This window comes from Agromyces zhanjiangensis (assembly GCF_040496055.1).
In the GTDB taxonomy this organism is placed as follows: Bacteria; Actinomycetota; Actinomycetes; order Actinomycetales; family Microbacteriaceae; genus Agromyces; species Agromyces zhanjiangensis.
The window spans coordinates 504,798-560,298 of the sequence record NZ_JBEPKB010000003.1 but is presented as its reverse complement, the minus strand read 5'-3'; the positions used below and the strand labels follow the sequence as shown (position 1 = coordinate 560,298).

The window sequence follows — 55,501 nt, the reverse complement described above, 5'->3', positions numbered from 1 at the left end:
TGAGACGGCACCGGGCCGCGCCGGGCGGCAGCGCGGCGTCAACGACCGGATGCCGGCCCGTCGGGTGCATCCGTGCCGTCGGGCCCCGTGCCGTCGGGACCCTCGGTGACGGGGAGCTCGGCCGCGCCGTCGCCGGCCTCCGCGCCGCGCGGGGTGCGGCGGACGAACAGGAACGCGACCGCGGCGGCGACGACCACCGCGAGCACGCCGGCGCCGATCCAGACCAGGTCCTGCGCGGCGCCGCCCGACGCGGCCGCGCCGTCGCCCGCGTTCTCGTCGTCGGCATCGGCGTCGGCGGTCGTGCCGGCGGCGTCGGCGCACGGCGACTCGCCTGCCCCCTCGGCCAGGGACTCACCGTCGGCGGGCTCCCAGTCGAACTCGAAGTCGCCTGAGATCGGGTGCCCGTCCGCCGAGACGACGCGCCACACGACCGTGTACTCGCCCGGCTCGCCGAGTTCGGCCGCGACGCTCGCGACCGGACCGTCGACCGAGGCGCACGCCGTGGCGTAGTGACGACCGTCGGGGCCGACCACGTCCATCGCCGCGGCGCCCTCGGCGTCGAGCAGCGCGTCGTTCGTCTCGAGCCAGACGATGCCCGGCTGCTCCGTGACCGCCTCCTCGCCGTCGGGTGAGATCGCGACCACCGTGTTGTGGGCGAACGCGGGGAGGGCGGGGCCGGCGGCCGCGGCCAGGGCGGCGAGCGCCACCCCGGCCGCCGCGATCCGGACGCTCCGGTGCGACATGATCCTCAGGCCTTCTTCCCGCGACGGGCGAGGATCGCGACCGTCAGGCCGGCGGCGCCGACCGCGAGACCCGTGATGCCGAGCACCCGGCCGACGACGTCGACCGAGCCCTGCGTCGCGGCGGTCGCCTCGGCCTCGTGCTCCTCGCCGTGCTCCTCCGACGCCTCCTCGGTGTCGCCGTGGCCGTGCGCGTCGCCGGTCGCCTCGGTGACCTCGATCGCCGGAGCCGGTCGCTCCGGCTCCTCGCCGTCGGCGGCGGCCGACTCGCTCCAGTCGTTCTCGCCCTCGACGCAGGCCTGCAGCACCGGGAACTCGAGGCGCTCACCCGCGGCATCCTCGGGCAGGAGGACCTGGACCTGGAACGTCTCGCGGTAGCCGTCGGGCTGCGGCGTCTCGGCCGTGTAGACGACCTGGCCGACGCGCTCGGCGACGACGTCGCCGTGCGCGCCCTCGACCGGTTCGTCGAGCTCGACCATGACCTTCTCGACGTCCCAGCCGGCCTTGATGGTCGGCGTCACGGACAGGATCGACTCGGGGATCTCCACGGTGTACGACGTCGTCGGCGAGCCGTCGCAGCCGTGACCGGACGAGAATTCGAGCACGGCGTACGAGCCGGCCGCGGTCGAACTCGGGGTCACGGAGACGTGGGCCTGCGCCGCGACGGGTGCGGCGAGGGCGAGCAGGGTGCCGGCGCCGAGGGCGGTCGCGGCGGCGGCGGTGGTGCGGGTGATGGATCGCATCGGTGTTCTTCTTCTCCTACGGGGTGCGCGGACGCGCTGCCGGTTCGTCGGCAGTGGTTCGGCGCGTCGGCGCGAACGGATTCGGGATCGTGACCGCTCAGGCGGCCGCGATCACCGTCGGCGGTCCGCGGTGCCGCAGGGAGGAGAGGTGGAGGGTCCCGAGACGGGGCGGGCCGTCGCGGCGCGAGACGGGCGGCCGGGCGTCGCCTCGACGGGGCGCCGGTGCGCCCGCGAGGGCGGCGACGAGCAGGCGGATGCCGCGCGCGAGCGTGCCGCCGACCGCGGCGACGGCCGCGGCGGAGCGGCCGAGCACGACGAGGAATGCGACCGTCAGGGCTGCGGCGACCACGTGCGCCACCGGCATGGCGACGTGGCCGTGGTCGACGGCGAGGAAGGCGTCGAGCGGGATCGTGCCGCCGGCGTGCAGCGCGTGCGCATCGACGGATGCCGCGGTGCCGGCGGGTCCGGCGGCACCGACCGAGTACAGCAGGTGCAGGGCGGCCTGGGCGACGACGGCCGCGACCGAGGCCCGCAGGAGCGGCATGCGCCCGGCGACGACGAGCATCGCGACCGGCACGGAGAACGCGAACGCCAGGGCGAGCGCGACCGGGCCGGGCGGCGTTCCGCCGCCCGCGGTGTGCGCGAGGGATGCCGCCAGCACCGCGAACGCGGCGATCGCCGCGCCGCGCGCCGCGCGTGCACCCCGGGTCATCACCTCACCAGCGTAGCCGCCCGCAGACGCGGGAACGGCCCCGGGCCGGAGCCCGGGGCCGCTCTCGTCGATGCGACTCAGCCCACGTTCAACGTGAACGAGCTGGTGGTGCCGGTGGAGGGCACCGTCACGACGAACGTCGTGGGGCCGCTCGCGCCGGCCGGGACCGTGAAGGTCACGCTCGCCTGGCCGATCTCGTCGACGTTCGGCGTGTACGCCGTGTCGATCGGCGCGCTGCCGAGGTCGACCCCGCCGGACGAGACGATCGCCGTGTCGGCGTCGGTCTCGTCGCGCGAGAAGTCGAGCGACGACAGGTTCACGGTCACCGACGCCCCGGCCGCGACCGACGTGCCGCCGGGCAGGTGCACGCCCACCGCTCGCTGCATCAGGTCGGGCGTGGCCGTGCCGAAGGCGTCGAACCAGTCGACCATCGACTCGAGGTCGATCTTGCCGCTGTCGGACTTGTTCGCGCCGTCGTCGAGGGTGAAGAAGTTGTCACCACCCGAGGCGAGGAACGAGTTCACGCCCACCGAGTACGTCGCGGCCGGGTCGATCGCGACGCCGTCGAGCCACATCTCGGTGATGTGCGAGCCCGGCGCAGCGGTCGGGTCGTACGTGTAGGTGAACGCCTCGTTGACGCCGAGCTTGAGGAACGGACGCGACGCGCCGCTGGGCTGCCACTGCTCCTCGAGCACCTGCTTGATCTGCGCACCGGTGAGGTCCATCGAGACCAGCGTGTTGGCGAACGGCTGGACCGCCGCAGCCTCGGCGTAGGTCACCTCGCCCGAAGCCAGGTCGGCGCGCAGGCCGCCCGGGTTCATGAAGGTGATGTCGACGCTGCGGGTGCCGTCGACGTTGAGGGCCCAGAGCTGCACGTCGGCGACGAAGTTGCCGAGCGTGGACTCGCCGCCGCGGTTCTCGGGGAAGGACGGTGCGCCGACCGGGTTCGCGCGCACGGCGCGGCCGAAGTTCGCCGTCGCGTCGCCGAGCACGACGCTGCCGAGCTCCTTGGCGATCGCGACCGCCTCGGTGACGATGGGCACGACGTCGGGGTCGGGCTCGGCGATGTAGCCGGTGATGCTCCCCGATTCGTCGCGAACGGCCATCGTGTAGATGGTGTTCTGCATCCGCGCGATCTTGCCGCTCTTCTTGTTGAACGTGATCTCCATGTTGGAGAAGCGCTCGCCGTACTGGCCGCTCGAGATCACGGGTCGGCCGTCGATCACGTGGTTGTACGCGAGGTGCGTGTGGCCCGAGACGATCGCGTCGACGTTGTCGTTCGCGTTCAGCACGATGTCGCCGAACCGCGAGTTCGGGTCGGTCGCCGACTCGACGGTCGTGTCGGCCGCTCCCTCATGGACGAGCAGGACGACGATGTCGGCCTCGCCGTTCGCCTCGTTCCCGTCGCTCAGCTGGTCGGCCACGCGGTTGGCGGCCTCGACGGGCGGGCCGACCTCGATGTCGGCGATGCCGGCGGGGCTCACCAGCGACGGCAGTTCGTCGGTCACGGCGCCGACGAATCCGAGGCGCACGCCCTCGAACTCGGCGACCCAGTACTCGGGCAGCGCGGGCTCGCCGGTCGCCTTGTCGTAGACGTTCGCGCCGAGGTACTCCCACAGCGCGAGCGGCATGACGCGGTCGGTCAGGTCGTCGAAGCCCGCGTCGAACTCGTGGTTGCCGACGGAGCTCACGTCGAGCCCGGCTTCGTTGAACGCCTCGATGGTGGGCACGTCCTGCTGGATGAACGACGTGAACGTCGAGGCGCCGATCAGGTCGCCGGCCGCGGCGAAGACGGTGTTGGGGTTGTCGTCGCGGATCTCCTGCACGGCGGTCGAGAGCCGGGCGATGCCCGCGGCGCTGCCGTTCTCCTCGATGCGCCCGTGGAAGTCGTTCACGGTCACGAGGTTCAGGTTGACGAACGCCTTCGACTTCGCGAGCGCCTGGGGCGGCAGCCCGCCGTCGGGGATGGCCTGCGCGGACAGCGCACCGCCGAGGGCGAGCGCGAGGGCGGTGGCTCCGGCGAGCGCCCCGGCCACGGCGCGACCTCGGGTGCGCGTGGTGGGCGTGGCACGGCGGGCCGCACCGGGGGAACGTTGCTGCATTGCGTGATCTCCTCTGCAAGGACGGATGCGGGAGACCGGCCTACGCGCTCCCCCGGCGTCGCACATGCCCACCCCGGGTACGGGCGGACATGTTCGGCAGCCTATGGCGGGGCCTGCGCCGAGGGAAGGGACTTGACCCACTCGTCATGCGGCGTTCAACGAATCGGCCGATTTTGCTCAGATGAGCAGCGTGCGCTGCTCAGATGAGCACGATCAGCGGTCGCGCCTAGGCTGAACGACGATGCTCACCGCGGTCCTCTCGCTCTCCGGCGCGATCGTCTACGGCGCCGCGGACTTCCTCGGCGGCCTCGCTGCGCGTCGCCTCGGGGCGCTGCTCGCCACGGCCGTCGCGTCGGTCGCGGGCCTCGTGGCGATGCTGGCCGCGCTGCCCGTGCTCGGCGGCGACTGGAACGCCGCCGACCTCGGTTGGGGCGCGCTGTCGGGCGTGATCGGCGCGGTGGCGATCGCGCTGCTCTACGCGTGCCTCGCGATCGGCCCGATGAGCATCCTCTCCCCCCTCACCGCGCTCATGTCGGCGATCACGCCCATGCTCTGGGGCACCCTCGTCGGCGCCGAGCGCTTCGGGCCGCTCGGCGTCTGGGGCATCGGCGTCGCCCTCGTCGCGGTCGTCCTCGTCGGGTTCGTCCCCGAGCGCGGCGCGGTCCGCCCGAGCGCGCGCGGCCTGCTGCTCGCGATCGGGTCCGGCCTCGCGATCGGCGGGTACTACATCGCGATCTCCCACACGACGGATGCCTCCGGCGTCGTGCCGCTCGTCGCGAACCGCGTGGTCTCGGCGACGGTGCTGTTCGCGGCGTTCGGTGCCGTGACGGTGTTCGCCGCATCGCGTGCTCGCTCGGGCGCCGTCGCGATCGTCCGCGTCCGACCGGCGGACCCCGACGGGGCGGCACCCGTCGATCGGACGGCGATGACGGATGTCCCGCGGGCGACGGGCGACGCCGGGGTGCGCGGCGGCGCGCTGCGGACCGCGCTCGCGTTGGCACTCGCCTGCGGCGTCGTCGACGCCTCGGCGAACGTGCTCCTGCTCCTCGGCATCCGCGCGGGCGACCTCGCCGTGGCGGCGGTGCTCGGCGCGATGTACCCGGCCGGCACGATCCTCCTCGCGGCGATCGTGCTGCGCGAGCGCATCGCCCCGGTCCAGTGGGCCGGGCTCGCGCTCGCGCTGGTCGCCGCGGGGATGCTCGCACTGGCGTGACGTCTCGAGCGGCCCGCGAGCGGGCGGCCGACCGCAGCGCACCAGGCTGACGCGCCCGGTCGTCAGAGCCGGACGACCTCCGCGATCCGCACCACGGCCGCGCCCTCCTCCGCCGACGCCTCGAGGTCGACCTCGCCGCGGATCCGCCAGTCGTGGTGGCCCGCGGGGTCGTCGATCACCTGCTCGACGCGCCAGGTGCCGGACGCGGCATCCGTCTCGTCGATCGTCACCAGCCGCGGCGAGCGCGCCGGGCCGCCGGCGAGGAGGTCGTCGTGCTCGGCGTAGTAGCGGTCGAGCACGTCGGGCCAGCCGACGTCGGGGTCGAGCTCGGCGAGCTCCTCGTCGCGTTCGAGCGCCGCGAGCTGCACGCGCCGGAACAGCTCGTTGCGCACGAGCACCGTGAACGCGCGACGGTTGGTGACGACCGACGGTGGGGCCGGCGGCACGACCGGGGCCTCGTCCTCGGGCAGGTGCGCGGTCGGGTCGACGAGCTCGGCCCACTCATCGACGAGGCTCGAGTCGACCTGGCGCACGAGCTCGCCGAGCCACTCGATGAGGTCGAGCAGCTCCTCGTCCTTGTGCTCGTCGGGCACCGTCTGCCGGATCGCGCGGAACGCGTCGGAGAGGTAGCGCAGCACGAGGCCCTCGCTGCGTTGCAGCTGGTAGTACGACACGTACTCGCCGAACGACATCGAGCGTTCGAACATGTCGCGCACGACGGCCTTCGGGCTGAGCTCGAAGTCGCGCACCCAGGGCTGGCTCGACGCGAACGTCTCGAAGGCGTGCGCGAGCAGCTCGTCGAGCGGCTTGGGCCAGGTGACCTCCTCGAGCAGCGCCATCCGCTCGTCGTACTCGATGCCGTCGGCCTTCATGGCCGCGACCGCCTCGCCGCGCGCCCTGTACTGCTGCTGCGACAGGATCGGGCGCGGGTCGTCGAGCGTGGACTCGATGATCGAGACGACGTCGAGCGAGTAGTGGCCAGTGCCCTGCTCGCTGGTCTTCGGGTCGAGCAGTTCGATCGCGGCGAGCGCGAACGGCGACAGCGGCTGGTTCAGCGCGAAGTTCGGCTGCAGGTCGACCATGAGCTGCAGCTCCACGCCGAGCGCGGTGCCCGGGGCCTCGAGGATCTCGACGACGTCGGCGTCGCGCAGCGTGCGGAGGATGCCGAGCGCGCGCCGAGCCAGCTCGTAGCGGCGGGCGCGCGGCTCGTGGTTGTCGAAGACGAGCGAGCGGATGCCGCCGACGGCGTCGCCGCCGCGACCGATCACGTTGATGAGCATCGCCGCCGAGAGCGTCAGCTGCGGCACGAGCGGCTCGGGCTCCGCGTCGACGAGTCGCTCGAACGACCCCTCGCCCCACGTGACGAACCCGGCCTGCGGCTTCTTGCGGACGATCTTCTTCAGCTTCTTCGGGTCGTCGCCGGCCTTGCGGATCGCGGTCTCGTTCTCGATCTCGTGGTCGGGGGCGAGCACGACGACGGTGCCGGCGGTGTCGTAGCCGGCACGGCCCGCCCGCCCCGCGATCTGGTGGAACTCGCGCGCGGAGAGCTGCCGCATCCGCTGCCCGTCGTACTTCGACAGCGCGGTGATGAGCACCGACCGGATGGGCACGTTGATGCCGACGCCGAGCGTGTCGGTGCCGCAGATGACGCGCAGCAGGCCCCGCTGCGCGAGCGTCTCGACGAGGCGGCGGTAGCGCGGCAGCATGCCCGCGTGGTGCACGCCGATGCCGGCCCGCACGAGCCGCGAGAGGATCTTGCCGAACCCGGTGGTGAAGCGGAACCCGCCGATCGCCTCGGCGATCTCGTCGCGCTGCTCGCGCGTGACCACCCGGATCGACGAGAGCGCCTGGGCGCGCTCCATCGCGGCGGCTTGCGAGAAGTGCACGATGTAGACGGGCGCCTGCTTCGTCTCGAGGAGTTCCTCGACGGTCTCCTGCACTGGTGTCTTCGCGTACGAGAAGTGCAGCGGCACGGGGCGCTCGACGCCGGTCACGCGCGCGGTCTCGCGGCCGGTGCGGCGCGCCAGGTCGTCGGCGATCGACGTGACGTCGCCCAGCGTGGCCGACATGAGCACGAACTGCGCGTGCGGCAGCGTGATGAGCGGCACCTGCCACGCCCACCCGCGGTCGGGGTCGCCGTAGTAGTGGAACTCGTCCATGACGACCTGGTCGACTGCGGCATCCGCGCCCTGGCGGAGCGCCAGGTTCGCGAGGATCTCGGCCGTGCAGCAGATGATGGGCGCCTCGGCGTTGACCGAGCTGTCGCCCGTGACCATGCCGACGTTCGCGGCGCCGAAGATATCGACCAGCTGGAAGAACTTCTCGCTCACGAGCGCCTTGATCGGCGCCGTGTAGTAGGTGCGGCCCCAGGGCCGGCCCGCGTCGCGGTCGGCGGCGGTGCGGGCGACGGATGCCGCGTGCGCGGCGACCGCGACGAGCGACTTGCCCGTGCCCGTGGGCGTCGAGAGGATCACGTTCGCGCCGGACACGAGCTCGATGACCGCCTCGTCCTGTGCCGGGTAGAGCGAGAATCCTCGACCCTCGGCCCAGTCGACGAACGCGTCGTACATCGCGTCGGGGTCGTACGGGCGCGGGGCGGCCTCGAGCAGGGTGGGGGTCATCCGTTCGAGTCTGCCGCATGGCCGACCGGTGCGCTCGCGCCCGGCTCGACGGCGCCCGTGCCCGCGTCGGCGGCGGCGTCGGCCAGCGCCGCCTCGGCGAGCGCGACCGCGGTGCGCTCGAGCACCGCGCGGCGGGCGGCGACCCGCGCCCCGCGGTCCACGGCCGGGTCGGCGGTCGTGCGCCCCGCCCCCGTCACGAACTGCCGGTCGAGCTGGGCGAGCACGGGCCAGGCGTTCACGAGGCTGACGATCGAGAGCAGGAGCTCCCCTGCGGCGTCGCGGTCGATTCCGGGCAGCATCGCCTGGAAGGCGGCGATCTTCGACTCGTGGTATTCCTTGCGCGCGTCGGCGACGGCATCGCCGCCGAGCTCGAGGCCCTCCCAGAAGATGAGCCGGGGAATGGTCTCGTCGGCGAGGTGGTGGGCGAACAGCCGGCCGGCGTAGTCGCCGACCGCGTCGGGCCCCGTCCCGGTCATCGGCACCTCGTCGATGAGGTCGCGCAGGCGCGTGGCGAGCACCGTCGCGAACAGGTCGTCCTTCTTGCCGAAGTACTGGTAGATGCGCTCCTTGTTCACCCCGGCGGATGCCGCGATGCGGTCGACGCGCGCGCCGGCCAGGCCGTGCCGGCTGAACTCCTCCGTCGCCGCATCGAGCAGGAGTCGCTTGGTGCGCTCGGTGTCCCAGGCCATGCGGACATCCTACGGATTCCAACTGAGTGGTTGTGGAATATCGATCGACGTGGTGAAGTTACAACCAACCAGTTGGTTTTTACTTGGAGGGCGTCGCATGAGCACGAACACCACCACCACCGCGTCCGACCCCACTCCGGTGGCCGCACCCGCGGACCAGGGCGCGCCCGTCTCGCCGGCCGCCCCGCCATCGGTGCACGTGCGGGCGGTCATCACCTGGCTCGCGATCTTCCCGCTCGTCTCGATCGGCATGCTGCTGCTCGGCCCGCTCTTCGAGCCGTGGCACCCCGTGCTGCGGGCGCTCGTGCTCACGCTGCTCGTCGTGCCGCTCGCGGTGTACCTCGTGGTGCCCCAGCTGCTGCGCGTGCACGGACGGCTGCGGGCGGGCCGGCGCTGACCGCTCGGCCGGATGGCTCCCGCAGTCCCCGGCGCGGAGAACGGGGGGAGCCGGCCTGCGCACCCCGTTCGGGTCGGGTTCCAGCGCGGCCGGCTCTCCGGTCGGCACCGCGGTGACAGTTCCCCCTGCGTGTCCGCGGTGCGCGACCGGGATCAACGGTACGGAGGACGCAACGGGCGGGCATCAGGGGTAGCCCTGAACCTGGGCCGCAGCCGGGTTCAGGCGCGCGGGCGTGCGTCCCGGCCGGCCACGCCGTCGACCTTGGGCGCCGCCGCGAGCCACGCCGCGGCGACATCGACGATCTCGTCGATCGGGGCGCCCGCGTCGAGGGTGAGCGCCGGTTCGTCGTCCGCGGGCGGTTCGAGCGTCGCGAGCTGCGACGCGAGGAGCGTCGCGGGCATGAAGTGGCCGGGCCGCGCGCCCGCGCGCTCGGCGAGCTCCGCCTCGGAGAGGTGGAGGTGCACGAACCGCGCGGCGGGTGCGGCCCGTCGGATGCGATCGCGGTAGGCGCGGCGAAGGGACGAGCAGGCGACCACGATCCCGCTCGCGCTCCCGGCACAGTCCGCCAGCGTGGCGCCGACCCGGTCGAGCCATGGCTCGCGGTCCGCGTCGTCGAGTGGGATCCCCGACCGCATCTTGTCGATGTTCGCCGGCGGGTGGAGCTCGTCCGCGTCGGCGAACGGCACACCGAGCCGATCGGCGAGCCTCGCGCCGACCGTCGACTTCCCCGAGGCGGATACGCCCATGACGACGACGGGTCCCGGCACGCCGGTCATCGCGGATCCCCGCCGGCGGGCACGTCCGGCGGACGCACGGTCGGCCGGACGACCGACCGCACGTCGCCGCCCGCGACGAGCTCGACGATCGCTTCGACGGCGCGGAACACGCCGACGGCGAGCAGTTGCACGAGCAGCACCGGCCCGAGCAGGGCGAGCGGGTAGGTCAGGGCGACCGCGAGCCGGGCGAGCCCGCCCCACGCGAGCGCGGCGAGCGCGGGCACGACCGCGAGGAGCAGCCAGGCCGGATGCGCGACGACCGCGAGCACGAGCGCGGCCACGACGGCCACGACGCCGAGGGCGACCTGGCCGAGCAGGAGCCATCCGCGCCACCCGGCGTACGTGCGCTCGCGGTCGGCCGACACCCACGCCCACATGAGACGGGCGCGGAGGACCGGGACGCCCTGCTCACGGAGCGCGCGGTGGAACACGTCGTCGTCCTCACGACGCTGCGCGAGCGCGGCCCCGCGGTCGTCGAGCGCCGCGGCCGCGATCGACTGCGCATCGTGCAGCACCGCCGGCGCCGACTGGCGACCGTAGCTCGCGATGAGGCCCCACAACGGCGTCGGCACCGATGCCAGGTCGGTGATGCCGACGGGCGGCGGCGCCTCCCCTGCCGCCGGCGCCCGGTAGCGGCGCCCGGTCGGCTCGTCGACGTAGACGATCGGGGCGCGCAGCGCGAACCGGTAGCCGTCGACCGGGCGTTGGGCGAGCGGCAGTTCGTCGAGCGGTGCGCCGTCCGTGCGCAGGAAGGGCATTCGGGTCTCCTCGCCTCGGTGCGTTGCACCATCCTGCCGCCTCCGACCGTCACGACGGAACCGCCCGGCCGCCGCGCGTCTCGCCCGGCGCCCATCTCGGGGTGCGGCGCGCAGCGGCGCCCCTACCCGAGCAGCACCGAGACCAGGAGCAGGACCGGGACGGACCCGACCGTCGTCACGAACACCGTGTCGCGCGCGACGACCTCCGCCGTCTCGTACCGCTGCGCGAAGTTGAACACGTTCTGCGCGGTGGGCAGCGCCGCGAGGACCGTGACCGCGTAGAGGTCGCGCCCCTCCAGCCCGAACGCGAAGGCGCCGAGCGCCCACGCGATCGCGGGCATCACGGCGAGCTTCAACGTCGCCGCGACCACGACGTCGCGCAGCCCCGTCCCCGGCTCGAGCAGGCGCGTGCCGTGCAGCGACAGCCCGTACGCGATGAGCATGAGCGGCACGGCCGCCTGCCCGATGAGGTGGATCGGGTCCTGCACGATCGGCGGCAGCTCGATGCCCGACACCGAGACGAGCACGCCGAGGAGCGAGCCGATGATGATCGGGTTCGTGAACGTGGAGCGCAGGATGCCGCCGATCGACGTCCGACCCTGGACCGTCGCGCCGAGCACCGCGAGCGCGATCGGCGCGAACAGCAGCAGCTGCAGCAGCACGATGGGCGCCGAGTAGGCCGCGTTGCCGAGCAGGTACAGCGCGATCGGGATGCCGATGTTGTTGCCGTTGACGTACCCGCTCGCGAGCGCGCCGATCGTGGTCCTGGCGACGCCCCGTCGCAGCAGGAGCAGGGAGACCACCGCGAACACGAGCATCACCGAGACCGCGGCCAGTGCCGAGACCGGCAGCAGCGCCGAGAACAGCGCGCCCACGTCGGCCGTCGACAGCACCGAGAAGAGCAGGAACGGCGAGAGCACGCTGAAGTTGAGGCGCGCGAGCACCGGGCGGGCATTCGGGCCGAGCACGCCCGTGCGCCCGGCGATCCAGCCGACGACCACGGCGAGCGCGATGACGGCGAACCCGGTCAGGATGTCGATCACGCCTCACCGACCTCGGGCGGGGTGGGGGAACCCGAGGGGAACGACGTCGATCCGTCCCGGGGGCTCCGCCCGATCACCAGCGGTGGTGCACCGAGGCGCGGATGTCGCGGTCGTACAGGTCGCGCACGGCCGCGTCGAACGACGCCGGCAGCTCGAGCGTTCCCGCCGCCGCGTTCGCCCTGGCCTGCTCGGGGTTGCGCGCGCCGGGGATCACCGTCGAGACGCCCTCCTGCCGCGCGACCCACGCGAGCGCGACCTGCGCAGGCGTGGCCTCCGGGGCCGCCGCGCGGGCGAGCACCGAGAACTCGGTGGCCGCCCCCACGCCGGTCGCGTAGTCGACGCCCGAGAACGTCTCGCCGACGTCGAACGACTCGCCGTGGCGGTTGTACGAGCGGTGGTCGTTCGCCGCGAACTCGGTCTCGAGCGTGTACCGACCGGAGAGCAGCCCGCTCGCGAGCGGCACCCGCGCGATGATGCCCACGCCGTACTGCATCGCGACGGGCAGCACCTCCTCGACCGGCTTCAGTCGGAAGGCGTTGAGGATGATCTGCACGGTCGCCACGTTGGGCCGCGCGATCGCGGCGAGCGCCTCGTCGACCTTCTCGACGCTGACGCCGTACGCGGCGATCGCGCCCTCGGCGACGAGGGTGTCGAGCGCGTCGTAGACGGCGTCGTCGGAGTAGACGGAGGTCGGCGGGCAGTGCAGCTGGACGAGGTCCAGCGTCTCGACGCCGAGGTTGCGGCGGGACCGGTCCGTCCAGGCGCGGAAGTTGTCGAGGACGTAGTTGCCGTGCTCCTGCGGCATCCGTCGCCCCATCTTCGTCGCGACGGTCACGCCGGAGCCGGGGTTCGCCGCGAGCCAGCGGCCGATGAGCGTCTCGGAGCGGCCGTCGCCGTAGACGTCGGCGGTGTCGAACACGGTGACGCCGGCCTCGTGCGAGGCGTCGAGCACCGCGAGCGCGTCGGCCTCGTCGACCTCGCCCCAGTCGGCCCCGAGCTGCCAGGTGCCGAGTCCGATGACCGAGACGGTGCGGCCGGTGCGGCCGAGGGTTCGGGTCTGCATGCGTGCTCCTCCTCGACGGATGTCCCCGACCGAGCCTAGCCGCGGGGCGTATCGTGGCGGGCATGGACGGGACGCCGACGACCCAGCCCGACGACCGAGCCGGCCGGCGACGGCCCCGGATCCCGAAGACGAGCATCGAACGGTGGGTGTTCTGGCCCGCGGCGGCCGTCGTGCTCCTGTTCAGCGGGTTCGCACTGCTCGCACCGCGCCTCGCCGAGGCGTTCTTCGGGGCCGTCCAGTCGTCGATCGTCAACGCGTTCAACTGGTACTACGTGCTCATCGCCGCGTTCTTCGTCGCGTTCAGCCTCTTCGTCGGGTTCAGTCGCTACGGCGACATCCGCCTCGGCGAGGACGACGACAAGCCCGAGTTCTCGCTCGGCGCGTGGTTCTCGCTCCTGTTCGCGGCCGGCATGGGGATCGGGCTCGTGTTCTACGGGGCGAGCGAGCCGCTCAGCCACTTCGTCGCGCCGCGGCCCGGCGTCTCGGGCACTCCGGAGCAGCTCGCGTCATCGGCCCTCAGCCAGACCTACCTGCACTGGGGCATCCACGCCTGGTCGATCTACGTCGTCGTCGGACTCGGGCTCGCGTACGCCATCCACCGGCGCAAGCGCCCGATCTCGATCCGCTGGACGCTCGAGCCGCTGCTCGGCAAGCGCGTGCGCGGCGCCTGGGGCAACGTCATCGACGTCGTGGCCCTCGCGGGCACGCTGTTCGGCGTGGCCACCTCGCTCGGCCTCGGCGTGCTGCAGATCAGCGCCGGGCTCGACGCCGCCGGCATCGCCGAGCCCACCGAGACCACCCAGGTCGTCATCATCATGGTGATCACCGTGTTCGTGCTCGCCTCCGTGCTCTCGGGCGTGACGCGCGGCATGAAATGGCTCTCCTCCACGAACCTCGTGCTCGCCGGCATCCTCGTGCTCTACCTCCTCGTGTTCGGGCAGACGGAGTTCCTGCTGCGCGAGTTCGTGCAGTCGATCGGCACCTACATCCAGAACTTCATCGGCCTCTCGTTCAACGTGAGCGCGTTCCAGGGCGCCGCCGGCGAGGCGTGGCAGGCGTCGTGGACCTCGTTCTACTGGGGCTGGTGGATCTCGTGGGCGCCCTTCGTGGGCATCTTCATCGCGCGCATCTCGCGCGGCCGGACGGTTCGCGAGTTCGTCGCGGGCGTGATCATCGTGCCGACCCTCATCGGCATCCTCTGGTTCAGCGTGCTCGGCGGCTCGGCGCTCTACCTCGAGCTCACCGAGCCGGGCAGCCTCGTCGGCGCCGACGGCGAGGTCGACATCGAGGGCACGCTGTTCGCGCTGCTCGACTACTTCCCGGGCTCGACGGTGCTCACCTTCGGGGTCATCCTGCTCATCACGATCTTCTTCGTGACCTCCTCCGACTCCGGCGCGCTCGTCATGGGCATGATCGCGACCGGCGGCCAGATCAACCCGCGCAAGTGGGTGCGCACGTTCTTCACGCTGATCACCGCCCTGCTGTCGATCTCGCTGCTGCTCGCCGGCGGGCTCCGCGCACTGCAGACGGCGGCGATCATCATCGCCCTGCCGTTCAGCGTGGTGATGCTCATGATCTGCTGGTCGACGATCATCGCGTTCAGTCGCGAGCGCCGGGCGTACCAGCTCGCGCGACGGGCGCAGTTCGTCGACCAGATCGGCGAGTACTACGGGCTCGAGGTCGAGGCGCCGCTCGAGGCGGGAGCGATCGGCCGGGGCCCGAGGTGGATGCGGCAGCTCCAGCGGCGGTTCGGCCTGAGGCCGGACCAGCCGACGGCGCCGATCCAGAAGGTGCCGGGCGCCGAACCGCCGCTGCGCCCCGTGCTCACGCACATCGACGGCGAGCTCGTGCCGCGGCATCCGTCGCAACGGGCCATGGACACGCTCAACGCGGAGTCGACCGGCGTGCCGACCGAGGACGTCGACGGCATCGTCGACCACGACCCGCGAGCGCGAGGCGACGTCGCCGAGGTCCCCGACCGGACCGTCGACGACGACGGCCGCGACCCCCTGCACTGATCGGAACCGACCGAGCCGAGGAGGCGACGTGAGCACGGCCGAGATCTACATCCAGGCGTTCATCGCGATCCTCATGATCGTGAACCCGATCGACCCCGTGAAGATCGTCATCTTCAACGACGTGGTGGCCCGTCAGGGGCTCGCGAGGCGCGCCGCCGCCTTCCGCGTTGCGGTGGTCGTGTTCGGCATCCTCGGGGTGAGCGCGCTCGTCGGCCGCGAGCTGCTGCAGCTCATCGGGATCGACCTCGGCGCGTTCGGCGTCGTCGGCGGCCTCATCGTCGCGGCGATGGGCGTCGAGATGCTCTACGGCGGAGCGCCGAGCCGGGCGCAGGGCGGGAAGGACGTCGGGAAGCGGCCCGCCGACGAGAACGGGCTCGTGCTGCCGCTCGCGACCCCCCTGATGGCCGGCCCCGGCGGCATCACGACCGTCATCGCGGTGTCGACGTTCCAGGACGACCTGACGAGCCTGCTCGCCGCGGTCGTGAGCGTGGCCGTCGTGAGCCTGCTCGTCTTCGTCGGCTTCGCCTTCCTCGCAAGCGCGTTCGCGCGCCTCAGCGCCTCGGCGGCGGCCATGCTGACCCGCTTCGGCGGCCTGCTGCTCGCGACGATCGGCGTGCAGCTGGCGCTCAGCGGCCTGCGGTCCTTCTACGGGTTCTGACGCGGGCGGCCTGCCCGGTGCGGACCTCGCTCGTCGGCGCGGCGCCGCTCAGGCGATCGGCACCGCCGGCCCGCTCACGACGATGCCGCCGACCGACGGGATGTCGACGACGAGTTCGCTCGGGCGCCCGACGTGGCGGCCCTGCGAGATCACGACGCGGGCCGGTGCCACGACGGCGCCGAGCTCGCGCAGGTACCCGCCGACCGCCGCCGCGGCGGCCCCCGTGGCCGGGTCCTCGACGATCGAGCCGACCGGGAAGATGTTGCGGGCCTCGAAGCGGAGGCCCCCGTCGGCCGCATCCGCCAGGCGGTGCAGCACGGTGATCGTCGCGGGCCAGCCGTGCTCGTCCATGAGCGCGCGGGCGCGAGACGGGTCGAACGCGAACGCGTCGAACGCCGCGGCATCCGCGATCGCCAGGACGGGGTGGCGGTTGCCCGCGAACGCGATCCGCGGCGGGTGGCGCTCGTCGAGCGCGTCGGCCTCGAGCCCGACGAGCTCGAGCAGCTCGGCGAGGACCTCGGTCGGCATCGGCTCGACCCGGGGCTCGACGCTCGTGAACGACGCCACGATGCGGCCGTCGACCTCGGCGGTCTGCATGGCGACTTCGCCGACCGGGGTCGCGAACCGGATGCGGCCCGGCCCCTCGCGCTCGGCGAGGGCGACGGCCGTCGCGACGGTCGCGTGCCCGCAGAAGGGCACCTCGGCGACCGGCGAGAAGTAGCGGATGCCGCGGACCCCGCCGTCGCCGCTGGTCACGAACGCCGTCTCGGCGTAGCCGACCTCGCCCGCGACGGCGAGCATCGCGGCGTCGTCGAGGCCGGCGGCGTCGAGCACGATCCCGGCGGGGTTGCCCCCGTCGGGATCGGTCGTGAAGGCGGCGTAGCGGAGGACATCGGGTGCGGTCATGCCTCCATGCTCGCCCGCCGGCCCCGGTTCGTCGCGGTCCGATTCCCGACCGGTGGCCTGCACGCGGGGCGGTCGGCTCAGGTCGGGGCGTCGGCGCCGAAGCGGCCGCGCGCGTCGACCGGGATGAGCGGCCGCTCGCCGCGCGCCCGGATCTGCTGCACGGCCCAGGTGTTGCCGTCGGGGTCGGCGAACCCGAAGAACGTGCCGCCGTCGCGCGGGTCGATGACCTGCACCGGGCCCGCGTCGACGCCGCGGGCGACGAGCTCGGCGCGCGCCGCCTCGGCGTCGGCGACGACGAGCTGCACGCCCTTCAGCGAGCCTGGCGGCATCTCGTTCTGCGCCGGCAGCGTGCCGATCACGATCGAGCAGCCGGATCCGGTCGGCGTCAGCTGCGCGAACCGGTGCTCGCCCGCGTGCGTGTCGTGGTCGAGCGCGAAGCCGACCCGGTCGCGGTAGAACCCGATCGCGCGATCGATGTCGGCGACGGGGACCACGACGACCTCGAGCGTCCAGTCCATGGTGTCGTTCCTCTCGCTGGTGCGAACGTCGACGGATGCCCCGGCTCAGCCGGCCAGCAGCGCGTCGAGCCGCTCGTAGCCCTCGATCACGCCCTTGGCCATGCCGTGCTCGACCATGGCGTCGCGCGCCTCGAGGCTCGGGTAGACGGCGTGGCCGCGCAGCCGCGTGCGGCCGTCGCCCAGGTCCTCGAAGCTCATCGACTCGATGCTCACGATGTCGGGCGCGCCCTCGAACTCGAAGGTCTGCACGGCGAGCTCGTTCTCGCGGATCGAGTGGAACGTGCCGTTGAAGGCCCAGCGGCCGCCGTCGGGGTCGACGTGCACGTAGCGGTAGCCGCCCTGCGGCCGGAAGTCCCAGCGCTCGATCTGCATGTCGTACCCGTTCGGGCCGAGCCACTGCGTGACCTTCTCGGGGTCGCGGTGGGCGTCGAAGACGGCCGCGACGGGCGCGTCGAAGACGCGCTCGATGTCGACGTAGGGCAGCCCCTCGGGGGCCTCGATGGTGACCGGGTTGGTGGTCTCGGTGGTCATGGTGTCAGTCCTGTCCGGCGGATGCCGCGGCGTCGCCGCCGTCGGCGGAGGCGAGCAGCGCGTCGAGTCGACGGAAGCGCTGCTCGTGGATGAGGCGGTAGCGGTCGATCCACTCGGTGAGCGTCTCGAGCGCGGCCGCGTCGAGGTGCACGGGGCGACGCTGCGCGTCGCGGCTCCGGGTGACGAGCCCTGCGGACTCGAGGACCTGGATGTGCTTCGACACCGCCTGGGTGGTGATGTCGAACGGTTCGGCGAGTTCGGTCACGGTCGCCGACCCACGGCTGAGCCGGGCGACGATGCTGCGGCGCACCGGGTCGGCCAGCGCCATGAAGGCGCGGTCGAGCCGATCGTCGGCGGCTGCGGCATCCATTATTCAACCAATCGCTTGATCAACTATATGGTTGTTAACGTACGCGCGTCGCCCGCGCTCGTCAAGGGCTCTCACGGATGTCGCCCGCCGGGTGCATGATCGGCCTGCGGGACGGCACCGGCCCGCCCACGACGCAAGGAGACGCCATGTCCGTCACGCTCAACCCGTACCTCAGCTTCCGCGACCAGGCGCGCGAGGCGATGGAGTTCTACCAGTCGGTGCTGGGCGGCGAACTCACGCTCAGCACGTTCGCCGACTTCGGCCAGGGCGACGAGGAGGCGGAGGCCGACAAGATCATGCACGGACAGCTCACGTCCGGGCACCTGACGCTCATGGGCGCCGACACCCCGAACGAGATGCCCTACGAGGCGGGCACCAACTTCGCGGTGTCGCTCAGCGGCGGCCCGGAGGACGAGGCGACGTTGCGCGGCTACTGGGACGGGCTCGCCGAGGGCGGCGACGTCGTCCTGCCGCTCGAACCCTCGCCCTGGGGCGACGCGTTCGGCATGCTCAACGACCGGTTCGGCGTGCAGTGGATGGTGAACATCGGCCAGGCCACGCCGACCGAGGACTGATCGGCCGCGGCCGACGGGACGCACGGCCGACGGGACGCATGCCCGACGGGACGCATGCCCGACGGGACGCACGCCCGCGGAGACGACGGACGCCGGGCCGGAGCCGACTCCGACCCGGCGTCCGGGAAGTGCGGGCGGCATCGCCCGCGCGCGATCAGATCGCGCGGATGTTCTCGGCCTGGAGGCCCTTCTGGCCCTGGACCACCTCGAACTCGACGTTCTGGCCCTCCTCGAGCGAGCGGTAGCCGCTGCCCGTGATGGCGCTGAAGTGCGCGAAGACGTCGGGGCTCCCGTCGGAGGGAGCGATGAAGCCGAAGCCCTTTTCGGCGTTGAACCACTTGACGGTTCCGGTTGCCATGCTGCTGTGTCCTTCGTTCGATCGGGCCGAACGGTTCGGCCCGTCACGTTCGGCCGCCAGGCCGTCCGCAGGCCCGGCGGCGGATGCCGACGGGCGGTGGTCCGAGGGGCCGGCCGTGCGTCGCACGCGCTGCCCTCGGTCTCGGGTCATGCCTGCGGAACGTGCCGCCTCCGGGCAATCCATCGTGATACGGGCGGGCGCCCGCGTAATTGGAGGAACTTCGAGCGTAGCCCATTCCCCCGCGACTGCACAGGAGACCGGAGTCCCGGCGTCATGCGCGGATGGGGACCGGTCCCCGTCGGGTCGGCCGAGCACCGCCGCTAGAGTGACCGGGTGCCGACCCCCGCGCCCGAGCCCGCAGCATCCCCCGCCACCCCCGCGCTGTGGCGACTCGCGCTCGTCGGCGTGGTCGGCGGCCTGCTCTCGGGGCTCTTCGGCGTGGGCGGCGGCATCGTCATGGTCCCCCTCCTGATCCTGCTCGCGGGCATGGACCAGCGGCGGGCCTCGGCGACCTCGCTCGCCGCGATCGTCCCGACCGCGCTCGCGGGGTCGATCGCGTACCTCGCCAACGGACAGGTCGACCTCGTCGCTGCGGCGCTGGTCGCGCTCGGGGGCATCGTCGGCGGCTGGATCGGGGCGGCGCTGCTCGCGAGGCTCCCGCTCGAGTGGCTGCGCTGGCTGTTCATCGCGATGCTCGTCGTCGTGGCCGTCCGGCTCGCGTTCGGAACGCCCGACCGCGCGGCCGACCCCGTGCCCCTCGAGCCCGGCCCCGCACTCGGGCTCGTCGCGCTCGGCCTCGTCGTCGGCATCGCCTCCGGCCTGTTCGGCGTCGGCGGCGGACTCATCATGGTGCCCGCGTTCATCACCGTCTTCGGCCTCGGCGACCTGATCGCGCGCGGGACCTCGCTCGTCGCGATGATCCCGACCGCAGTGAGCGGGTCGGTCAAGAACGTCCGCGGGGGGCTCGTCGACCTGCGCATCGCGCTCATCGTCGGCGTCGCGGCGACGCTCGCGGCCCTGCCCGGGGTCGCGCTCGCCTTCCTCATCCCGCCGGCCGTCGGCGGATGGCTCTTCGCCGCGCTGCTCCTGGCGGCCGCCGCCCAGCTCTCCGTGCGCGCGATCCGCGCCCGCCGCCGCGGGACGCCGTGACCGCCTCGGCGCCCGCCCCGGCGGGGTGGCGACCGGACCCGTCGGAACCGCGGTCGCTGAGGTACTGGGACGGGGCCGGTTGGACCCCGCACACCGCGACCGCCGAGGTCGCCACGACCCGGGACGAGGTCGCGGCGGAGACGACCGCCCATCTCACCGCCGTGCTCCCCGAGTCCGTCGCCGAGCACACCACCCTCCCGCTGGCGCCGGGCGCCACTCGCACCCGGGCGACGGTCGCGACGCGCCGGCTCGCACTCGCGGGCACCCTCACGGCCGGGGTCTCGCTCGCGGTGGCGTGCGCCGCGCTGGGCCTGGCGCTCGCCGGCTGAGCGGCCCGTGTCGGATGATCGACGCATGAGCGACGCATCCGTCCCTCGACTCGACGCCGATCCGCGGCATCCGTCGCTGGCCTTCCGACGCGCCGATGTCGGCGACCACACCCGCGTCGTCGCCGCCATCGGCCCGTGGTGGGAGCGACCGGGCGCCGACCGGCTCGCCCTGCTGCTGCCTCGCCTGTTCTTCCAGCACTTCGCCGACACGTCGACGGTCGTCGACGACGAGCGCGGCGAGCTGGCCGGCTTCCTCATCGGGTTCCGATCGCAGTCGCAGCCGGAGGTGGCGTACATCCACTTCGTCGGCGTGCGCCCCGACCAGCGCCGGACCGGACTCGCGCGCACCCTCTACGAGCGGTTCTTCGAGGCGATGCGGGCGAGCGGATGCCGCCGCGTCGACGCGATCACCGGACCGCCGAACCTGCGTTCGCAGGACTTCCATCGCGCGATGGGCTTCGAGCTCACGGGCGACACGATCATCGAGGGCGTTCCCGCGTGGCGCGACTACGACGGGCCGGGCGAGCATCGCGTGGGGTTCACGCGCCGGCTGTGACCGGCGCTCACGCCCGCGCCTCGCCCTCCAGGTAGCGTCGCTCGGTCGCGTTGAGGGCGGTCCGCGCCGCGACGGCGAACTCCTCGCGCGCCTCGTCGGGCCGCCCGGCGAGCGCGAGCAGGTGCCCGCGGACGGCGTGGACCCGGAAGTGCCCCGCGAGCGCCGGCTCGAGGGCGATGGACTCGAGGTCGACGAGCGCGCGGTCGGGACCGTGCACCATCGCCACGGCCACGACCCGGCCGAGCTCGACCATCGGCCCCGGCCCGACCACGCGCAGCAGGTCGTAGAGCCCGAGGACCTCCCGCCAGTCCGTCCGATCCGTCGAGGGCGCCTCGGCGTGCACGGCCGCGATCGCGGCCTGGAGCTGGAAGGGGCCCGGCTCGCCCGCGACGAGCGCGTGCTCGACGAGCGCGACGCCCTCGTCGACGAGGTCGCGGCGCCAGAGGGAGCGATCCTGTTCGTCCAGCGGGACCAGCTCGGGAAGCCCGCCGACGGCCGGCGCCCGCAGCCGCGCGGGCCGGCGCGCCTCGGTGAGCAGCATCAGCGCGAGGAGCCCATCGGTCTCGGCCGACCATGGCGCTCCGGGCGGCGTCGCATCGCGCAGCATCCGCGTCAGCCGGATCGCCTCGGCGGAGAGGTCGGCGCGGGCGAGCACCTCGCCCGAACTCGCGGTGTGCCCCTCGGTGAACATCAGGTGGAGCACCTGTCGGACGGCGGCCGCACGCTCGGGCAGCTCTGTCGCGTCGGGCAGCCTGAACCGTGCGCCCGCGGCGCGGATCCGCTGCTTCGCCCGGGAGATGCGCTGGGCGACCGTCGCTTCGGGCACCAGCAGTCCTCGGGCGATCTCGGCCGTGGTCAGCCCGCCCACCGCGCGGAGCGTCAGGGCGAGCTGCGAGGGCCGCGACAGCGACGGATGGCAGCAGAGCACGAACAGGGCGAGCGAGTCGTCGCGCGCCGGCGCCGTGGACCCGCCGCCCGCATCGCCCCGCTCCAGGGCCGCATCGCGCTCCTCGCGGGCGCGGCGCGCGATCTCGCCCCGCACGGCGTCGACATGCCGCCGCTGGGCGACGGCGACGAGCCAGGCCCGCGGATGCTCCGGCACCCCGCGGCTCGGCCACTGCCCCGCCGCCGCGATGAGCGCCTCCTGGAGCGCGTCCTCGCTCTCGTCGAAGTCGCCGATCCGTCGGACGAGCACCGCGAGCGCCGAGGGAGCCGCCGCGCGCAGCACCGACTCGATGCCGCCCGCGGGCTCCCCCGACGCGTCGTCGCTCACGCCACCGAGACGTCGGGCTCGGCGTCCTCGGCGAGGATGGGATGCACGTGCACCCCGCCCCACGCGGCCTCGGGGAGCTTCGCGGCGACCTCGACCGCGCGCTCGTACGACTCGACGTCGACGAGGTAGTAGCCCGACAGGAACTCCTTCGTCTCGGCGAGGGGCGCATCGGTGGCCACCCCGTCGGTCGAATGCACGGCCCGAGCGGTCTCGCGACCGGCGAGCTGCTCCGCGTCGACGAGTTCGCCCGACGACCGCAGCTCCTGCACGAGGTCGACGTAGACCGCCATCGCCTCGGCCTGCTGCTCGGGCGTGAACGCATTCCACGCGGCACCCCACTGCGGGTTGGACTGGATGAGGATGAGGTACTTCACGGTTCGCTCCTTGCCTGGTGTGCGGGGCGACGATCGCTCCCCTCAGTATGTCGAGGCCGACCTCGCGTCTTCGACAGGTCTCCGGGAATCCGACCGGTCGATCCGGCGTCGATGGACTAGCAGAGGCTTCCGCCCCTGACAAGGGCTGTGATCGATCGGCGCACGGCACGTAGCGTGGCCGTCGACGTCGCACCCGAACGCGACGCACGATCGGAAGGGGGCCCCGAATGGGTGAGTCCGACAAGATCGGCAACAAGGCCGAGGAGCTCAAGGGCAAGGCCAAGGAGGCCACCGGCAAGGCGACCGACGACGAGCGCCTCGAAGCCGAGGGTCGCCGGGACCAGGCCGCGGCCAACCTCAAGCAGGCCGGCGAGAACGTGAAGGACGCCTTCCGCTCGTAACGGCCATGAACTGATGGGGCGCGCATCGCGGGGGTGCGCGTCCCATCATCATGTCCGGGCGCGGACGACCGCGCCCGGATCCACCGGGGACTCGCCTCCGTTTCGATTCCGCCATGAGCGATATCGGCCGCACGACGGATGTCGGCGGCATCCGCTTGGATGCAGACTTGACGATGCGCCTCGGGTCGAGGCCCCGGCGCCGGCGACGCGGCATCCCGTGTTCGCACACCCCGTTTGCACTCGCGGAGAATCATGCTCGGACGACTCCTCATCCGCTACCTGAAGCCCTACCGGTGGCTCATCGCCGGCGTGCTCCTGTTCCAGTTCATGTCGGTGCTCGCGACGCTCTACCTGCCGAGCCTCAACGCCGACATCATCGACGAGGGCGTCTCGAAGGGCGACACCGCGTACATCTGGTCGACCGGCACGTTCATGCTCGCGATCTCGCTCGGGCAGATCGTCGCCGCCATCATCGCCACCTACTTCGCGGCCAAGGCCGCCATGCGGGTCGGCCGAGACATCCGCAACGACGTCTTCGACAAGGTGAGCGCGTTCAGCGAGCGCGAGGTCTCGCACTACGGCCCGGGCTCGCTCATCACCCGCAACACGAACGACGTGCAGCAGGTGCAGATGCTCGCCATGACGGGTGCGACGATGCTCGTGAGCGCTCCGCTGATGGCCGTCGGCGGCATCATCATGGCGCTGCAGCAGGACGTCGGGCTGAGCTGGCTCATCTGGGTCTCCGTGCTCACGATCCTCGTCGTCGCCGGCCTCGTGATCAGCCGGATGGTCCCCCTCTTCCGCAGCTACCAGAAGCGCCTCGACGCGGTGAACCGGATCCTTCGCGAGCAGCTGACCGGCATCCGGGTCGTCCGCGCGTTCGTCCGCGAGCCCATCGAGCAGCAGCGGTTCGAAGGGGCGAACCACGACATCATGGACGTCGGTCGCCGCGTCGGCACGCTGTTCATCACGCTCTTCCCGCTGTTCATGCTCGTGCTGAACCTGACCGTGATCGGCGTGATCTGGTTCGGCGCGACCGAGGTCGACGCCGGCAACGTGCAGGTCGGCACGCTGTTCGCCTTCATGCAGTACGTCGGCGTGATCCTGGGCGGCGTACTCATGGCCGCGTTCACCACGATCATGATCCCGCGCGCCGCCGTGTCGGCCGAGCGGATCGGCGAGGTGCTCGCGACCGAGACCACGCTGCCCCGGCCCGAGCACCCGGTCGCCGAGTTCCCGGCGCCCGGGACGGTCGAGTTCCGCGACGTCGCGTTCGCCTACCCCGGAGCCGAGCACGCCGTCGTCGAGGGCGTGTCGTTCCGCGCCGAGCGCGGGGAGACGGTCGCGATCGTCGGCTCCACCGGTGCGGGCAAGACCACGCTCGTCTCCCTCCTGCCGCGCCTCTTCGACGTCACCGACGGCGCGGTGCTCGTGAACGGCACCGACGTGCGCGAGGCCGACCTCGACGCCCTCTGGAGGACGATCGGGCTCGTGCCGCAACGGCCGTTCCTGTTCGCGGGGACCGTCGCCTCCAACCTGCGCTTCGGGCGCGAGGAGGCGACCGACGACGAGCTCTGGCACGCACTCGAGATCGCCCAGGGCCGCGACTTCGTCGCCGCGATGGAGGGCGGGCTCGACGCCCGGATCTCGCAGGGCGGCACGAACGTCTCCGGCGGGCAGCGCCAGCGCCTGGCGATCGCCCGCGCGATCGTGCACCGACCCGAGATCCTCGTCTTCGACGACTCGTTCTCCGCACTCGACCTCACGACCGACGCGAGGCTGAGGCAGGCGCTCTGGCGCGAACTGCCCGAGGTGACGAAGGTCGTCGTCGCGCAGCGCGTGTCGACCATCACCGACGCCGACCGCATCGTCGTACTCGAAGACGGCCGCGTCGTCGGGCTCGGGCGTCACGACGAACTGGTCGAGACCTGCCAGACCTATCGCGAGATCGTCGAATCCCAGCTCGGAGTGGAGACCCAGGCATGAGCCGCGACACCAGCACCCCCAAGCGCCGCGGCGGCCGCAGCCGCGCCGAGGCGGCGGCTCAGGAGGCGCAGCAGCCCACCCTCGAGCAGCTCGAGGAGCAGCAGCTCGCCGAGGAGGCGCGCATCAACTCCGGCTCGTGGGACTCCGTCGCCCCGGGCAAGGCGCAGGACTTCGGGCGCAGCTTCCGTCGGATGCTCGGCCTCCTCGCCCCCTGGAAGTGGTCGTTCGCGTTCGTCTCGCTGCTCGGCGCGATCGGGGTCGTGCTCACCGTCATCGCGCCGAGGGTCCTCGGCGAGGCGACCAACGTCATCTTCGAGGGCTGGATCTCGCTGCAGCTGCCCGCGGGCGTGACCCAGGAGCAGGTCGTCGAGCAGCTGCGCGCCGCCGGCCAGGAGGACCTCGCCAACATCGTCGGCGCCGCGACGCTGACGCCGGGCGAGGGCATCGACTTCGTGCGGCTGAGCCAGCTCGTGATCATCGTGCTGCTGCTCTACGTGGTGGCGTCGGTCCTGTCATGGGTCCAGGGCTACGTGATCAACGTGATCATGGTCCGCGCGATGTACGGGCTGCGCGAGCAGGTCGAGGCGAAGATCCACCGCCTCCCGCTGAGCTACTTCGACCGCACGCAGCGCGGCGAGCTCATCTCGCGCGTGACCAACGACATCGACAACATCACCCAGACCATGCAGCAGTCGCTCTCGAGCGCGCTGACGAGCATCCTCACGGTCATCGGCGTGCTCGTGATGATGTTCTCGATCTCGTGGCAGCTCTCGCTCGTCGCGCTCGTCGCGCTGCCGCTCATGGCCGTGATCTTCGGCATCATCGGACCGAAGTCGCAGGCGGCGTTCGGCATCCAGTGGCGCAAGGTCGGGCGCCTCAACGCCCGCGTCGAGGAGTCGTTCTCGGGCCACGCGCTCGTGAAGGTCTTCGGCCGCGAGAAGGACGCGAGCGAGAAGTTCCGCGACGAGAACGAGGAGCTCTACGAGGCCGCGTTCAAGGCGCAGTTCCTCGCCGGCATCATCATGCCGGGGATGATGTTCGTCGGGAACCTGACCTACGTCGGCATCGCGGTGCTCGGCGGGCTCATGGTCGCCGGCGGCCAGCTCCGGCTCGGCGACGTGCAGGCGTTCATCCAGTACTCGCAGCAGTTCACCCAGCCGCTCTCGCAGCTCGGCGGCATGGCCGCCGTCGTGCAGTCCGGCACCGCATCGGCCGAGCGCGTGTTCGAGCTGCTCGACGCCGACGAGGAGGAGGCCGACGCCGCCGACGCGCCCGCGGCGGTCGACGGTCGCGGCGTCATCGAGTTCGACCACGTGTCGTTCGCGTACACGCCCGACCGCCCGCTCATCCGCGATCTCTCGTTCCGGGTCGAGCCCGGCCAGACGGTCGCCATCGTCGGCCCGACCGGGGCCGGCAAGACCACGCTCGTCAACCTCGTCATGCGGTTCTACGAGCTCGACGGCGGCCGCATCCTCATCGACGGTCAGGACATCGCCGAGCTGACCCGCCACGACGTCCGCGCCCGGACCGGGATGGTGCTGCAGGACCCGTGGCTGTTCGGCGGCACCATCCGCGAGAACATCCGGTACGGTCGCCAGTCGGCGGGCGACGACGAGATCCTCGCGGCGGCGCGCGCGACGTACGTCGACCGGTTCGTGCACTCCCTGCCCGACGGGTACGACACCGTGCTCGACGAGGACGCGTCGAACGTGTCGGCCGGCGAGAAGCAGCTCATCACGATCGCACGCGCGTTCGTGGCGCAGCCGAGCGTGCTGATCCTCGACGAGGCGACGAGCTCGGTCGACACGCGCACCGAGCTGCTGCTGCAGCACGCCATGGCGGCGCTCCGCGAGGGCCGAACCTCGTTCGTCATCGCGCACCGGCTCTCGACGATCCGCGACGCCGACCTCATCCTGGTGATGGAGCACGGCGACATCGTCGAGCAGGGCACGCACGACGAGCTCATCGCGGCGAAGGGCGCCTACTTCCGCCTCTACAACTCGCAGTTCGAGCAGGCGGCCTACGACGTCGACGCCGAGCTCGCGATGGAGGCCGAAGCGGCCGTCGGCACACCGGGCGAGGCCGCGCTCGGGTTCGACGGCGGCACCGAGGAGGCGTCAGCCGACGCGCCCGTGAACTGAGCGACGCGATCGGAGCCTGGGGTCCGGCGCGGTCCGGCCCCGGGCTCCGTCATGTTCCGGGACCCCGGCTCAGAACAGCGGCCGACCCGCGGCCAGCCGTCGCTGCACATCCCGGAGCTGCCGTCGGATCGGCCACTCCCGGGCGCTCCTCGGGAGCACGCGCATGAGCCTCGCGAGCCGCCGAGACGACCGGTCGAAGGCTCGCTGGTCGTCCTCGCTCCAAGGCATCCGCATGAGCGTGCGGAACTCCGGCGGGAGATGCCCCGCGACCATCCGTGCACGCCAGCGGAGGAGCGCAGGCGGAATCCGGCGATCGAGGTACTCGAGCCGCACGATCCGCATCAGGTACTGGCGCGTCGGGTCGTCGATCTCGAGCCGGGCGAGCGTGTCGCGCCAGTACTCCTCGAACGCGTCGCGGGTCGGCGGCCACGCCTCGGGCGGCATCTGCAGCGTCGTGCCGAACACCATGCCCTGCCGGTAGAACTCGTCGCGGAACCCGCCCTCGGGTGGACCGTGCACGGCGGTGTACGCGTCCTCGGCCCCGCGATAGAGGCAGGCCGCGACCCACTTCTGCAGTTCCGGATCGAAGGCGTCGTACGACACGCGGGATCCGGGCTCGGAGCGGACCCTGGCGTGCGACCGGTTCGTCGCCCGTCGCATCGCGGCCCGCTCCTCCTGGCCGCCGAGCATCGTCACCGCGATGTAGGCCATCGTCGTGCGCGCCCGGCGCTCGGGATTCGCGAAGAGGGTGCCCTCGACGACCGGGCTCTCCATGACGCCGTAGGCGACCGGGCGCATCGCGAGCTGCATGATCACGTTCGCGGTGCCTCCGGCGAGCACCGACCAGTTCACGGCACGACGCAGCGCCCAGTTCTCGATCCCATCGAGTTCGCGGCGCTCGGCGCCCGTTCGCCGGCGATTCGCCCACCCGCGCACCTCGACCTCACCGTCGGCATCCACGACGCGATCGTAGCAAAGAAGTGAATCCGAATTCACTTCTTTGCACGCGGGCGTCAGCGTTCGGAGGCGGGGGTAGCCTCGAAGGGCTGTGACGATCCCCACTCCGCTCCCCATCGCCCCGACGTGGCGCCTGTGGCTGGTGTGGGGCGTGGGCGTCGCCGCGTACATCCTCTCGGTCACGAACCGCTCGTCGCTGTCCGCCGTCGGCGTCGATGCCGCGCTCCGGTTCGACGCCGACGCCTCGACGCTGTCGATGTTCGCCGTCATCCAGCTCGCGGTGTACGGCGGCATGCAGATCCCCGTGGGCCTGCTCCTGGACCGATTCGGCGCCCGGCCGATCATCACGATCGGCATGGCGCTCATGGCCGTCGGCCAGCTCGTGCTCGCGTTCGCGCCCGACGTCGGCTGGGCGATCTTCGCGCGGATGCTGCTCGGTGCGGGCGACGCCGCCGTGTTCCCGAGCGTGCTGCGCGTGATCGCGGTGTGGTTCCCCGAGCGGCGGGCGCCGCTCATGGTGCAGCTCACGGGACTCATCGGCCAGTCGGGTCAGATCCTCGCCGTGCTCCCCCTGGCCGCGCTGCTGCACGCGACGACCTGGTCGATCGCGTTCGGTTCGCTCGCCGGGCTCGGCGCCCTCTTCACGGTGCTCACCTTCGCCGTCGTCCGCAATCGTCCGCCGGGCCGCGTCGAGGACGTCTCGGTCGACACGGTCACGGGCGCCATCCACGTCGTCCGCTCGTCCGCGGACCTGCGGACGGGCTTCCGCGAATCGTGGTCGCACCCCGGCACGCGCCTCGCGTTCTGGTCGCACTTCACGACGCCCTTCTCGGGCACGGCGTTCGTGCTGCTCTGGGGATTCCCGTTCCTCACCGTCGGCGAGGGCCTGTCGACGGCGACGGCCTCACTGCTGTTCACGGTGTACGTCGTCTTCGGCATCCTCGTCGGCCCCGTGATCGGAGCGCTGTCGATGCGGCACCCGACCAACCGGTCGCGCCTGCTCGTGCTTCCCGTGATCGGCATCCAGGCACTGGCGTGGCTCGTCGTCATCGCGTGGCCGGGTCCGGCTCCGCTCTGGCTGCTGTTCGTGCTCGCGTTCGCGATGAGCACGGGCGGCCCCGGCTCGATGATCGGCTTCGACCACGCGCGCACCTTCAACCCGAGCCATCGGCTGAGCACCGCCACCGGCATCACCAACGTCGGCGGGTTCCTCGCGGCGCTGCTCGCGATCCTCCTGATCGGCATCGCGATGGATGCGCAGGGCGCGGGAACGCCCGACACCTACACGCTCGAGGCGTTCCGCGTCGCGTTCCTGACGCAGGTGCCGCTGTGGGCGCTCGGCACGCTGTTCATCGTCATCGAGCGCCGCCGCACGCGCATCCACGTGGGCCTCGACGAGCCGCGATCGCGGCGTCGCGACCGCGGCACCGACCGCATGCCCTGACCCGGCGACGGATGACGCGGCGCTCCCGGCCACGCGATCGGACGGAATCGGGCGGCTCCGCGAGCGCGTCGGCACCGAATCGCGTCCGATCGGCGTCGGGCGGCGACTCCGGCGGCGGATGACGCGTCCCAACCGGCAGCGCGCGGCGCGCGCCGCCTCGACGCTGCGCACGAGCGGCAATATCGTTCAAGCATGGACAGCGCGCTGGCCGCGATCGCCGCATGGATGCCCGACCAGCGCTGGTTCGGCGGAAAGGGCCACGCCCCGGTCCTCCGGCGGATCGGCGCGTGGGAGCTCCCCGTCGCCGAAGCCGGGGTCCGCGCCATGTCGCTCCTCGTCATGGACGACGCCCCCGAACCGCCCGTGCTCTACCAGGTGCCCGTGGTCGAGCGGTCGACGCCCGGCTCCGCCGACGAGTCGCACCTGATCGGGGTGCTCGACGACGGCACGCGGCTCTACGACGGCCCGCACGACCCGGCGTTCACCGACGCGCTGCTCGAGCTGATCCGGGGCGGCGGGCGGGCAGTGGCCCACGGCGCGGCCGCGATGGGCCACCCGGCCGCGGCGGCGTCCGACGGTCGCCGCGCCGATGCGGATGCGGCACCGGCCGCAGGCTCCGTCCCGGCGAGCGTGCTCGGCGGCGAGCAGTCGAACACCTCGATCGTCTATCGGCCGGGCGGCGAGCCGCCCGTCATCTGCAAGGTGTTCCGGCAGCTCCACCACGGCGACAACCCGGATGTCACGCTGCAGACCGCGCTCGGCGCGGCCGGGTCGCCGCACATCCCTCCCGTCGTCGGCGACGTGCTCGGCGAATGGGACGACGTCGGCCGCGCCGAGGGCCGCGCGCGCGGGCACCTGGCGTTCGCCCAGGAGTTCCTCCCGGGCGTCGAGGACGCCTGGCGGGTGGCGCTGCTCGCCGCGGCATCCGCCCGGGACTTCACGGACGAGGCGCGCGCGCTCGGCGCGGCCGTGTCGGAGGTGCACGCCTCGCTCGGTGCGAGCTTCGGCCGCGAACCCGCCTCGCCCGACCTCATCGCCGCCGTCGCGGCGGCGTGGCGCCGTCGGCTCGCGATCGCGGTGGCCGAGGTGCCGGCGCTCGAACCGCACGAGGCGGCGATCGCCGCGTTCTACGCGCGCGCCGAGGCCGGCGCGTGGCCCGACCTGCAGCGCGTGCACGGCGACCTCCACCTCGGCCAGGTGATCCTCGCCCCCGACCGTGGCTGGTTCCTGCTCGACTTCGAGGGCGAGCCGATGCGACCGATGGCCGAACGGCGACGACCCGACCTCCCGGTGCGCGACGTCGCGGGCATGCTGCGCTCGTTCGACTACGTCGCCGGGGCCACCGAGCTCCTGCACCCCGAGCGCGCCGACGACGCGCGCGCGTGGGCGGCATCCGCTCGTCAGGCGTTCATCGACGGCTACGTCGCGGCCTCCGGCATGGACCTCAGCGTCTACCAGGACCTCCTCGCCGCGTTCGAACTCGACAAGGCCGTGTACGAGGCGATCTACGAGACGCGCAACCGCCCGGACTGGGCGCCGATCCCGCTGCGCGCGATCGAGCACCTGCTCGAGTCGGGTCCGTTGCAGGCCTCGCCCGGGGCGACGGATGCCGCGGGGGCGTCGTCCGGCGATCCGGTCTCCTAGCGAGCCGGGCGGGCCCGCGCGCGGCTCACCGGATGCCGCGGGCCCAGAGCAGCAGCGGCGTGCGGTCGGCGTAGTCGCGGTAGTCGTCGCCGAACCGCTCGAGCAGCCGATGCTGCTCGAGGTGCGCCTTGACGACGAGCACGACCGCGAGGAGGACCCACACGACGATGAGCTCGATGCGGGCCCGCCAGATCACCCAGCCGGCGGTCGCGATGAGGAGTCCGACGTAGATCGGGTTCCGCGTGAGCCGGAAGACGCCGTCGGTCTTCAGCGTCGCACCCTCGCGCGGCGCGACCCACGGCACGAGGTCGCGGCCGAGCGCGATCACGCCGGCGCCCGAGAGCGCGAGCCCGGTGATGACGAGCAGCACGGCGAGCACGGTGACCTGTTGCCCGGCCCACAGGGGGTCGCCCGGCAGGAGCAGCAGTGCGAGCAGCACGAACTGCGCGACGACGAGCCAGTTCGCGCGATCCTTCACCCCGTCATCCTCTCGCGCCGAGCGGCGACGCGCCACGCGGCGGCACGCTCGCCGAACGTGCGGGCCGCGTCGCCGATCAGGCGCGCTCGAGGATCGCGCCGACGTCGACCCCCGGCGGGAGGGCGCCGTACATCGATCCGCCGTCGCCCTCGAGTCGCGACCTGGCGAACGCATCGGACACCCGACCGGGCGAGTGCTGCAGGAGCAGCGACGCCTGCAGCACGAGCGCGAGCCGTTCGGTGAGCTCGCGTGCCCGGAGCGCCGCGGTCGCGGCATCCGCCCGGCTCACCTCGCCGACCACGGCCCGCGCCTCGGCGAGCGCGAGGTCGAACGCCGGGTGCTCTCCGGCCGCCTCGCCGGCGACGTCGAAGAACGCCATGAACGACTCGGGCTCGCGCGCGAGCACGCGCAGCACGTCGAGCGCGATGACGTTGCCCGAGCCCTCCCAGATCGCCAGCAGTGGCTGCTCGCGGTACCGGCGCGCGAGCGGGAACGCCTCCGTGTAGCCGTTGCCGCCGAGGCACTCGAGGGCCTCGTAGGCGTGGTCGGGTCCGCGCTTGCAGACCTGGAACTTGGCCACGGCGGTCGCGAGGCGCCGGAACGCCTGCTCGGAGTCGGTCGCGTCGACGTCGTAGGCACGCGCGAGCCGCATCGACGTGAGGGTCGCCGCCTCCGACTCGAGGGCGAGGTCGGCGACGACCGCCGCCATCGCGGGCTGGTCGACCAGGAGCGCGCCGAAGGCGCGGCGGTGGCGCACGTGCCATGCGGCCTCCGCGACGGCCTGGCGCATGCCGGCGGCGGTGCCGATCACGCAGTCGAGGCGCGTGCGGGTCACCATCTGCACGATCGTCGCGACGCCGCGGCCCTCCTCGCCGACGAGCCAGCCCGTCGTGTCGTCGAGCTCGATCTCGCTCGACGCGTTCGACCGGTTGCCGAGCTTGTCCTTGAGCCGCTCGATGCGGAACACGTTGCGCGATCCGTCGGGCAGCACGCGCGGCACGAAGAAGCACGAGAGCCCGCCCGGCGCCTGCGCGAGCACGAGGAACGCGTCGCTCATGGGCGCGCTGCAGAACCACTTGTGCCCGGTCACGCCGTACTCGGCGCCCCACTCCGGGCGGATGCCGCGTCCCGGCCGCCGCACGGCGCGGGTCGTGTTCGCGCGGACATCGGACCCGCCCTGCTTCTCGGTCATCGCCATGCCGACGAGCGCCGAGGCCGTGGGCGCCTTGCCGCCGGCGGCGCCGGAGCCGAGCCCGGGTTCGTACGCGCGGCTCAGCAGCCGCGGCATCCACTCGGCCTGCAGTCCGTCGGCGGCGTGCTCGAGGGTCGCGACCGCCGCGTGGGTCATCGACACCGGGCACGCGTGCCCCGGCTCGACCTGCGCGAGCAGGAGGAACGCGGCGGCGCGGTCCGCGTTCGCTCCGGGGCGCGGGTCGGCCCACGCCGAGGTGTGCGCGCCCGCGGCGAGCGCCGCCGCCATGATGCGGTGGTACGACTCGTCGTACTCGACCTCGTCGATCCGGTTCCCCCAGCGGTCGTGCGTGACGAGCCGCGGCGGGTTCGTGTTGGCGAGCTCGGCGTCGCGCTGGAAGGCCGCGCCGCCCACCAGTCGGCCGAGGTCGCGCAGCGCCGGCGGCGCGGCATCCGCATCGGTTCCCGCTCCCCCGGAGAACGCGGTCGTCCCCCACCGGGCGACCGCCTCGACGAGCGGGACGTTCGCGGTGAACTCGTCGACGCCCTCGCGGGGCGGAGCCTGGTTCAGGACCTCGTGCGTGATCATCGTCGACCTCCGCGGTCCATTCTGCTGTGCCGGATGCCCGCCGCCGCTAGGGTGTGGCCAGACGAGTTCCCGAGGGGGTCCGGTGAGCACCGACACGAGGCCGCAGCCATCGCAGGCGCCGACACCGGAGGAGGCGGGCACCGCCTGGTGGTCGCTCCCGCCCGACGAGGCCGTCGCCGAGGCCGGGAGCGACGGCTCGCGCGGGCTGGCAGCATCCGAGGCGGCCTCCCGCCTCGCCGAAGTCGGCGCGAACGCCCTCGTCAGCGCGCCGCCGCCGAGCGTGTGGCGCATCGCGCTCACCCAGACCACGCAGCTCATGACGCTCATGCTCATCGCGGTCGCGGTCGTCTCATTGCTGATCGGGCAGGTCTCGACCGCCATCGTCGTGGCGATCCTCGTGCTCTACAACGTGATCAGCGGCACGAGGCAGGAGCTCAAGGCGCGGCGCAGCGTCGACGCGCTCGCCAAGCTGCAGACCCCGCAGGCGCGGGCGCTGCGCGACGGCTCCCTCCGCCAGGTCGATGCCACCGACCTGGTCCCGGGCGACATCGTCGACCTCGAGGCGGGCGACCTCGTGCCCGCCGACGGGCGCATCCTCCGGGCCGCGAACCTCGAGACGCAGGAGTCGGCGCTGACCGGCGAGTCGCTGCCGATCGCGAAGGGGCCGACCCCGAACGAGACCGGCACCGCACTCGCGGACCGCACGGCCATGGTGTTCCAGAACACGTCGGTCACGCGCGGCACGGCGCGCATGGTCGTCGTCGAGACCGGCATGCGCACCCAGATGGGCCGTATCGCGTCGATGCTCACGGAGGTCGGCTCCGGCAAGTCCCCGCTGCAGCGCGAACTCGACTCGCTCACGAAGGTGCTCGGCATCATCGCCTGGGGCGCCGTGCTCGTCATCATCGTGATCGGCGCGGTGCGCGGCCAGAGCGTCACCGAACTGCTGTTCCTCGGCACCGCGGTCGCGATCTCCGCGATCCCGACGGGCCTGCCGGTGTTCGTGCAGAGCCTGCTGTCGTGGGGCGCATCGAAGCTCGCCGACCAGCGCGCGATCGTCGCCTCGCTGAACGACGTCGAGACGCTCGGCGCGACGAGCGCGATCTGCTCCGACAAGACCGGCACGCTCACCATGAACGAGATGACGGTGCGCACGGCGTGGATGGGCGGCGACCACTTCCGGGTCACCGGCGAGGGGTACTCGTTCGACGGCCGGATGCTCGGCGCGACCGACGAGCCCGTCGAGGCGGCGACGCTCGGGCTCGCGATCAGCCTCCCGAACGACGCGACCGTGTCGACCGACGGCGTCGTCGTCGGCGACCCGACCGAGGCGGCCCTCATCGTGCTGGGTGCGAAGCTCGGCATCGATGCGGATGCCGCGCGCCGCGACTACCCGCGGCTGGCAGAGGTGCCGTTCGACTCCGACTACAAGTTCATGGCGACCCTGCAGCGGATGCCGGTGCGCGGCGAGCTCCGCCTGGTGCTGCTCGTCAAGGGCGCACCGGACGTCATCCTCGGCCGCTGCACGACCATGCTCACGACCGAGCGCGAGCTCGTGCCCGTCGACGCCGCCGCGGCGACCTCGGAGCTCGAGGACATGTCGGCGACGGGCCTCCGCACCCTCGCGTTCGCGGCGCGCTTCGTCGACGACGCCGACGAGGGCCGGGTCGCCGCCGACCCGATGTCGTGGGTGCAGGAGCTCGCGCTCATCGGCCTCGTGGGCATCGTCGACCCGCTCCGCCCCGAGGCGAAGGTCGCCGTCGAGGTCGCCGCGAGCGCCGGCATCGAGGTGCGCATGATCACGGGCGACCACGCGGTCACCGCGGGCGCGATCGGCCGTGAGCTGGGGCTCGGCGCGGGTGCGGTGAGCGGCGCCGACCTGCAGGCGATGAGCGACGAGGAGCTCACCCGGCGCCTGCCCGACCTGCACGTGTTCGGCCGGGTCACGCCCGACGACAAGCTGCGTCTCGTACGGCTGCTCCAGGCGCAGGGCGAGATCGTCGCGATGACCGGCGACGCCATCAACGACGCGGCCGCGATCAAGCAGGCCGACGTCGGCGTCGCGATGGGCTCGGGCTCGGAGGTCACGAAGCAGGCGGCGAAGCTCGTGCTCACCGACGACGACTTCTCGACCCTCGTGCACGCGGTCGAGCTCGGCCGCATCGTGTACGCGAAGATCACCGCCTACCTGCGGTTCCAGATGACGCAGCTCATCAGCCTGATCCTGCTCTTCCTCGCGGCGAGCGCGTTCCAGATCGCCGACGGCGTCGCGCTCTTCCCCACGCAGGTGCTGTTCCTGAACTTCTTCGTCACGCTGTTCGCGGTGCTCGGCATCGCGGCCGATGCGGCACCGCCCGCGACCATGCAGGAGCCGCCGCGCAACCCGAAGCTCGGCATCGTGAACCCGCACTCCGTGTCGGAGTGGGTGGGGTACGGCGCGGTCATCTTCCTGATCTCGCTCGTGCCGCTCGTGTGGGGCCCCGACGAGCCCAGTGCGGACAGCCCGACCGCGTCGATGACCATGGCGTACGTCGTCGTCGGCCTGGCGACGGTCGTGAGCGCCCTCCTCATGCGTCGCTCGCCCGAGTCGGGTCTCGTGCCGCCGATCGCGGCGATCGCGAAGTTCCTCGTGTGGCCGGTCGTCATCATCGTGCTCTCGACCGAGCTCGGGTTCCTGCAGCAGCTGCTCGGCACGGTCTCGCTGACCGGATGGCAGTGGCTCGAGTGCATCGTGCTGCTGCTGTTCCTCGTCGTCGCGGTCGAGGGCGACAAGTGGATCCGGCGCCTGCGCGCGACGGAGCGGGAGCGGCTGGCGGCCGGGGCGGCCGGGGCGCCGTCCGAGGTCAGCGTCGACCGCCGGCGTGGATGAGGCGGATGCCGGCCGCCGCCAGGTCGCGCATCGTCGGGTCGTCGGCGTCCGCGTCGGTGACGATTCCGGCGACGCCCTCGATCGGGAGGACCCGGTACCGGGACGCGGCCCCGACCTTCTCCTCGCTCGCGAGCACGTAGGTCTCGGCCGCACGTGACGAGAGGGCGCGTTTCATGGCCGCCTCCTCGGGGTCGCCGGTGGTCAGCCCCTCGGTCGCGTGCACGCCCGTGACGCCGAGGAAGAACAGGTCGGCGCTGATCAACCCGGCGGCCTCGACGGCCGCCGCGCCGCTGGCCACGGCGGAGTGCTTGAACAGGCGCCCGCCGATGAGGAACACGTCGGCGGCGTGCTCGAGCAGCGCCGCGGCGATGGTCGGGCTGTGCGTCATGACCGCGCACTCGAGCGTCGTCGGCAGGGCGTCCACCATCGCCCGCGTCGTCGTGCCGCCGTCGAGGATCACGGTCGCACCCGGCTCGATGAGCGCGACCGCCGCGGCGGCGACCCGCAGCTTGCTCTCGGGCGCCACCGACATGCGGCTCGCGTAGTCGGCGATGGCCGGCGACGCGGGAAGCGCGCCGCCGTAGACGCGCACGGCGAGGCCCGCGTGGTCGAGTTCGCGCAGGTCCCGACGGATGCTGTCCTCGGAGAGCCCCAGTTCGGCGGCGATCTCCTTCGCGACGATGCGCCCGTCGCGGCGGAGTCGTTCGAGCAGCAGGTCCTTGCGCGCAGCGGCGAGCATTCCGATTCCTTCCTGTTTGTGCACGTTTCGTCGCTATTATGCCCGATATGAACGCACCGATGATGATCCTGATCGCCGGACCCTACGCCTCGGGCACGGGCGGCGACCCCGAGCTCATGGCCCGGAACCTCCAGCGACTCGAGGAAGCGGCCTGGCCCATCTTCCGGGCGGGCCACGTGCCGATGATCGGCGAATGGGTCGCCCTGCCCGTGCTCTCGAGCGCCGGAGCGAGCGGGCCGAGCGATCCGCTCGCGGCCGAGGTCATGTACCCGACCGCGGAGCGCCTGCTGCAGCACTGCGACGCGGTACTGCGCCTCCCGGGCGAGTCCCGCGGCGCCGACCAGGACGTCGCGATCGCCCGCGAGCGCGGGATCCCCGTGTACCACTCACTCGACGAGGTCCCGGGCGCGACGTCGCCCGCGTGACTCGACCGGGGCCGCAGCGTCGTCGTCGAGCAGCGCGCGCAGTTCGGCGACGTCGAGTCGCGCTCCGGCGGATGCCGCGGCGTCCGCGTCGAGCACGGATGCCGCGAGCTCGCCCTTCCTCGCCTTCAGCTCCATGACCTTCTGCTCGATCGTGCCCGCGGCGACCAGCCGGTAGACCATGACCTGCTTGTCCTGCCCGATCCGGTGGGCGCGGTCGACCGCCTGCTCCTCGCTCGCGGGGTTCCACCACGGGTCCATGAGGAACACGTAGTCGGCCTCGGTGAGGTTCAGCCCGAAGCCGCCGGCCTTGAGGCTGATGCAGAAGACGGATGCCTCGCCCGCGCGGAAGCGCGCGACCTCCTCGTCGCGGCGGCGCGCGGGCGTCGACCCGTCGAGGTGCGCGTAGGGCACCCCTGCGGCGTCGAGCCGGGCGGCGACGCGGTCGAGGAACGACGTGAACTGGCTGAACACGAGCGCCCGATGCCCTTCGGCGAGCACGTCGTCGAGCTGCTCGAAGAGCGCGTCGAGCTTCGCCGACGGGATGCCGGCGTGGCGCTCGGCGTCGACGAGGCTCGCGTCGAGCGCGAGCAGGCGGAGCAGCGTGAGCGACCGGTAGACGATGAACCGCTGCCGATCGAGGTCGTCGACGAGGCCGAGCAGCTTCTGTCGTTCGCGCTGCAGCACGACGTCGTAGAGCCGCCGGTGCTCCGGCGCGAGGTCGACCTCGAGCACCTGCTCCTGCTTCGCGGGCAGCTCGGGGGCGACGGCCTCCTTCGTGCGGCGCAGCACGAGCGGGCGGATGCGACGGCGCAGCCGGTCGAGTCGCTCGCCGTTGCGATCCTCCTCGATGGGCCGGCGGTAGCGCTCGTCGAACGCGCGCCGCGACGGGAACAGCCCGGGCGCGACGATCCGGAGGATCGCCCACAGCTCGCCGATGTGGTTCTCGAGCGGCGTGCCGGTCACCGCGACGCGGAACGGGGCGCGGATGCCGCGAGCGGCCTCGTGCACGCGCGTCGCCGCGTTCTTCACGAACTGCGCCTCGTCGAGGATCAGCCCGCCCCACTCCAGGTCGCCGAACTCCTCGGCCTCGAGCCGCAGCACGGCGTAGGTCGTGACGACCAGGTCTGCGTTCGCGGCGACCTCGGCGAGCGACCGGCGCCGCTTCGCGGTCGTCGCGGTGACGGATGCCACGCGGAGGCCGGGCGTGAATCTCGCCGCCTCGCGCCCCCAGTTCGACGCGACCGAGGTGGGCGCGACGACGAGGAACGGTCGCGCGGCACCCGACGCCCCCTCCGCGCCCGACGCGGCCGCGGCATCCGTCACCACCCGCTCGACCGCGTGCTGCACCAGCGCGAGGCACTGCACGGTCTTGCCGAGTCCCATGTCGTCGGCCAGCACGCCGCCGAGCCGGTTGGCGTGGAGGAACGCGAGCCACCTGAACCCGTCGAGCTGGTAGGGCCGGAGTGGCAGCGCGAGTCCCGCCGGGGGCCGGAGGTCGGGCACGTCGCCGTGCTCGAGGCCGGCGACCGTCGCGCGCCACTCGAGCGCGGGCTCGGCGACATCCGCGAGGTCTTCGAAGTCGGCCCACAGGCTCGTGCGGCTGCGGTGGATGCGCACGCCCGTCTCCCACTCGTCGAGCGTGCCCGCCTCGTCGATGAGGTCGCGGAGCTCGTCGAAGACGGGCAGGTCGAGTGACAGGTAGGACTTGTCGACGAGCAGGAGTCGCTTGCGCCCCGTCGCGAGCGCCCGGAAGAGCGGCATGAACGGGACCCTCCGGCCGCCGACGGTCACCACGACGCCGAGGTCGAACCAGTCGCGCTTGCGGCTCTCGACGAGGGAGACCGCGAGTTCGGGCCGTTCGGTCGCCTCGCGGTAGTCGGGGCGCTCGCCGCGCACGTCGATGCGGAACGGACTCGGGCTCCGCTCGGCGAGCTCCTCGAGGCGCGGCATCCGCTCGACCGCGAACTCGGCCGCGTCGATGCCGCGGAGGAGGACCGCCTCGAACGGCACCCAGCCGAGCTCCTCGGCGACGCGCGCGACGAGGTCGTCGTCGAACTCGGGGTCGACCTCGGCCGAGGGGTCGACGGTGCTCGTGCGGCCGTCGGCGTGCTCCCACCGCCAGGCGAGGCGGAGCACGTCGTCGGGTTCGTACCGGGCGTCGAGCACCAGGGTCGCCGGCGGAGTGGCCGGGAGCTCGAAGGTCTCGTCGCGGCTCGTGATCGCGAGCGTGCGGGCGAGCGGGTGCACGTGGGCGGCGAGGAACTCGGGCACCTCGGCGGCAGGCACGCGGATCGGCTCGGGTGCGTCGAGCAGCGCCAGCTCGGCCGGGCCGAGACCGGTCGCGACGGGCGCGAGCTCGATGCGGCCCGCCTCGAAGTCGAAGCGGTAGAGGCCGTGCCCGCCGATCGGCCGGATGCCGACGCCGCTGCCGTCGCCTGCGCGGCGGCCCCCGTCCGCACGGGCGCCGCCGAGTGACCGCGGCTCGCCGTCGAGCGTCAGCGTCGGTGCGAGCACGAGGTCGCCGTCGGCGCGGCTCGCGTCGAGGCCGAGCGTCGCCGAGCCGTGCAGCACGACCTCGGGCGTGACGTCGGACCCGACGAGCGCGATGCCGAGCCGGCCCGCCTCGACGAGGAGCGCCCAGAGCAGCGGGCTCTCGAACTCGTCGACCGTGATCCACTCGGACCCGTAGACGTGCACCGACGGCGTCGTGCCCTTGAGCATCGCGAACTGCGCGAACCAGCGCGACTGCGCGGGATCGACGCCCGCGGCGGAGGCCTGGTAGGCGATGTTCTGCCACGTGAGGCCGTTCTTCACCCAGGTGCCGCGGGCGCCCTGCGCGACCGGGCGGACGGCGAGCCGGTCGACCCCCGAGGCCCGCCGTGCGGGTTCGTCGCGCGGGCCCCGCCACTCGCCGCTCCGGCGCTGGACGCGGCGTCGCAGCTCGAACTGGAGCCCGAGCGGGCGGAGGCCGTCCGTGCCGGCCGCCGGCGCGGCATCCGTCGTCGTCGCATCTGATGCCTCAGCAGCGCCGGCCGCGTCGAGGCCCGCGAGGGCGGCGCGCCAGTCGGGCGTGCGGTCGGCGGGCATGTCGTCCATGCTCGCACGCGCCTCCGACCGTCGGTCCGCGCGTGTGCGCGATCAGGTCGCAGGTCGAAGCGGGCAGAAGACGACCGTGCGGGTCTCCTCGTCCGGGGTGCCGGGCGGACTCCAGTACTCCTCCCACATCGTCGAGTCGTCGAGCTCGCGGCCGTGCAGCGCCATCGCGGCGGCGATCGCGTCGTACGCCTCCGACACCCGGTCGTAGGAGCCGAGGTGCGTCGTGGTCGCCACCTCGTGGTCCGGCAGCTCGTCGGGCACCACGTCGCCGTCGGGCTCGATGGGGCCGCCGACGACGAACCCCGCGCTCACGGTGACCGCGTCGGTCGCCGGGTCCATCTCGGAGTAGCGTCCGATCGCGGGGCCGTCGCCGAGGAGGCCGCGTGGGCCGAGCACGGCCGCGACCCGCTCGAACGCGGTGGCCATGACGGCGGGGATCCCGGCGAAGGTCGTGCGCTCCCGCACGACCGCCAGGTCGCGCCGCGGAGCCTGGATGATGCGGACCTCGTAGGACATCGCCACTCCTCCCCGTCGGCCGTCGACCCCAGCATCGACGCCGGGCGCCGGGTCGGCCGGGGCTTCGGTTCCGTGACTCGCGGCCGGCCGGGCCGTCAGCGCGTTCCGCGGGCCGCACCGGGCGAGTCGGTTAGCGTGGCGTGATGCGCGTCACCCGCCTCCGCGTCCACCCGGTCAAGTCGTTCGCGGGCCGCGACGTGTCGTCCGCGGTCGTGCGCCCCTGGGGGCTCGAGGGCGACGAGGCCGACGCGTGGCTCAGCGCGCGCATGCGGATGCCGCTCCGGCTCGTCTGGCAGCCCGACCCGCTGCAGCGACCCGTGAACACGACGCACGGCGGGCTCCCCGGCGACGGGCTGTCGCTCGCCGACGCCGGCCCGCTCCTCGTGGCGAGCGAGGCGTCGCTCACGCAGTTGGACGACTGGACGCCCGACGACGTGCCGCCGCTCGACGTCGTGCGGTTCCGCCCGAACGTCGTCATCGACGGCGACGAGCCGTTCGCCGAGGACTCGTGGGGGCGCGTGCGCATCGGCGACGTGCGCTTCCGGTTCGGCGAGGTCTGCGACCGCTGCGTCGTGACGACCATCGATCCCGTGACGCTCGTGCGCGGCAAGGAGCCCATCCGCACGCTCGCGAAGCACCGGAAGTGGGACGGCGCAACGTGGTTCGGGGTCCGGCTGATCCCCGAGCTCGACGGCGACGGGGGTGCGGACGCCCGCTCCGGCGCGCGGGCTGGCGCGCCCCGCATCGCGGTCGGCGACGAGGTCGTGGTCGAGGCCGGCTGACCCGTCCTCAGCGAGCGGAGTCGCCCGTGAGCGCGGCGCGGTTCGCCGCGTAGTCGCGCCGGCCGATGAACCGCCACGCGAGGCGCCCGGGCACCGGCATGTGCTCGTGCAGCCACGCGTCGCCGCCGTCGGGCTGGGCCGCGAGGATCGCACCGAGCTGCTGCCACGTCTTGCCCCTGGGCGTCGCCTTCCGGCCGTGCTCGCCGGCGGCGTCGACCTCCTTCTGGGTGAGCACCGTCTCCATGACCGGCACGATGTTCGACTCCTCGTCGGGCAGGTGCACGGCGAGCGCGGCGTTGACGCCCTCGAGCGCGGCGAGCACGCCCGCGGCATCCACCGCCCGCCCGCTCGCGCGCCAGGCCGGGAGCGCCGCGTCGAGCTCGCGGAGGTGCACGAGCATCGTCGCGTGCTGCTCCTTCATCCGCTCGACGTGCCCGGCGCACGCGGGTGCGCGCTCGTCGAGCGTGTCCCACAGGTGCTCGTCCTCGAACTCGTGGTGCGCGTGCAGGCTCCCGGAGATCAGCGCGAGGTGGTCGCCGACGACGTCGGCGTGGGCGGCGTCGGCCTCGGCGACGCGCACGACGAGCGTCGGCCCCTCGGCGAACTCGGCCCGGAACATCCGGTGGATCTCGATCATCCCCCGGGCGTCGCAGGTCTTCGCGGTCGCGCCGGCCCGATCGCCCGGGAGCTCGCCGCTCGGCGGCAGTGCGGACGCGGCCATGTGATCCCCCGATCGTCGGCGACGGATGCTGCTGCGCGCGACGCTACGACCGCTCGGCATCCTCGGGCAAGCCCCTCCGTGCCCCGCATCCGGGTGCCACGGGTCGACCGCACGCCCGGAATGGCGAATCCTCACCATGCTCCACGGCCGCGGCGGTGACACCGTGGGGCGTATCGCGGCCCGACGAGAGGAGCAGATCATGGACACCGACACCACCGACGTCGTCCGCCGGTTCTACGAGGCGTGGGGCAGGCAGGACCTCGACACCGCCGCCGCCCTCATGACGGAGGACTTCGTGAACAACTCGTCGCACGCGCGAGGTCGCGACAGCGTCCGCGAGGAAGGCGCGTTCTGGTTCGCCGCATTCCCCGACGCCGAGGTCGCGATCGAGGACCTCATCGCCGACGGCGACAAGGTCGTCGCGCGCATCCACGCGACCGCCACGCACCTGGGCGACTTCCTCGGGACCGCACCGACCGGTCGGACCGTCGAGCTCGACGAGATCGACATCTTCCGAGTCGAGGGCGGGGCGATCGCCGAGTCGTGGTCGATCCCGGACGTCTTCGGGCTGATGACCCAGATCGGCGCACTCGAGCACGCGGGCGCAGCCTGAGCCGTCGACGTCAGCCGGACCGGAGCAGGCGAGCGTGCATCGCGGCCTCGGTCCGGCTCCGCACGCCCAGCTTGGCCAGCAGGTTGCTCACGTGGTGCCCGGCCGTCGCCGGGCTGATGAAGAGCCGCGCGGCGATCTCCGCGTTGCTGAGTCCCTCGGCGACGAGCTCGAGCACCTCCTGCTCGCGCTTGGTGAGCATGCCGACCCGCTTCGGGCCGACGCGGCCGCGCCCGCCGAGCGACCGTGCGAACGCGTCCGCAGCGTCGGCCTCGGCGGTGAGGCCGGCGTGGTCGAGCACCGCGGCCGCGGCCCGCGACTCGGCGACCGCCGAACCAGGATCGCCCGAGGCGGCGAGCGCCTGCCCGAGCAGGGCGCGGGCCCGTGCGGCATCGAGCGGCCTGCGCATGCGGTCGTAGCGCTCGACGGCGGAGCGGAGCACGCCGGACGCCCCGGTCGGGTCATCCCGTGCGAGGTCGACGCGCCCGGCGCCGACCTCGGCGAGCGCGCGGTGCGCCTCCTCGCCGGACTCCTCCGCCAGCCCGGCGAGGCGTGCCGTCGAGGCCTGCGCGCCCGCGAGGTCGCGGCGCTCGAGCTGGATCGGGACGAGCATCGCGAGCAGCGGGATCGCGGCGATCGATCCGGGCCCGACCTTGGCCAGTCGACGATGCAGCACCGACGACGCGACACCGGAGTCGCCGTGCGCCAGGTGGATCGCGACCACAGCTCGCACCGACTCCGGTCGGCCCTCGATGCCGACGACGAGCCGCTCCGCCTCCTCGAGCCGACCCTGCGCGACGCGGAGGTCGGCCAGCCTCGCCCGCGGGTCCACGCATCGCACGGCATGCCCGCCCGCCTCGAGCCGCTCGATCGTCCACGTCAGCCAGCGCTCCGCCCCCGCGGTGTCACCGCGTGCGGCGAGGATGCCGGCACAGCAGGAGCCGCAGAATCCGAGCAGCGTCGGGTGGGGCCGCAGCCGCAGGAACCGCTCGGCGGCGGTCCCCCACTGCTCGAGCCGGCGCCCGTCGAGGGTCTCCTCGCAGGCCGCGACCATGTCGCAGCAGGTCTCGGCGAACGCCTCGGGCTCGTCCGCCTCGCCCGCCGACGCGGCGGCCATCGCCTCGTCGAGCCGGCCGATGCCGGCCTCGGTGCGGCCGGACCGGACGAGGCCGAGGCCCGAGCGGGCGAGCGCCCGGATCTCGAGCGACGCGTCGCCGGAGGTCCGGGCGGCGGCGAGCGCCTCGTCGGCGAGGGAGGTGATGCGGAGCGGGTCGGTCTCGAGCATGCTGCGCGCCAGCGCGGACCAGCCGCGCGCCGCCGGGCCGCCGTCGGCCGCGAGCCGCTCGGCACGGCCGAGCCATCCGCGCCCCATCGGCTCGTGACCCGGTGTCGCGAGGTGCTCGATCGCCAGCCAGGTCGCCACGCGTGCGGCGTCGGCGTCGCACCCGGCACGGCGGTAGGCCGCGTACGCGCGCGTGCGCGTGGCGACGGCGTCGGACGTCTCGCCGAGCCACCAGAGCGCACGCCCGAGCCCATCGAGCGCGTCGCCGCTCGACTGCGCGGCGAGCACCTCCGCGAAGGCGTCGCGCGCGTCCGCCCAGCGCGCCTCGCGGATGGCGGACTCGGCCTCGGCCATCCGCCGATCGACCTCGTCGCCGTCCACGGCTCCCGGCCTCCTCGGATCGGACCGGCGGCATCCCGGTCCCGACGATGGTCCGAGTCGGGATCGCGCTCGCTCGTCGATCGAGGATGCCCCCTGCTGCGACGCTACGACGTCACCCGATGCGCGGCAAGGTCTCGCGACTCAGCGCTCGACGATCCCGTCGGCGTGGGCGGCGACCCACTCGACCAGCGGGAGCATCCGGTCCATGAGTTCGCGGCCGAGGTCGGTGAGCGCGTACTCGACGCGGGGCGGCACCTCGGGGTAGCTGGTGCGGGCGACGAGCCCGTCGGCCTCGAGCGTGCGCAGCGTCGAGGCGAGCATCTTCTCGCTGATGCCCTGGACCTCGCGGCGCAGCTCGCCCCAGCGGAGGGTGCCGTCGGTGAGCGCGAGCAGCACGAGCACGCCCCACTTGCTCATGACGTGGTCGAGCACGACACGGGTCGGACAGCCCTCCATGAAGACCTCGCCAGAGGTCTCCCGGATCTGCGCAAGACTTACCACCATGTGCGTACCTTACTTCAAAGTGGGTACCTCCAGATGGGAAGGCAAACCTGGTCGGCCGGGTTGGGACTCGGTGAACCGACAACGTCGGAACCGATCGAATGGAGTTCCCTGATGACCATCCTCGTCACCGCCGCCTCCGGCCACCTCGGCCGCCTCGTCGTCGAGGCGTTGCTCGAGCGCGGGGCCGCCCCCGCCGACGTGGTCGCCGCCGCCCGCGACACGACCCGCATCGCCGACCTCGCCGCCCGCGGTATCCGGACCGTCGAGCTCGACTACGCGCGACCGGAGACCATCGCGCCGGCCCTCGCGGGCGTCGACGCGATGCTGCTCGTCTCCGGCACCGCGATGGGCGAGCGCGTCGCGCAGCACCGCAACGTGATCGAGGCCGCGAAGGCGGCCGGCGTCGCCAAGCTCGCGTACACGAGCGGGCCGAAGGCGGCGACGAGCGAGCTGGTCCTCATGCCCGAGCACCGCGGCACCGAGCAGGTCATCGCCGAGGTCGGCGTCCCGGCCGTGATCCTCCGCAACAACTGGTACACCGAGAACTACGCGCAGGATGTCTCGCTCGCGGCCTCCACGGGCGTGATCGCCGCCGCGACCGGCACGGGCCGGGTCGCCTCCGCACCCCGGCGCGACTACGCCGAGGCCGCAGCCGTCGTGCTGCTCGAGGACGGGCACGTGGGCGAGGTGTACGAGCTCGGCGGCGACGACCCGTGGACGTTCTCGGAGCTCGCGGCCGCCGCATCCGAGGTCCTCGACCGCGACGTCGCGTTCGTCGACCAGGCCCCCGCCGAGCGCGTCGCGTCGCTCGTCGCCGTCGGCCTCGACGAGGGCACCGCGGGCTTCGTCGCCGCCATCGACGAGGGCATCGCGCGTGGCGACCTCGGCGAGTCGGACGGGACGCTCGCCCGGCTCATCGGGCGACCCACGACGCCGCTCGTCGACGCCCTCCGCGACGTCGTCGAGGCGCAGCGCGCGGCCGCCTGAGCGCATTCGACGATCGCGGCCGAGGTCGCACGAATCGACGTCCGGTGCCGATCGGACACGAGGTTCGTGCGACCTCGCGCCCATGGGTCATCGGATGCTGCGACATCCGCTCGCCCGATTCGTGAGGCTTCTTCACGACCCTTCGGCCCTCTTCCCCCCGATCGGGGGTGCGTGTTAGCGTCCCTCTCACTTGCCCGGGAATCCCGGGCGATTTCCCTGTAAGGAGAGCACGTGAAGCAACGCACGCGCGGATGGCTCGCTGTGACCGCAGCGAGCGCGACGATGGTCGCCGGAGCCGCCTTCGGACCGGCCGCGATCGCCGCCCCCGCGAACGATTCCCCTACCGATTCGACCGCGGCGGCCGAAGCCCGACCCGACAACCGGCCCGGCCCGCTGACCCAGCGTCAGGACGAGCGCCGCAAGGCCGCGCAGGAGCTGATCCTCTCGGGGCAGGCCGCCCCCGGCGAGGACGGCGTCGTCGAGATCGCCGACGACAAGTACTACGAAGCCGCCGTCAGCGGCTCGGGGCGCCTGTTCACGATCCTCGCCGAGTTCGGCGACCAGGGCAGCGGCAAGCTCGGCACGACGCCCGGCCCGCTGCACAACGAGATCGCCGAGCCCGACCGTGCCGTGAACAACAGCACGCACTGGCGCGCCGACTTCGACACGGCCTACTACGACGACCTCTTCTTCGGTCCCGAGAACTCGATGGCCGACTTCTACTCGAAGCAGTCCTCGGGCAACTACTCGGTCGAGGGCGAGGTGAGCGACTGGGTGCAGGTGCCCGGCAACGCCTCGACCTACGGCGACAACAGCGTCGAGGACGACGGCGGCGCCTGGCAGTTCATCGCCGACTCGGCCGACGCGTGGTACGCGTCGCGGGTCGCGGACGGCGCGACGGTCGACGAGATCCGCGCCGAGCTCGCGAGCTTCGACGTGTGGGACCGCTACGACTTCGACAACGACGGGGACTTCGACGAGCCCGACGGCTACCTCGACCACTTCCAGGCCGTGCACGCCGGCGAGGGAGAAGACGCCGGCGGCGGCGCCCAGGGCGACGACGCGATCTGGTCGCACCGCTGGTACGTCAACTCGACCGACTTCGGCCAGACCGGCCCGACGGTCGGCGACACCCAGGTGAAGTTCGGCGGCACCGAGATCGGCGACTCCGGCATCTGGATCGGCGACTACACGGTCGAGCCCGAGAACGGCGGCCTCGGCGTGTTCGCCCACGAGTACGCCCACGACCTCGGCCTCCCAGACTTCTACGACACCGCGGGAGGCGAGAACTCGACGTCGTTCTGGACCCTCATGTCCAGCGGCTCGTGGCTCGGCGACGGCGGCGAGGACATCGGCACCACGCCTGACTACATGGGCCCGTGGGAGAAGCTCCAGCTGGGCTGGCTCGACTACGCGGTCGTGAACGAGGGCACCGGCGACGCCGGCGAGTTCACCCTCAGCCCGGCGGCCCGCCAGGTCGCCGACCAGGAGCAGGCGCTCGTCATCGACGTGCCCGACGCGGGCATCACGACCGAGTACACGACGCCGAACTCGGGCTCGCACGCGTGGTGGACCGGCAGCGCCGACGACCTCAACACCACGCTCACGCGCACGCTCGACCTCACCGGCGTGCGTTCGGCGACCGTCACGGCCAAGGCCTGGTACGACATCGAGGCCGGCTACGACTACCTGTACGCGGAGTACTCGACCGACGGCGGCGCCAACTGGACGCAGGTCGGCAAGCCGCTCGACGGCTCGTCGAACGGACGCTGGTCGACCCTGCGCTACTCGGTTCCGGGCGGCAGCGAGGTGCAGTTCCGGTTCCGCTACCAGACCGACGGCGGCGTGCACTACGCCGGCGCGTTCCTCGACGACATCGTCATCAAGAGCGGCGGCACCACGCTGCTCACCGACGACGTCGAGTCGGGCGACAACGGCTGGACCGCGGCGGGCGGCGGCTTCAAGACGAGCACGGGCACCGAGACGAGCGAGGGCGACCGCTACTACCTCGTCGAGAACCGCACCTACGTCGACTACGACGCCACGCTCGAGCACGGCCCCTACCAGTTCGACAAGGGCATCACGGCGCCCGACCACGTCGAGCACTTCCCGTTCCAGGACGGCATGCTCGTGTGGGCGATCGACGAGGCCTACGGCGACAACAACACCATCGAGCACCAGGGCCACGGCCTCGCGCTCCCGGTGGACGCGAACCCGGTGAAGTTCACCTACGACGACGGCACGGGGCCGAGCAACCGGCGCCAGCCGTTCGACGCCACGTTCGGCCTGCAGGCGATCGACGCGGTCACGCTGCACAAGGAGGTCGTCGTGGGCAAGGGCAAGAGCCAGTCGGTCGACTACATCGGTGCGGTGGGCTCCGACGGAACCACGACGCAGACGGCGACCTTCACGGACGCCGACGAGAACGCGTTCTTCCACTCGTCGAACCCGCTCGGCGGCGTGATCGTCGCCGGCCACGGGGTCGAGGTCACCGTGACCTCGCAGAACACGGGCGGCACGATGACGGTCCACGTGGTCAACCCGTGAGCTGACGCACTCGTCGTCCCCTGAGGATGACACAGCGGGCCCGTCCCCTCGGGGGCGGGCCCGCTTCGCGTGCGGGTCCGCGGGCTGCGGCCCTGGCGCGCGCGGGCAGGCGGATGCCGCGACACGGTCGGTCGCGCCCGGCCGTGCCGCGGCATCCGTCACCGCCCGTCGTACGCTCGGCTGAGCACCGGCATCGCGCCCGGTCGAGCCGAGGAGCCGCCATGTCCCAGCCGCCGCCAGCGCAGCCGTCGCCGGAGCACGAGCCGGTCTACCCGCCCCCGCCCTCCGACGCGCTCAACCCCATCGAGCACATGCGCGAGTCGGTGTTCATGGACGGACCGAAGCGTCGCCGCAAGATCCAGCGTTTCTGGATCCTGCTCTCGCTCTCGTCGGTGATCGCGGCGGCGGGCGTCGTCGGCGACTCGACGGCCACCGTCATCGGTGCCATGATCGTCGCCCCCATGATGCTGCCCATCCAGGGCACCATGCTCGCCACCGTGCTCGGCGACCGGCGCAACCTCACGCTGTCGCTGCTGATGATGATCGGCGGCGCGGCGGCCGCCATCGCGATCGGCTACGGCGTGGGCCTGCTCGCCGCCACCCCGATCACCGAGCAGACGAACTCGCAGGTCGCCGCACGTGCGACGCCCGGCCTGATCGACCTGCTCGCCGCGCTCGCGACCGGCGCGGTGGGCTCGATCGCGCTCGTCCGCAAGGACATCTCCGACACGCTGCCGGGCGTCGCGATCGCGATCTCGCTGGTGCCGCCGCTCGTCGTGGTCGGCATCGCCGCCGAGTCCGGCGACTTCGGCAGCGCGATCGGCTCGCTCCTGCTCTTCATCGCGAACGTCGCGGCGATCCTCGGCACCGGGGTCGTGATCATGGCGATCTACCGGGTGCAGCGGTGGGGCCGGATCGGGCACCAGACGCCGCCGCCCGGCGTGAAGGCCGTGAATCGAAAGCGGTCGAACATCGCGATCGCCGGGATGCTCGTGCTCGTCGCGCTCCCTCTGAGCCTGTCGACATGGGTCACGACCACGCTCAACACCCAGCAGTCGACGATCACGCAAGCCGCGAGGGCGTGGGCGCTGACGAGCGACCTCGACGTGATCTCGGTCGACTACGTCTCCGCCCTGTCCTACCTGGTCCGCATCACCGGGGGCGACCAGGCGCCGGCTGTCGGGGAGCTCACCGATCGCCTGACGTCCGCGGGAATCGACCCCACCACCGTCGAGGTCGAGTGGATCCCGTCGGTGCGGGTGAACGCCGGGGATTGAGCCGGCCTCAGTGCGCGCTGCTCGGCCGACCGGGCTCGAGCCGGGCGAGTCGTCCGCCGCGGGAGACCAGCCCGCGCAGTGCCGTGGCCCGTTCGACGCGAGCGACGCGCCGACGCTCGGCGGCGGCGCTGCGGCGCTCCGCGACGAGCTCGGCGCTGCGCTGGTCGTGCGCGGTCATCTGCTGTGCGAGGAAGCCGTGTGCGAGGTCCATGATCCCGATCCCTTCGTGCGGTGGCTGACCACCTGCACTCAGGTTCCTCGCTGAGGTGGGGCCGGCGTATCGGGAAGGTGTCCTATCCTGCGGTCACGCGCGGCCTCAGTCGGGGCTAGGTACCTCAGAGGGCTCGACGACTCCGGGCGTCGCGCATGAGAATCCGGACGATGGGTCGCGTGGAGCGGCCATCGGCCGGATTCTCATGAGGAAGGAAGGGCGGCTCCCGCGTCCGCGTGCTCCGGCAGGCCGACCGGCCGCGGCTGGCTCGGGTGCGGGGCGTCGCCGAGGCGCGCCTGCTCGACCCACATCGCCCGCTCCAGCTCCTCGCGGACCTCGCGGTACGCGGGGTCGTGCGCGACGTTCCGCAGTTCCTCCGGGTCCCGCTCGAGGTCGTACAGCTCCCACTCCGGCGGGTACGTGAAGGGCCCGGTGCCCGGCAGGCCGAGCCCGTCGTTGTAGTAGTAGATGAGCTTGTGCCGGTGCGTCCGGTAGCCGTAGTGGGCGGGCGCGTGATGGAACGTGTCGTCGTGCTCCCAGTAGCGGTAGTACATGCCCTCGGCGGGCGCCGACGCCGGCGAGCCGAGCAGGTCGCCCCAGAACGAACGACCCTGCATGCGCTCGTGCGGGGTGACGCCCGCGGCATCCAGCACCGTCTGCGCGAAGTCGACGTTCGTGACGATGCCGTCGAAGACGCGACCGCCCTCGAGCGCGCGCGGGTAGCTCACGACGAGCGGCATCCGCAGCGACTCCTCGTACATGAAGCGCTTGTCGAACCATCCGTGCTCGCCGAGGAAGAACCCCTGGTCGGAGGCGTACATCAGCAGCGTGTCCTCGAACTCGCCGCGCTCGCGCAGCCGGTCGATGACCCGGCCCACGTTGTCGTCGACGGATGCCACGCAGGCGAGGTAGTCCTCCATGAACCGCTGGTACTTCCAGAGCGCGAGTTCCTCGTAGTCCAGCCCGTCCGGCGGGGAGGACTTCAGGTCCTCCTCGTTGAGGTTCTCGGCGAGGCGCATGAGCGCGCGCCGGGTGGACGACGAGCGCGTGTCGTAGTCGTCCCAGAACGTGGACGGCACGGGCACCGCGCCGCGGAACCGCTCGAGATCCTCGGGCTTCGGCTCCCACGGGCGGTGCGGTGCCTTGTGGTAGATCAGCACGCACCACGGGTCGTCGCCCTCGAGCGAGTCGAGCCACTCGAACGCGAGGTCGGTGATGCGGTCGGTCGCGTAGCCCTCGACGATGCGCTCACCGTCGGCCGAGAGGAACAGCGGGTCCCAATACTCCCCCTGGCCGTCGTGGCCGATGAGGATGTCCCAGTAGTCGAAGCCCTGCGGCGTCGAACCCTCGTGCTCGCCCATGTGCCACTTGCCGACCATCGCGGTGCGGTAGCCGGCGGCCTTCAGCTGCGAGACGAAGGTGGGCTGGCTCGCGTCGATCGGCGTGACGAGGGTCGAGACGCCGTTTACGTGGCTGTACGTGCCCGTGAGGATCGACGCCCGGCTCGGCGAGCACAGCGCGTTGGTCGCGAAGCAGTGGTCGAAGCGCCATCCGTCCGCGGCGATCTCGTCGATGCGCGGGGTCGCGTTCAGCACCGACCCGTAGGCACCGATCGCCTGCGACCCGTGGTCGTCGGTCAGGATCATGACGACGTTCGGTCGCCGGGGCGTCATCAGGCGGTCCTCCGCTCGGGTCGGCCGCCGTCGGCGGCCCGCGCGTCGGCGGGTGCGACGGGCGTGACGGATGCCGCGGCCTCGCGCTCGGCCGCCTGGTACGTCGTCTCGTCGAGCCCGCTCTGCGTCGGGTCGTAGTCGACCTCGCCGACGTCGTACATCGTGGTCATCCAGTGGTAGAAGTTGTCGCCGCGATCGCGGAGCAACCCGTAGAGGCGCTGCATCATCGTGTTCCGGATCGGGCGCATCTCGGGGTGCTCGTACACGTTGAGCAGCTCGTCGGGGTCGCGCTCGAGGTCGTACAGCTCGTTGACCGAGTCGGGGTTCACCACGAGCTTGTACCGGTCGTTCCGGAGCATCCGCTGCGGGTACGGGAAGTGGTGGCCGTGGAACTCGCACACGATGTCGTCGGCCCATTCCGGGTGCTCGCCCGCGGCGAGCGGCACGAGGCTCCGGGAGTCGACCGCGGGCGCCGGGTCGATGCCGGCGAGCTCGAGGATCGTGGCCGTGCAGTCGAGCAGGCTCACGAACTCGGTGCGCACCTGGCCGGCGGGGCCGCCGGGGATGCGGAGCAGGCCGGGCGTGCGGTAGATGTCCTCGTACATCGCCGGGCCCTTGTCGTGGAGCCGGTGCGCGCCCGTGAACTCGCCGTGGTCGCACGTGAAGAACACGGCCGTGTCGTCGACGAGCCCGAGTCGCTCGAGCGCCGCCATGACCCGCCCGATCTGCTCGTCGATCAGGGCGACGTAGCCCCAGTAGACCGCGATGAGCTTGCGCGTCACCTCGATCGGCATGGTGTCGAAGGTCCAGTGCGCGCTGTAGTTGCGCTGCACCGGCGGCTTGCCCTCGAACGTCTCGGCGATCGACTTGGGCAGCTCGATGTCGGCCGGGTCGAACCGGTCGAAGTACTCGTTCGGCACGATGTAGGGCAGGTGCGGCCCGAAGAAGTTCAGCTCGAGGAAGAACGGGGTGCCGTCGCGGTCGGCGTCGGCGGCGTACCGCTCGAGCAGTTCGATCGTGCGCGTCGCGAGGTAGTACTCGAACGTCGCCTCCACCGGCTGGTGGAGCCGGGCAGCCAGCAGGTTGCCCGGCCCACCGTTCGGCAGGGTGCCGCGGATGCGGTCGCTGATCGCGTACGGCGGCAGGTCGTGCTCCGCCAGGTAGCCGAGGTAGTCCTCGTTCTCCACGGGGTTGTGCCATCCGGGAAGGTCGGGGCCGTCGAAGCCGAAGTCGGCGGCGTCCTTCTCGGTGCCGGCGTGCCACTTGCCGACGAGTCCCGTGTTGTAGCCCTTGCCGCGCAGCGCCTCCACGAAGGTGAAGCTGCCCTCGGCGAGGTCCTCCAGGTAGCCCACGTTGCGCTCGTGGTTGGCGAGCACGCGGTGGCGGAAGGGGGCCTGGCCGGTCAGCAGGCTCGCACGAGCCGGCGTGCAGATCGCGGTCGGCGTGTACCAGCGGTCGAAGCGCGTGCCCGTGCGGGCCAGCTCGTCGAGCACCGGCGTCGCCGCCATCGCGTTGCCGTACGCCCCGAGCGTGTCCGCCCGGTGCTGGTCGGTCATGAGGAAGAGGATGTTGCGCGGCTTCATGGCTGGATTACTCGCCCGCCTGCAGGAACAGGTCGCCGGTGTAGAAGGACGACGGCTCCGCGACCTCGGTCAGCTTGCCCGCGGCGACGAAGTAGTCCTGCATGCCGCTCAACCACGAGTCGACGGTGCCGTCCTCGGTCAGGGTGTCGAGCTCCTCGAGCGAGAGCACCTTGTTGTTCGCGGCGTCGGCCGCGACGGCATCGGCGTCGAGGGCGTTGTACGCGGCGGTCAGCTCGACCGCCTCGTCGGGGTTCTCGTAGCGGAACGTGATCGCGTCGCGCAGGGCCTTCAGCACGCGGTCGACCTTCTCGGGCTCGTTCTCGACGACGTCGTTGCCGGCCACGAACGCGGTGGGGAAGGCGACGGTCTCCTCGAAGTCCGAGTTCTGCGCGATCTCGACGAGGTCGGGCACCTGCTCCTTCACGGTCGCGAGGGCCGGGTACCAGAATCCGGCGCCCTCGACCTGGCCGGAGGCCAGCGCGGAGACGATCGCCGACGGTTCCATGGGCACGAGCTCGACGTCGTCCTTCGTCATCCCGGCCCCCTCGAGGGCGAGGGTCAGGATCATGTCGCCCGAGGTGCCCTCGGGGACCGCGACGGTCTTGCCGCGCAGGTCCTCCATCGAGTCGTTGCCCGGCTGGCCGACGACGCGGTCGGACTGGCCGAGGGTGTTCATCGCGATGATCTGCGCCTCGCCGCTCGCGGGCAGCCAGAACGCGCCCGGCCCGATGTAGCCGAAGTCGAGGTCGCCCGTGCCGAGCGCCTGGATCTGCAGCGGGCCGTTGGTGAAGGACGGGGTCTCGACGTCGAGGCCGTACTTCGCCCAGTAGCCCTGGTCCTCGGCGATGGCCAGCAGGCTGGTGCCGTTGAAGTCGGGGATGTACCCGAAGTTCACCTTCAGGACGTCGTCGTACTCGCTGTCGGCCGCGGCCGAGTCGCCTGATCCGCCATCGGCGGCGCATCCGGTGGCGAGGAGGGCGACGGCGGCGCCGACGGCCGCGACGCCGAGGAGCTTCCTGGAAAATCGCATGGCTGTGCTTCCCTTCGTGGGGTGTTGGGGGTGATTTCGGTGCTGGATGGGTGGGGGCAGGCGCCGCGTCAGTGCGACGCGGTTCCGGCGGCGACGCCGGGTTCCTGGTGGTACACCGCGTGCCAGACGCGGTTGCGCAGCTCCCCGAACTCGGGGCTGAGGCGCACGTCCTCCGTGCGGGGGTACGGGAGGTCGACGTCGATGACGTCGTAGATCCGGCCGGGCCGGGCGGCCATGACGACCACCCGGTTGGCGAGGAACACGGCCTCGTCGACGTCGTGCGTGATGAACATGACCGTCCGCTTCTCGCGGCTCCACGTGTCGAGCAGTTGCTCCTGCAGCTTCACGCGCGTGAGGGCGTCGAGGGCGCCGAACGGTTCGTCCATCAGCAGGATCGAGGGGTTGACGGCGTAGGCGCGGGCGATGGCGCACCGCTGCTTCATGCCGCCGGAGAGCATCTTGGGCAGGGCGTCGGCGAACTGCTGGAGTCCGACCATCTCGATGAAGTGCTCTGCACGTTCGCGGCGCTGCGCCCTCGGCACGCCGTTCACCTTGAGACCGAACTCCACGTTCTTGCGGACCGACAGCCAGGGGAACAGCGCGTACTGCTGGAAGATGACGCCGCGCTCCGGGCCGGGGCCCGAGACGGGGCGGCCGTCGACGAGCGCCTCGCCCGAGGTGGGCGTCTCGAGGCCGGCGAGCACGTTCATGAGCGTCGACTTGCCGCAGCCCGATGGCCCGACGACGGTGACGAACTCGTTGTCGGCGATGTCGATCGAGACGCGGTCGAGGGCGACGAACTCCTCGCCCTTCAGCGGGAAGGTCTTCCTGACCTCGCGGACGGAGATCTTCGCGGCGGTGGTCGTCGCGGGGTTCGTGGTGGTCATCGGCGTTCCTGCCATCCGGTCAGCTTGGTTTCGGCGAAGAGGAGCAGGCGGTCCATGACGAGGCCGAGGATGCCGATC

The 55,501-nt window shown here is 72.4% G+C and carries 53 protein-coding genes (2 of these 53 only partly in view); 21 read left to right on the top strand and 32 right to left on the bottom strand.

All coding sequences use genetic code 11. From position 1 onward, the window contains the following. A protein-coding gene (locus ABME02_RS08935) for an SDR family NAD(P)-dependent oxidoreductase (RefSeq protein ID WP_353814935.1) crosses the window boundary here: on the top strand, window positions 1-3 show its 3' portion. The gene continues 699 nt to the left of window position 1, outside the view; 3 of the gene's 702 nt are visible here — the last part of the coding sequence; the start codon falls outside the window, past its left edge; its stop codon occupies window positions 1-3. 35 nt (window positions 4-38) lie between these two features. On the opposite strand, the gene ABME02_RS08930 is transcribed toward ABME02_RS08935, so the two are convergent. The 4 genes from ABME02_RS08930 to ABME02_RS08915 form a co-directional block, all read right to left on the bottom strand. Then, the gene (locus ABME02_RS08930; RefSeq protein ID WP_353814934.1) at window positions 39-743 is read right to left on the bottom strand and encodes a copper resistance CopC family protein; all 705 of its coding nucleotides are present in this window, start codon (window positions 741-743) and stop codon (window positions 39-41) included. A gap of 5 nt (window positions 744-748) precedes the next feature. Continuing rightward, the gene (locus ABME02_RS08925) at window positions 749-1,483 is read right to left on the bottom strand and encodes a YcnI family copper-binding membrane protein (RefSeq protein ID WP_353814933.1); all 735 of its coding nucleotides are present in this window, start codon (window positions 1,481-1,483) and stop codon (window positions 749-751) included. Window positions 1,484-1,580: 97 nt separating this feature from the next. Continuing rightward, window positions 1,581-2,195: a hypothetical protein gene (locus ABME02_RS08920; RefSeq protein ID WP_353814932.1), complete on the bottom strand. Its 615-nt coding sequence runs from the start codon at window positions 2,193-2,195 to the stop codon at window positions 1,581-1,583. A 77-nt stretch (window positions 2,196-2,272) separates the two neighbouring features. Then, the gene (locus ABME02_RS08915) at window positions 2,273-4,297 is read right to left on the bottom strand and encodes a bifunctional metallophosphatase/5'-nucleotidase (protein ID WP_353814931.1); all 2,025 of its coding nucleotides are present in this window, start codon (window positions 4,295-4,297) and stop codon (window positions 2,273-2,275) included. Window positions 4,298-4,538: 241 nt separating this feature from the next. Between ABME02_RS08915 and ABME02_RS08910 the strand changes: the two genes are divergently transcribed. Beyond that, complete coding sequence (locus ABME02_RS08910) at window positions 4,539-5,510, top strand: EamA family transporter (protein ID WP_353814929.1); 972 nt, start codon at window positions 4,539-4,541, stop codon at window positions 5,508-5,510. 62 nt (window positions 5,511-5,572) lie between these two features. Here ABME02_RS08910 and ABME02_RS08905 read toward each other — a convergent pair whose 3' ends face one another. Next, window positions 5,573-8,131, bottom strand: coding sequence for a DEAD/DEAH box helicase (locus ABME02_RS08905; protein WP_353814928.1), 2,559 nt, complete (start codon window positions 8,129-8,131; stop codon window positions 5,573-5,575). Further along, window positions 8,128-8,820, bottom strand: coding sequence for a TetR/AcrR family transcriptional regulator (locus ABME02_RS08900; protein WP_353814927.1), 693 nt, complete (start codon window positions 8,818-8,820; stop codon window positions 8,128-8,130). The genes ABME02_RS08905 and ABME02_RS08900 overlap by 4 nt, the downstream gene beginning before the upstream one ends. Before the next feature lie 97 nt (window positions 8,821-8,917). On the opposite strand from ABME02_RS08900, the gene ABME02_RS08895 reads away from it, so the two are divergent. After that, the gene (locus ABME02_RS08895; protein ID WP_353814926.1) at window positions 8,918-9,217 is read left to right on the top strand and encodes a putative antibiotic biosynthesis monooxygenase; all 300 of its coding nucleotides are present in this window, start codon (window positions 8,918-8,920) and stop codon (window positions 9,215-9,217) included. Window positions 9,218-9,435: 218 nt separating this feature from the next. Here ABME02_RS08895 and ABME02_RS08890 read toward each other — a convergent pair whose 3' ends face one another. From ABME02_RS08890 to ABME02_RS08875, 4 genes are all read right to left on the bottom strand, one after another. Then, window positions 9,436-9,993, bottom strand: coding sequence for a gluconokinase (locus tag ABME02_RS08890; RefSeq protein ID WP_353814925.1), 558 nt, complete (start codon window positions 9,991-9,993; stop codon window positions 9,436-9,438). Continuing rightward, window positions 9,990-10,751 (bottom strand): DUF1353 domain-containing protein, encoded by a 762-nt coding sequence (locus tag ABME02_RS08885; RefSeq protein ID WP_353814924.1) that lies wholly within the window; start codon window positions 10,749-10,751, stop codon window positions 9,990-9,992. Before ABME02_RS08885 ends, ABME02_RS08890 begins: the two co-directional genes overlap by 4 nt. 122 nt (window positions 10,752-10,873) lie before the next feature. Continuing rightward, window positions 10,874-11,794 (bottom strand): AEC family transporter, encoded by a 921-nt coding sequence (locus tag ABME02_RS08880; RefSeq protein ID WP_353814923.1) that lies wholly within the window; start codon window positions 11,792-11,794, stop codon window positions 10,874-10,876. 73 nt (window positions 11,795-11,867) lie between these two features. After that, the gene (locus ABME02_RS08875) at window positions 11,868-12,857 is read right to left on the bottom strand and encodes an aldo/keto reductase (protein WP_353814922.1); all 990 of its coding nucleotides are present in this window, start codon (window positions 12,855-12,857) and stop codon (window positions 11,868-11,870) included. Window positions 12,858-12,919: 62 nt separating this feature from the next. On the opposite strand from ABME02_RS08875, the gene ABME02_RS08870 reads away from it, so the two are divergent. Further along, on the top strand, window positions 12,920-14,875 hold the full coding sequence (locus tag ABME02_RS08870) for a BCCT family transporter (RefSeq protein ID WP_353814921.1): 1,956 nt from the start codon (window positions 12,920-12,922) through the stop codon (window positions 14,873-14,875). Window positions 14,876-14,903: 28 nt separating this feature from the next. After that, entirely contained in the window at window positions 14,904-15,533 is a 630-nt protein-coding gene (locus tag ABME02_RS08865; protein WP_353814920.1) for a MarC family protein, read from the top strand. Between the two features lie 48 nt (window positions 15,534-15,581). Here the strand turns inward: ABME02_RS08865 and ABME02_RS08860 are convergent, their stop codons facing one another. From ABME02_RS08860 to ABME02_RS08845, 4 genes are all read right to left on the bottom strand, one after another. Continuing rightward, a complete protein-coding gene (locus tag ABME02_RS08860) occupies window positions 15,582-16,439 on the bottom strand; it encodes a PhzF family phenazine biosynthesis protein (RefSeq protein ID WP_353814919.1) in 858 nt (285 codons plus the stop codon). Window positions 16,440-16,516: 77 nt separating this feature from the next. Further along, window positions 16,517-16,957 (bottom strand): VOC family protein, encoded by a 441-nt coding sequence (locus ABME02_RS08855; protein WP_353814918.1) that lies wholly within the window; start codon window positions 16,955-16,957, stop codon window positions 16,517-16,519. Window positions 16,958-17,002: 45 nt separating this feature from the next. Further along, the gene (locus tag ABME02_RS08850) at window positions 17,003-17,488 is read right to left on the bottom strand and encodes an SRPBCC family protein (RefSeq protein WP_353814917.1); all 486 of its coding nucleotides are present in this window, start codon (window positions 17,486-17,488) and stop codon (window positions 17,003-17,005) included. A gap of 4 nt (window positions 17,489-17,492) precedes the next feature. Next, window positions 17,493-17,858 (bottom strand): ArsR/SmtB family transcription factor, encoded by a 366-nt coding sequence (locus ABME02_RS08845; protein WP_353814916.1) that lies wholly within the window; start codon window positions 17,856-17,858, stop codon window positions 17,493-17,495. A gap of 146 nt (window positions 17,859-18,004) precedes the next feature. On the opposite strand from ABME02_RS08845, the gene ABME02_RS08840 reads away from it, so the two are divergent. Then, complete coding sequence (locus tag ABME02_RS08840; RefSeq protein ID WP_353814915.1) at window positions 18,005-18,433, top strand: VOC family protein; 429 nt, start codon at window positions 18,005-18,007, stop codon at window positions 18,431-18,433. 154 nt (window positions 18,434-18,587) lie between these two features. On the opposite strand, the gene ABME02_RS08835 is transcribed toward ABME02_RS08840, so the two are convergent. Beyond that, complete coding sequence (locus tag ABME02_RS08835) at window positions 18,588-18,791, bottom strand: cold-shock protein (protein ID WP_092668238.1); 204 nt, start codon at window positions 18,789-18,791, stop codon at window positions 18,588-18,590. Between the two features lie 333 nt (window positions 18,792-19,124). Here ABME02_RS08835 and ABME02_RS08830 point away from each other — a divergent pair, with 333 nt between their 5' ends. From ABME02_RS08830 to ABME02_RS08820, 3 genes are read left to right on the top strand one after another with little or no spacing between them, the layout of a single operon-like run. Beyond that, window positions 19,125-19,940 carry a sulfite exporter TauE/SafE family protein gene (locus ABME02_RS08830; RefSeq protein WP_353814914.1) on the top strand — a complete coding sequence of 272 codons (816 nt, stop codon included), beginning with the start codon at window positions 19,125-19,127 and terminating at the stop codon, window positions 19,938-19,940. After that, window positions 19,937-20,269, top strand: a complete 333-nt coding sequence (locus ABME02_RS08825; protein ID WP_353814913.1) for a DUF2510 domain-containing protein — start codon at window positions 19,937-19,939, stop codon at window positions 20,267-20,269. Before ABME02_RS08830 ends, ABME02_RS08825 begins: the two co-directional genes overlap by 4 nt. Window positions 20,270-20,294: 25 nt before the next feature. Continuing rightward, complete coding sequence (locus tag ABME02_RS08820; protein ID WP_353814912.1) at window positions 20,295-20,825, top strand: GNAT family N-acetyltransferase; 531 nt, start codon at window positions 20,295-20,297, stop codon at window positions 20,823-20,825. A gap of 7 nt (window positions 20,826-20,832) precedes the next feature. Here ABME02_RS08820 and ABME02_RS08815 read toward each other — a convergent pair whose 3' ends face one another. Both ABME02_RS08815 and ABME02_RS08810 read right to left on the bottom strand, forming a co-directional pair. Then, entirely contained in the window at window positions 20,833-22,098 is a 1,266-nt protein-coding gene (locus tag ABME02_RS08815; RefSeq protein ID WP_353814911.1) for an RNA polymerase sigma factor, read from the bottom strand. Continuing rightward, window positions 22,095-22,472: a YciI family protein gene (locus tag ABME02_RS08810; protein WP_353814910.1), complete on the bottom strand. Its 378-nt coding sequence runs from the start codon at window positions 22,470-22,472 to the stop codon at window positions 22,095-22,097. Before ABME02_RS08810 ends, ABME02_RS08815 begins: the two co-directional genes overlap by 4 nt. Before the next feature lie 227 nt (window positions 22,473-22,699). Between ABME02_RS08810 and ABME02_RS08805 the strand changes: the two genes are divergently transcribed. The 3 genes from ABME02_RS08805 to ABME02_RS08795 all read left to right on the top strand — a co-directional run bounded on the left by ABME02_RS08805 (window position 22,700) and on the right by ABME02_RS08795 (window position 27,000). Continuing rightward, entirely contained in the window at window positions 22,700-22,873 is a 174-nt protein-coding gene (locus ABME02_RS08805) for a CsbD family protein (protein WP_353814909.1), read from the top strand. 252 nt (window positions 22,874-23,125) lie between these two features. After that, window positions 23,126-24,859, top strand: coding sequence for an ABC transporter ATP-binding protein (locus tag ABME02_RS08800; protein WP_353814908.1), 1,734 nt, complete (start codon window positions 23,126-23,128; stop codon window positions 24,857-24,859). Next, window positions 24,856-27,000: an ABC transporter ATP-binding protein gene (locus tag ABME02_RS08795; RefSeq protein ID WP_353814907.1), complete on the top strand. Its 2,145-nt coding sequence runs from the start codon at window positions 24,856-24,858 to the stop codon at window positions 26,998-27,000. Before ABME02_RS08800 ends, ABME02_RS08795 begins: the two co-directional genes overlap by 4 nt. Window positions 27,001-27,069: 69 nt before the next feature. Here ABME02_RS08795 and ABME02_RS08790 read toward each other — a convergent pair whose 3' ends face one another. After that, window positions 27,070-27,960 (bottom strand): oxygenase MpaB family protein, encoded by an 891-nt coding sequence (locus tag ABME02_RS08790; RefSeq protein WP_353814906.1) that lies wholly within the window; start codon window positions 27,958-27,960, stop codon window positions 27,070-27,072. Between the two features lie 88 nt (window positions 27,961-28,048). Between ABME02_RS08790 and ABME02_RS08785 the strand changes: the two genes are divergently transcribed. Together ABME02_RS08785 and ABME02_RS08780 are read left to right on the top strand one after the other, a co-directional pair. Then, the gene (locus ABME02_RS08785; RefSeq protein WP_353814905.1) at window positions 28,049-29,401 is read left to right on the top strand and encodes an MFS transporter; all 1,353 of its coding nucleotides are present in this window, start codon (window positions 28,049-28,051) and stop codon (window positions 29,399-29,401) included. Window positions 29,402-29,593: 192 nt separating this feature from the next. Next, entirely contained in the window at window positions 29,594-31,045 is a 1,452-nt protein-coding gene (locus tag ABME02_RS08780; protein WP_353814904.1) for a maltokinase N-terminal cap-like domain-containing protein, read from the top strand. A 25-nt stretch (window positions 31,046-31,070) separates the two neighbouring features. On the opposite strand, the gene ABME02_RS08775 is transcribed toward ABME02_RS08780, so the two are convergent. Beyond that, the gene (locus tag ABME02_RS08775) at window positions 31,071-31,523 is read right to left on the bottom strand and encodes a methyltransferase family protein (RefSeq protein WP_353814903.1); all 453 of its coding nucleotides are present in this window, start codon (window positions 31,521-31,523) and stop codon (window positions 31,071-31,073) included. 76 nt (window positions 31,524-31,599) lie between these two features. Beyond that, entirely contained in the window at window positions 31,600-33,303 is a 1,704-nt protein-coding gene (locus ABME02_RS08770; protein WP_353814902.1) for an acyl-CoA dehydrogenase family protein, read from the bottom strand. Between the two features lie 82 nt (window positions 33,304-33,385). Here ABME02_RS08770 and ABME02_RS08765 point away from each other — a divergent pair, with 82 nt between their 5' ends. Then, on the top strand, window positions 33,386-36,172 hold the full coding sequence (locus tag ABME02_RS08765) for a cation-translocating P-type ATPase (RefSeq protein WP_353814900.1): 2,787 nt from the start codon (window positions 33,386-33,388) through the stop codon (window positions 36,170-36,172). On the opposite strand, the gene ABME02_RS08760 is transcribed toward ABME02_RS08765, so the two are convergent. Next, on the bottom strand, window positions 36,147-36,911 hold the full coding sequence (locus ABME02_RS08760) for a DeoR/GlpR family DNA-binding transcription regulator (RefSeq protein ID WP_353814899.1): 765 nt from the start codon (window positions 36,909-36,911) through the stop codon (window positions 36,147-36,149). The two genes, ABME02_RS08765 and ABME02_RS08760, sit on opposite strands and share 26 nt — an antisense overlap. Before the next feature lie 47 nt (window positions 36,912-36,958). On the opposite strand from ABME02_RS08760, the gene ABME02_RS08755 reads away from it, so the two are divergent. After that, entirely contained in the window at window positions 36,959-37,336 is a 378-nt protein-coding gene (locus ABME02_RS08755) for a DUF4406 domain-containing protein (protein WP_353814898.1), read from the top strand. Here ABME02_RS08755 and ABME02_RS08750 read toward each other — a convergent pair. Both ABME02_RS08750 and ABME02_RS08745 read right to left on the bottom strand, forming a co-directional pair. Continuing rightward, window positions 37,298-40,432, bottom strand: coding sequence for a DEAD/DEAH box helicase (locus tag ABME02_RS08750; RefSeq protein WP_353814897.1), 3,135 nt, complete (start codon window positions 40,430-40,432; stop codon window positions 37,298-37,300). The two genes, ABME02_RS08755 and ABME02_RS08750, sit on opposite strands and share 39 nt — an antisense overlap. Window positions 40,433-40,474: 42 nt before the next feature. Further along, window positions 40,475-40,948 carry a GyrI-like domain-containing protein gene (locus ABME02_RS08745; protein ID WP_353814896.1) on the bottom strand — a complete coding sequence of 158 codons (474 nt, stop codon included), beginning with the start codon at window positions 40,946-40,948 and terminating at the stop codon, window positions 40,475-40,477. A 143-nt stretch (window positions 40,949-41,091) separates the two neighbouring features. On the opposite strand from ABME02_RS08745, the gene ABME02_RS08740 reads away from it, so the two are divergent. Continuing rightward, window positions 41,092-41,730 (top strand): MOSC domain-containing protein, encoded by a 639-nt coding sequence (locus ABME02_RS08740; RefSeq protein ID WP_353814895.1) that lies wholly within the window; start codon window positions 41,092-41,094, stop codon window positions 41,728-41,730. 7 nt (window positions 41,731-41,737) lie between these two features. Here ABME02_RS08740 and ABME02_RS08735 read toward each other — a convergent pair whose 3' ends face one another. Beyond that, entirely contained in the window at window positions 41,738-42,451 is a 714-nt protein-coding gene (locus ABME02_RS08735; protein ID WP_353814894.1) for a hemerythrin domain-containing protein, read from the bottom strand. 199 nt (window positions 42,452-42,650) lie between these two features. Here ABME02_RS08735 and ABME02_RS08730 point away from each other — a divergent pair, with 199 nt between their 5' ends. After that, entirely contained in the window at window positions 42,651-43,064 is a 414-nt protein-coding gene (locus tag ABME02_RS08730; protein WP_353814893.1) for an ester cyclase, read from the top strand. Window positions 43,065-43,074: 10 nt separating this feature from the next. Here the strand turns inward: ABME02_RS08730 and ABME02_RS08725 are convergent, their stop codons facing one another. Continuing rightward, a complete protein-coding gene (locus ABME02_RS08725; protein ID WP_353814892.1) occupies window positions 43,075-44,724 on the bottom strand; it encodes a helix-turn-helix transcriptional regulator in 1,650 nt (549 codons plus the stop codon). A gap of 141 nt (window positions 44,725-44,865) precedes the next feature. Continuing rightward, window positions 44,866-45,228: a winged helix-turn-helix transcriptional regulator gene (locus ABME02_RS08720; RefSeq protein ID WP_353814891.1), complete on the bottom strand. Its 363-nt coding sequence runs from the start codon at window positions 45,226-45,228 to the stop codon at window positions 44,866-44,868. 111 nt (window positions 45,229-45,339) lie between these two features. Here ABME02_RS08720 and ABME02_RS08715 point away from each other — a divergent pair, with 111 nt between their 5' ends. From ABME02_RS08715 to ABME02_RS08705, 3 genes are all read left to right on the top strand, one after another. Beyond that, the gene (locus tag ABME02_RS08715; RefSeq protein ID WP_353814890.1) at window positions 45,340-46,215 is read left to right on the top strand and encodes an SDR family oxidoreductase; all 876 of its coding nucleotides are present in this window, start codon (window positions 45,340-45,342) and stop codon (window positions 46,213-46,215) included. A 231-nt stretch (window positions 46,216-46,446) separates the two neighbouring features. Continuing rightward, on the top strand, window positions 46,447-48,762 hold the full coding sequence (locus ABME02_RS08710; protein WP_353814889.1) for an immune inhibitor A domain-containing protein: 2,316 nt from the start codon (window positions 46,447-46,449) through the stop codon (window positions 48,760-48,762). A gap of 221 nt (window positions 48,763-48,983) precedes the next feature. Next, window positions 48,984-50,039, top strand: a complete 1,056-nt coding sequence (locus ABME02_RS08705) for a DUF389 domain-containing protein (RefSeq protein ID WP_353814888.1) — start codon at window positions 48,984-48,986, stop codon at window positions 50,037-50,039. A 7-nt stretch (window positions 50,040-50,046) separates the two neighbouring features. On the opposite strand, the gene ABME02_RS08700 is transcribed toward ABME02_RS08705, so the two are convergent. The 6 genes from ABME02_RS08700 to ABME02_RS08675 form a co-directional block, all read right to left on the bottom strand. After that, window positions 50,047-50,250 carry a hypothetical protein gene (locus tag ABME02_RS08700; RefSeq protein ID WP_353814887.1) on the bottom strand — a complete coding sequence of 68 codons (204 nt, stop codon included), beginning with the start codon at window positions 50,248-50,250 and terminating at the stop codon, window positions 50,047-50,049. A 203-nt stretch (window positions 50,251-50,453) separates the two neighbouring features. Continuing rightward, window positions 50,454-51,923, bottom strand: coding sequence for a sulfatase family protein (locus ABME02_RS08695; protein WP_353814886.1), 1,470 nt, complete (start codon window positions 51,921-51,923; stop codon window positions 50,454-50,456). Next, window positions 51,923-53,506 carry a sulfatase family protein gene (locus ABME02_RS08690; RefSeq protein WP_353814885.1) on the bottom strand — a complete coding sequence of 528 codons (1,584 nt, stop codon included), beginning with the start codon at window positions 53,504-53,506 and terminating at the stop codon, window positions 51,923-51,925. The genes ABME02_RS08695 and ABME02_RS08690 overlap by 1 nt, the downstream gene beginning before the upstream one ends. Before the next feature lie 7 nt (window positions 53,507-53,513). After that, window positions 53,514-54,536 (bottom strand): aliphatic sulfonate ABC transporter substrate-binding protein, encoded by a 1,023-nt coding sequence (locus ABME02_RS08685; RefSeq protein WP_353814884.1) that lies wholly within the window; start codon window positions 54,534-54,536, stop codon window positions 53,514-53,516. A 68-nt stretch (window positions 54,537-54,604) separates the two neighbouring features. Beyond that, window positions 54,605-55,423, bottom strand: coding sequence for an ABC transporter ATP-binding protein (locus ABME02_RS08680; protein WP_353814883.1), 819 nt, complete (start codon window positions 55,421-55,423; stop codon window positions 54,605-54,607). Next, window positions 55,420-55,501 carry the 3' portion of an ABC transporter permease gene (locus ABME02_RS08675; protein ID WP_353814882.1) on the bottom strand. It continues 791 nt past the right edge of the window, so the window shows 82 of its 873 coding nt (coding positions 792-873); its start codon lies beyond the right edge, outside the window; the stop codon is at window positions 55,420-55,422. Before ABME02_RS08675 ends, ABME02_RS08680 begins: the two co-directional genes overlap by 4 nt.

What these genes read in the sequence shown, in the direction of transcription:
- ABME02_RS08930 (WP_353814934.1), bottom strand. Translation starts at nt 743, where the DNA reads ATGTCGCACCGGAGCGTCCGGATCGCGGCGGCCGGGGTGGCGCTCGCC.
- ABME02_RS08925 (WP_353814933.1), bottom strand. Translation starts at nt 1,483, where the DNA reads ATGCGATCCATCACCCGCACCACCGCCGCCGCCGCGACCGCCCTCGGC.
- ABME02_RS08920 (WP_353814932.1), bottom strand. Translation starts at nt 2,195, where the DNA reads ATGACCCGGGGTGCACGCGCGGCGCGCGGCGCGGCGATCGCCGCGTTC.
- ABME02_RS08915 (WP_353814931.1), bottom strand. Translation starts at nt 4,297, where the DNA reads ATGCAGCAACGTTCCCCCGGTGCGGCCCGCCGTGCCACGCCCACCACG.
- ABME02_RS08910 (WP_353814929.1), top strand. Translation starts at nt 4,539, where the DNA reads ATGCTCACCGCGGTCCTCTCGCTCTCCGGCGCGATCGTCTACGGCGCC.
- ABME02_RS08905 (WP_353814928.1), bottom strand. Translation starts at nt 8,131, where the DNA reads ATGACCCCCACCCTGCTCGAGGCCGCCCCGCGCCCGTACGACCCCGAC.
- ABME02_RS08900 (WP_353814927.1), bottom strand. Translation starts at nt 8,820, where the DNA reads ATGGCCTGGGACACCGAGCGCACCAAGCGACTCCTGCTCGATGCGGCG.
- ABME02_RS08895 (WP_353814926.1), top strand. Translation starts at nt 8,918, where the DNA reads ATGAGCACGAACACCACCACCACCGCGTCCGACCCCACTCCGGTGGCC.
- ABME02_RS08890 (WP_353814925.1), bottom strand. Translation starts at nt 9,993, where the DNA reads ATGACCGGCGTGCCGGGACCCGTCGTCGTCATGGGCGTATCCGCCTCG.
- ABME02_RS08885 (WP_353814924.1), bottom strand. Translation starts at nt 10,751, where the DNA reads ATGCCCTTCCTGCGCACGGACGGCGCACCGCTCGACGAACTGCCGCTC.
- ABME02_RS08875 (WP_353814922.1), bottom strand. Translation starts at nt 12,857, where the DNA reads ATGCAGACCCGAACCCTCGGCCGCACCGGCCGCACCGTCTCGGTCATC.
- ABME02_RS08870 (WP_353814921.1), top strand. Translation starts at nt 12,920, where the DNA reads ATGGACGGGACGCCGACGACCCAGCCCGACGACCGAGCCGGCCGGCGA.
- ABME02_RS08860 (WP_353814919.1), bottom strand. Translation starts at nt 16,439, where the DNA reads ATGACCGCACCCGATGTCCTCCGCTACGCCGCCTTCACGACCGATCCC.
- ABME02_RS08855 (WP_353814918.1), bottom strand. Translation starts at nt 16,957, where the DNA reads ATGGACTGGACGCTCGAGGTCGTCGTGGTCCCCGTCGCCGACATCGAT.
- ABME02_RS08850 (WP_353814917.1), bottom strand. Translation starts at nt 17,488, where the DNA reads ATGACCACCGAGACCACCAACCCGGTCACCATCGAGGCCCCCGAGGGG.
- ABME02_RS08845 (WP_353814916.1), bottom strand. Translation starts at nt 17,858, where the DNA reads ATGGATGCCGCAGCCGCCGACGATCGGCTCGACCGCGCCTTCATGGCG.
- ABME02_RS08840 (WP_353814915.1), top strand. Translation starts at nt 18,005, where the DNA reads ATGTCCGTCACGCTCAACCCGTACCTCAGCTTCCGCGACCAGGCGCGC.
- ABME02_RS08835 (WP_092668238.1), bottom strand. Translation starts at nt 18,791, where the DNA reads ATGGCAACCGGAACCGTCAAGTGGTTCAACGCCGAAAAGGGCTTCGGC.
- ABME02_RS08820 (WP_353814912.1), top strand. Translation starts at nt 20,295, where the DNA reads ATGAGCGACGCATCCGTCCCTCGACTCGACGCCGATCCGCGGCATCCG.
- ABME02_RS08805 (WP_353814909.1), top strand. Translation starts at nt 22,700, where the DNA reads ATGGGTGAGTCCGACAAGATCGGCAACAAGGCCGAGGAGCTCAAGGGC.
- ABME02_RS08800 (WP_353814908.1), top strand. Translation starts at nt 23,126, where the DNA reads ATGCTCGGACGACTCCTCATCCGCTACCTGAAGCCCTACCGGTGGCTC.
- ABME02_RS08795 (WP_353814907.1), top strand. Translation starts at nt 24,856, where the DNA reads ATGAGCCGCGACACCAGCACCCCCAAGCGCCGCGGCGGCCGCAGCCGC.
- ABME02_RS08780 (WP_353814904.1), top strand. Translation starts at nt 29,594, where the DNA reads ATGGACAGCGCGCTGGCCGCGATCGCCGCATGGATGCCCGACCAGCGC.
- ABME02_RS08770 (WP_353814902.1), bottom strand. Translation starts at nt 33,303, where the DNA reads ATGATCACGCACGAGGTCCTGAACCAGGCTCCGCCCCGCGAGGGCGTC.
- ABME02_RS08760 (WP_353814899.1), bottom strand. Translation starts at nt 36,911, where the DNA reads ATGCTCGCCGCTGCGCGCAAGGACCTGCTGCTCGAACGACTCCGCCGC.
- ABME02_RS08755 (WP_353814898.1), top strand. Translation starts at nt 36,959, where the DNA reads ATGAACGCACCGATGATGATCCTGATCGCCGGACCCTACGCCTCGGGC.
- ABME02_RS08750 (WP_353814897.1), bottom strand. Translation starts at nt 40,432, where the DNA reads ATGGACGACATGCCCGCCGACCGCACGCCCGACTGGCGCGCCGCCCTC.
- ABME02_RS08745 (WP_353814896.1), bottom strand. Translation starts at nt 40,948, where the DNA reads ATGTCCTACGAGGTCCGCATCATCCAGGCTCCGCGGCGCGACCTGGCG.
- ABME02_RS08740 (WP_353814895.1), top strand. Translation starts at nt 41,092, where the DNA reads ATGCGCGTCACCCGCCTCCGCGTCCACCCGGTCAAGTCGTTCGCGGGC.
- ABME02_RS08735 (WP_353814894.1), bottom strand. Translation starts at nt 42,451, where the DNA reads ATGGCCGCGTCCGCACTGCCGCCGAGCGGCGAGCTCCCGGGCGATCGG.
- ABME02_RS08730 (WP_353814893.1), top strand. Translation starts at nt 42,651, where the DNA reads ATGGACACCGACACCACCGACGTCGTCCGCCGGTTCTACGAGGCGTGG.
- ABME02_RS08720 (WP_353814891.1), bottom strand. Translation starts at nt 45,228, where the DNA reads ATGGTGGTAAGTCTTGCGCAGATCCGGGAGACCTCTGGCGAGGTCTTC.
- ABME02_RS08715 (WP_353814890.1), top strand. Translation starts at nt 45,340, where the DNA reads ATGACCATCCTCGTCACCGCCGCCTCCGGCCACCTCGGCCGCCTCGTC.
- ABME02_RS08705 (WP_353814888.1), top strand. Translation starts at nt 48,984, where the DNA reads ATGTCCCAGCCGCCGCCAGCGCAGCCGTCGCCGGAGCACGAGCCGGTC.
- ABME02_RS08700 (WP_353814887.1), bottom strand. Translation starts at nt 50,250, where the DNA reads ATGGACCTCGCACACGGCTTCCTCGCACAGCAGATGACCGCGCACGAC.
- ABME02_RS08695 (WP_353814886.1), bottom strand. Translation starts at nt 51,923, where the DNA reads ATGACGCCCCGGCGACCGAACGTCGTCATGATCCTGACCGACGACCAC.
- ABME02_RS08690 (WP_353814885.1), bottom strand. Translation starts at nt 53,506, where the DNA reads ATGAAGCCGCGCAACATCCTCTTCCTCATGACCGACCAGCACCGGGCG.
- ABME02_RS08685 (WP_353814884.1), bottom strand. Translation starts at nt 54,536, where the DNA reads ATGCGATTTTCCAGGAAGCTCCTCGGCGTCGCGGCCGTCGGCGCCGCC.
- ABME02_RS08680 (WP_353814883.1), bottom strand. Translation starts at nt 55,423, where the DNA reads ATGACCACCACGAACCCCGCGACGACCACCGCCGCGAAGATCTCCGTC.